Genomic DNA, 43309 nt, shown 5'->3' with positions numbered 1-43309 from the left:
GTTAACGTGGTGTCCGCATTTTCAATGTATTCAATACTTGGATGTTTAAAGGTCTGTAAGTTGTTAATATGTCGATACGTATTTGTTCTGTCCTTATCTCTAAATACATCTCCAGGAGTTATAAATACGGCATCGGTTATGGCTTTAGGCTTGAAACGCATTTTACCATAACTAAATAAGTTGAAGTTTTTAAATAAGGTAGAATCCGTTATTGTTAGACTCCTGTTTTCATAAGAATAATCTGTATACACATTAACCTCCTTAATTTTATAGATATTAAAGGGTTCTTTAAAGGTTGAATCCTGAGTTCTTATAGATCTGTTTAAAATTTGAAGTTCCACATTTACTTTATTATTGGTATCAATGGTATCCATTTCAAAATATACATAATCCTGACTAAAATGGTAAACTCCAGAATTTCTTAAGTTTCTGGTAATTCGTTCTTTTTCGTTACTAAAAGTGACTGTTTGGTATTGCTTGTTCTTTTTTATATAAGAATCTGCTTGGGTCGTTTGATACAGTGAATCGACTATTGGGGTAGCAATTTTAGTGAATAAAGAGTCGATAATATAGGGCTCTCCAGTTTTGACACGATAATTAACTGCTACTTTTTGAGTGTCTAATGTATCTATTTCTGATGTGGCATCGACATTAAACCATCCATTGTTAAAATAATAAGCTTCCAATTGCTTTTCGGACCTAGTAATTTTTTCTGTATTGAGAATTACAGGAGCTTCTCCAGTTGTTTTTAACCAATCGTTAAATCCAATTCGATTTTCAACATATTTATCCAATTGCTTTTTAGATAGAAAACGTTCAAGTCTTTCTCTCTTTTTGGGTTTGGAATCTATTTTGACGTTTATTATGGAATCTATATTTGGTCTAGCAGAATTATAAATATAAAGTTTTAATGGAATGCCAGCTAATTTTTTGTTGCGCTGTTGAAACAATAAATTATTAATACGCTCGGTATTGTTTTTTTTATCATTTATATAAATATGGTTATCTATAAGCAATTGCTTATTTTCAGGAACTCTTTTTACCGAATTACAAGAATACAAAAAACCTGTAATTACAATAAATAATACTATTTTTGAGAATTGCAGTTTCAAATACAAATAAAATTAACTAGTAATAAAAGAGTCGCTGTTTTTTGAGTAATAAATCGATTACTTCAATGAAACTCAAAAATACATTATTTCCATTGAAAAATATATTTAAATAAGTTTGAATGTTATCTAAAAATCAAATAAAATCCATAACCAGTTTAAAACAAAAAAAATACCGACTTCAACAGGGTTTATTTGTTGCGGAAGGTGTAAAAACCATCCATGAATTAATAGCTTCTCATTTTAAATTAAAACAGTTATACAGCATAGAATCTTTCAAAATTGATGCCAATCTTGAAACACTTATTTCTGAAAGCGATTTAAAAAAAATCAGTTTTTTAAGCACTCCAAATACGGCTTTGGCTATTTTTTATATACCAGAAGTTAAACCTGTGGATACTAATAAATTGCTTGTAGCTTTGGACAATGTTCGCGATCCAGGAAATTTAGGAACTATTATTAGATTATGTGATTGGTTTGGGATTACCGATTTGGTTTGTAATAGGGAAACGGTGGATTGCTTTAATCCTAAAGTTGTTCAAGCTACAATGGGTTCTATAACTAGAGTTAATATAAGCTATTTGGATTTGCCTGAATTTTTAAAACAGTCGGATTTAGAAAAATTCGGTGCATTTATGGAAGGCGAAAATATTTATAAAAAAACCTTGCCAAGCAAAGGGATTTTGGTTCTAGGTAATGAAGCCAACGGCGTTTCTGAAGAGATAGAAAAACTAATTTCCACAAAAATATCCATTCCAAGATTTGGAGCTTTACAAGCTACCGAAAGTTTAAATGTAGCCACTGCAACCGCTATTTTGTTGAGTGAGTTTAGAAGGGGCTAATTGTTTTGTTGGTTATTAAGTGGAATACAATTAACAACTAAACAACATACTACAGTTATTGAAAGGTAAAATTGATAAATACTCCACGGGTTTTCATGGATTCTATATTTCCGGTCCATGGACTGTTTGGGTCAGCATCTCTAACTAGCTCGTCGTTAATGGCAAAAACACCACGAATGGAAGGAGTGAATTTAAAATAATAGAGGTATAAATCAATTCCAAAACCTACTTCGTAGAAATACATATTTTTCTTGGTTCTGAATTTTCCGGCACTATTATCGTCTGGGTTGTCTTGATTACTGGATAGGTTTAAAGCAGTCGATAATCCGCCAACAATAAAAGGTTTAAAATTGTTTATTCGTTTCGTGGAAAATTTAAGTAATAAAGGAACATGGATATAAGTAGATTTCACCTCTCTTTCTAAATCGGAAGATGTAAATTGCATTCCATTAAAATAGCTTTCAGGATATTCCAAGATTCTGGTGGTAATATATAAGCCAGGTTCCAATCTTAGATCTAAAAAGTTATTAATACGCATGTTTCCAATTAAACCCACATTAAATCCAGTTGATTTTTTTGTTTGAATATCTGGTTTGTTGGTTTTATAATCAAAATTAAAGTCATAACTATTAAAGCCAATATAATACCCATAGCTCAAAAAGTTTTTATCCACGTTTTCATCGTTTAAAACTTTTTCCCTAGTAAATAATTGTGCATGGGCAGATTGGAATAGGAATAAAAAAGCGACTAGAAAAAGGATGTTTTTCATCTGATTTTAATTTTGTGGTTTGCTAAAAGTAAAGAAACAAAAAGACTCTTCATTTTAGGCTAATTGCATAATAATTTTATCTCAAGTGCGCTACTTAACGATAAAATTGGATTATACAGATTATATATTATTGCTTTGATGATGTATAAATTGTTGCAACCCCAAAAGTTTGTGGTTTGCTTTCCACATTTATAAACCCGATTTCTCGTAAAATATTGTTTAAAGTTTCACCATAAGGAAAAACAGAAGCCGAATCGCTTAAATATCTATAGGCACTTCGGTCTTTAGAAAACAGCTTTCCAATAATAGGTAAAATATTTTTTGAGTATAGGTTGTAGCCTTGTTTAAAAGGTGTTTTAGTAGGAACAGAGGTTTCTAAAATCACGAAAATCCCACCGGGTTTTAATACGCGATGTATTTCTGAAAGTCCCTTTTCTAAAGTTTCAAAATTTCTTATACCAAACCCAACTGTTATGGCATCGAAATGGTTATCTTCAAAAGGTAAATTCTCCGAATCTCCCACCACCATTTCAATTCTATCTTGTAGATTTTTGTTAAGCACTTTTTGTTTTCCAACCTCTAACATGCCTTTACTTATATCCAGACCAATAATTTGTTTTGCGTTGGTTTGGGCTAAATTTATGGCTAGATCGCCAGTTCCTGTGGCAATATCCAAGACGCTATTTGCCTGGGTTTTAGCTACTAAAGCAACCACTTTTTTTCGCCATTTAATATCTATTCCAAAAGATATTACACGATTTAATCCATCGTATTCCTTGGAAATGGCATCGAACATTTTGGTAACCTGTTCTTTTTTTCCTAGATCACTGTCTTTATAAGGCTTAACTTTTGTCAATGTGAAAATATTTTGCACAAACCTACATATTTATTTTAATTTAAAATACTCGACGACGCTCAATTTGCATACTAACGGTTACTATTTAACGAAATTTTAAAATATGGCTTGTTTGAGATATCAACTAGTTTTTTTCTTGCTTTTAGTAGCTTCAAATCAAATAATTAAATCCTCAAATCTCTTTTACTAAATCTATTTTACAGTATATTTGTCCTACTTTATTATAAATTTACCCATGAAAATAATTATTGCTGGAGCTGGTGAGGTAGGATTTCATTTGGCAAAATTATTGTCTTACGAGTCTCAGGAAATCACACTGATAGACACCAATAAAGAGAGTTTAACCTACGCAGACAACCATTTAGATATTAAAGTAATTAAAGGCGATTCGACTTCTATAGCTATTTTAAAAGAGGCTAGAATTGAAGAAAGCGACTTGTTAATAGCTGTAACATCTTCTGAAACGACCAATATTACTGTATGTGTTTTGGCCAAGCAACTTGGTGCCAACCGAACCATTGCCAGAATTTCCAATACAGAGTTTATCGCCCATAAAGATGAAATAGGTTTTAAAAAACTAGGTATTGACGAACTTATTTCCCCTGAGTCTTTAGCTGCTTCCGAAATAGAATTATTGCTCAATCAATCTGCTTTTAACGATAGTTACGAGTTTGATGAAGGTGCTTTAACCATGGTGGCTTTAAGCTTATCGAGAACAGCGCTTTTTGTTGGAAAATCGGTTAAAGATGCTGCTAAAATTTATCCTGAAATTCGGTTTGTTCCCATAGCTATTCAGCGTTTTGGTACTCAATATACTATTATTCCAAGAGGAGACACCCTGTTTAATGAAGGCGATAATGTGGTTTTTATAACTTCGGAAGGAGGAGCACAAGAACTTTGTGAGCTTACTGGAAAAATCAATACGGAAATCAGGAATATCATGATTCTTGGAGGTAGTAAAATTGGATATAAAACAGCAAGAGATTTATGTAAGCAATATCCAAATGTAAAACTTATAGAAAAGGATAAAGAACGTGCCTTCGATTTAGCCGATGACCTGGCCGACGTGCTTGTTATTAATGGGGATGGAAGAAATGTGGATCTGTTAGATGAAGAGGGCTTGACCAATATGGATGCGTTTATTGCCGTTACAGGAAATTCTGAAACCAATATCATGTCTTGCTTGGTTGCAAAATCCAAAGGCGTTAGAAAAACCATAGCCTTAGTTGAAAATATGGATTATTTTGAGCTTTCACATTCCATTGGGATTGATACCTTAATCAATAAAAAGCTTTTGGCAGCCAACACTATTTTTAGGTATATTAGAAAAGGTGAAGTAATTGCTATGACAAAGCTAAATAATATGAATGCCGAATTATTGGAATTTAACGTAAAGCCAACTTCTAAAATTTGCAACCGATTAATTAAAGATGTCGATTTTCCAAGAGCTGCGATTATTGGTGGAGTTATAAGAAATGGGCGTGGATATACAGCATTGGGCGATTTTAGAATTGGAGTAAACGATAAAGTGGTTGTGTGTTGTTTGCCAAGATCTATTAAACAAGTAGAAAAATTATTCCTATAACTTACTTTTAGTGAAACTTAACTATAAAATAATCTTCCATTTTTTAGGCCTTCTGTTATTATTTAATGGAGGTTTTATGCTGCTATCGGCATTGGTAAGCTTTATTTACAAGGATGGAGTGACACTTGGTTTAGTGGTATCTGGCGGATTAACCATGATGGTTGGATTCCTAATCATGCTTTTAACCAAAAGTCATTCTAAAGAAATGAATAAGCGTGAAGGCTATATTGTGGTAGCTTTTGGTTGGGTTGTAATGGCCTTATCCGGTACCATTCCTTACTTGTTAACCGGAAGTATAACAAGTTTTTCAAGTGCTTTTTTTGAAACCATGTCTGGTTATACAACCACAGGTGCAACCATTTTAAACGACATTGAAGCCATGCCTAAAGGTGTTTTATTCTGGCGTAGTTTAACACATTGGATAGGTGGGATGGGAATTATAGTCTTAGCTGTAGCCATATTACCATTATTGGGAATAGGAGGTATGCAACTTTTTGCTGCTGAAGCTCCTGGTCCAAGCGCAGATAAATTACATCCTAGAATTACAGATACAGCAAAACGTTTGTGGTTGATTTATTTTGGATATACGGTTGCCGAAACTATTTTGCTAAAAGTGGCAGGAATGACATTTTTCGATGCTATAAACCATTCTTTGTGCACCTTGTCCACGGGAGGATTCTCGACTAAAAATGCCAGTGTGGCCTATTGGAACGGACAACCCATAATTCAATATATTATTATTGTTTTTATGTTTTTGGCAGGAACCAATTTTGTATTGAGTTATTTTGCCTTTAAAGGGAAGGTTCAAAAAGTTTTTAAAGATGAAGAATTTAAATTGTATTTTAAGTTTATAGCTGCTTTTACCATTATTGCAGCCTTGATTATTTACTTTAAAACAGATCCATCTCTATCTTCTATCGAGCACCCGATGGTGTGGGGAAAAGCAGAAAGTGCTTTTAGGCATTCCTTATTTCAAGTCATATCTGTAATTACTACTACTGGTTTTATAACAGCGGATTATACTTTGTGGACACCCTTTTTAATGGTGTTCTTTTTCGGACTTTTATTCTTGGGTGGTTCTGCTGGAAGTACCTCTGGAGGCATTAAGGTAGTTAGACATTTGCTTCTTATTAAAAATGGATTCCTAGAGTTTAAAAGAGCTTTGCATCCAAATGCTGTTGTACCGGTTCGCTATAATGGAAAGGCCGTATCTGGAGAAATTGTTTTTAATATTTTGGCGTTTTTCATTCTCTATATGTTGTCTTTTATTGTAGGAGCTTTAGTGTTTTCCATGATGGATATTGATTTCATGTCATCCATCGGCTTATCGGCTTCTAGTTTAGGTAACGTAGGACCTGCTTTAGGTAACTTTGGACCTGTAAATAATTATGCATCCTTGCCGACTTTAGGAAAATGGTGGGCTTCGTTTTTAATGCTTATTGGACGTTTGGAATTGTTTACTGTACTTATCTTATTAACGCCTTTCTTCTGGCGTAATCGTTAATCGATATGCTATTTTTTCCTTATTTGTAACATTTTGTAAGATTTTACTACTTATATATAAAGAGCTTTTGAAGATGGCCAACTGATGTTTTGTGAATTACTCTCGCAACCATCTTTTATGTTTTAAGTGAATCAAAATCGTAATGGGATTTGATTTGTTGTAACCGTTTTTATATTTCATTTTAAATACAATTATCATGGGTGGTGAAGGAGCAATGATGCACATGATACATACTTTAAGAAACAATAAAAGTATGTTGACTAAACGCAAAGAGCGACGTGTGGTTAATAGCGTTTTTTTTGGTGAAAAGCTTGAATTTGAAAACACATCAACTCAAGAAGAGTTACTTAAACTAAGATTAAGACTTCAAAAGGAAAGTAAGCAGATGCGAATAAAAACCTTAGTAGTTTTTGGTGTTTTTATGGTGCTATTGATGACTATAATTCTCTATTTCTTTTGAATAAAAAAAGACCTTTCAGATTTTGATCCCGAAGGGTCGGAGCTGAAAGGTCTAGATAATTTAGTTTTTGAAGCTATGTTTTAACTAACAGCTTGTTTAATGCGTTTTATAGCTTCAATAATCTGTTTTTGACTTGCAGCATAACTTAAACGAATGCAATCTGGATTTCCAAAAGCTTCACCTGTAACTGTAGCTACTAGCGCTTCTTCTAAAAGATATAATGAAAAATCTGTTGCGTTATTAATGGTTTTTCCTTTTAAGGTTTTTCCGAAGTAATATGAAATATTTGGAAATACATAGAAAGCACCTTCAGGTGTATTGGTTTGAAAACCTTTAACTTCCGAAAGTAAATTCAATACCAAATCTCTTCGTATTTTAAACTCATCGATCATGAATTTTACACGAGTAGGCGGTTCCATTAAAGCTGTAATGGTTGCGCGTTGGGCAATACTATTGGCACCACTTGTAATCTGTCCTTGCATTTTGTTGCATGCACGAGCAATCACTTCTGGAGCTCCAATATAGCCAATTCTCCAGCCCGTCATAGCAAAAGCTTTTGAAACGCCGTTTACCGTAACCGTTCTGTCGAACATATCGTCAAATTGCGCCATACTTGCATGACCCTCATCGGTAAAGTTAATGTGTTCGTAAATTTCATCGGAAACCACGTAAATATCTGGGTATTTTTTAAGGACATCAGCCAAAGCACGTAGTTCTTCAGTACTGTATAACGATCCACTTGGATTACATGGAGAGCTGTACCAAATCATTTTTGTTTTTGGAGTAATGGCAGCTTCCAATTGTTCAGGAGTCATTTTAAAATCGTTGTCAATAGACGTTTTTACTTCTACTGGAACTCCTTCATATAATTCAACAATATCCACGTAACTTACCCAATATGGACAAGGTATAATCACCTCGTCTCCTTTATTTATAAGTACCGATGCCACGTTTGCCAATGCTTGTTTAGCACCTGTGGAAACCACAATTTGAGGTAAGGTGTAGGTTAAATTATTATCGCGTTTAAATTTGATAATAATTGCTTGTTTTAACTCCACATAACCATCAACAGGAGAATAACTGCTGTAATTATCGTTTATCGCCTGAATGGCTGCTTCTTTAATATAATCTGGAGTATTAAAATCTGGTTCTCCAAGACTTAATCCAATAATATCTTTTCCTTGTGCTTTAAGTTCTCTGGTCTTTGCTGCCATTTCAAGTGTGGCAGATGTAGACATGTTTAAAACTCTTTCTGAAAGTAGGCTCATTATAAATTATAATTTTATGTGCTAAAAATAGATTAGGCCATACTAGGGTTTCTACCTAATACTTTTAATTGTTGATAGTGTTCTGCAATGGCTTTCCAAATGGTATTGTATTCGTTGTATGGCAAGCTAAATTCGTGCGCAGTATCTTTAACAATTTGTGCGATGTTTTTGTAGTGAACATGACTGATATGTGCAAATAAGTGATGCTCTACTTGTCTGTTTAAACCTCCAGTATAAAATTCTACCAACCAACTTTTAGGTGAAAAATTAGACGTGGTAAATAATTGATGGATGGCCCAGGTGTTTTTCATGTTACCCTCTTCATCTGGCATAGGCATTTCGGTATTAGGCATCACGTGCGCTAATTGGAAAATAACACTTAAGATAATTCCAGCTGTATAGTGCATGATCAAGAAACCTATTAAAACTTGCCACCAAGCGTAGCCTAAAGCTAAAGGTAATACCACCCAAATAGAGTAATATATAATTTTACCAATAATTAACTTTGTCCATTGTGTGGCTGGTTTAGGAAATTCGCCATAAGATAACTTTCTTTTTAAATAAATGTAGGTTTGTTTAAAATCGGTAGTAATTGCCCAATTCACAGTTAGTAAACCATATAATAAAAAAGCATAATATTTTTGATATTGATGGATTTTTAACCATTTAGAATGTTTGGAAAAACGAATAATTCTTCCAGCATCAATGTCTTCATCATGTCCTTGAATATTGGTGTAGGTGTGGTGTAATACGTTGTGTTGTACTTTCCAGTTATAATCGTTACCAGCTAAAATATGGATGCTGCTTCCCATTAATTTATTCACCCATTTTTTACTGGAAAAAGAACCGTGGTTGGCGTCGTGCATCACGTTCATTCCAACTCCAGCCATTCCAATACCAATAACCATCATGGAAATAATTTGAAGCCAAGTCGGTAAATCGACTGTTAATAATAGAACTAAAGGGCCAAGTAATAAAGAGAACATTATGATAGCCTTAATATATAATTTCCAGTTTCCTGTTTTTTTAATATTGTTTTCTTTAAAATAATCGTTAACACGTTTGTTTAGTGTTCTGAAGAATTTTGCAGAGTCTGTTCTTGAAAAAGATAATGTTTGTTTTGTCATGCTATTGTTTTTTACTGTCTGATACCTTATTAATACAAGTATCAAATATGACGCCAAAGATAAATAATATTGACATGCATCTTAATAAATTTATCATAAAAGTGCACAATAATTTATCTACTTTTGTTCAAAAATAGAAACCATGCAGTTAATTCTTAAGTATTTCCCTAACCTTACTGAAGATCAGATTGATAAATTCACGCAATTGGAAGCCTTATATCAAGACTGGAACTTGAAGATAAATGTCGTGTCTCGTAAGGATATAGACGAACTTTATTTAAGACATGTCTTGCATTCTTTAGCTATTGCTAAAGTTATAGAATTTAAACCTGGAACCAAAATTTTAGATGTAGGAACAGGAGGAGGATTTCCAGGAATACCACTGGCTATCATGTTTCCGGAATGTTCTTTCCATTTAGTGGATAGTATTGCCAAAAAACTAAAAGTGGTCGATGAGGTTGTTGCAGGTCTGGGCTTGGAAAATGTAAAAACCACTAATAAACGGGTGGAATTAATTAAAGGTAACTACGACTTTATTGTAAGTAGAGCTGTAGCTGCCATGCCAACCTTTGTGCATTGGGTCAAAGGCAAAATAGCGAAAAAGCAAAACCATGAACTAAAAAACGGCATTCTTTATCTAAAAGGTGGCGATTTAGGCGAAGAGCTTCAGGACTATGCAAAAGCAACCATCTATGAAATTCCCGATTTCTTTGAAGAAGACTTTTTTGAAACTAAAAAAGTAGTGCATTTACCTATGAAATATAAAGGATAAATGCACTACAATCTTTCTTATTAACCAAGCACCAAGGCTTTAAACTTTTCTTTTCCTATTAATTTTATTAACTCTGAAAAAGACACATAAATTAATAAGAACACCATAAGGAAGATTTGAATGATCCAAAATCTCGTCCATTTTATTTCTTCTAATAGATGTTGATTTGCAGATCCCAGAGATTCATGCTTATAGATTAATGGAATAGCCTCTTCTAAATATCTGAAAACAGAAATCATAATGGAGTAAATTAGCACCTTCCACAACACATTATATATTAGATTCTTTTCTTCGAATAGTCTTACTAATTTTAAGTGATCCGCAATTAAAACAGCTTTTCCCACAATTAACGCACCAATGGTTGCAACCAACGATGAGGTTGCGCTTATTCCATATTCATTTGCTATTAATGAGCGAACAAAAAATAGAATATGAAAAACCACCAAAAAGAAAATAGTTGGAGGTAGCATTTCCAGGAATTCTTTCTTTAAAAACTTGAATGTCTTATTCATTAAATGCGATTTATTTTACAATAATCTTTGTTCTTAAATTCGTATCCGTATTTGTGTCCACATTTAAAATGTACATTCCAGAAGCTAAATTTATAGGAAGCGTTGTGCTTTGTTCTATGTTTGTTTTCTGACTGTAAACAAGTTTTCCGGTTATATCTACTATGGAAATACTCACGTTGTTATATTCCTTAGAGCTCAGTAAAGTTAAATTATTTGTAATTGGATTTTGCTTCAACCTCATGTTTTGAAACAGGTTGGTTTCTGTTGATAAGGTGGTTTGTAATATTTCAAACAAGGCAAAGTCCACGTTTCCTGGAGTTAAGGTTACGTGTGGCTCGTTTATGTTTGGCATATACCAAGCATCAAAAGGGGTGTTGTTGGTAGTTGCGTTTGTTGTGGTGATTCCTGTTGGTGTATGGAACCAGTTTATTTCATTATTTGTAACCCTCAAAGCCATAGCGCTTACGCTTGGTATAAAATTAAAATGATCTGTACTTAAAGCACCTAAAAACTCACCAACCAATCCATCTGTAGATAAGTCTTCAGTTAATTTTAAAATATCGAATAAACCACCTGAGGCTGCATCAACGCCGTTAGAATATGTGAATGCTCTAGAATCAGCATTGTTAATTCTATCGTTAGCTAAAGGAAACCACCATGCAAAATCCAAATGGACGTTACTGGTCTGAATTTGAGTTCCTGCATTTGGAGTAAAATAGGTTTTAATCTTCATGGTTGCACCAGTCATAATATTGATGTTGGCATTTAAAATTCTACTTCCTGGAACCAAATTGTTGGCTGCCGCAGTGTTATCTGGATAACGACTATTTATTCCGCTACCATTTATAATAGATACATTACGGATTAATTGAGGAAAGCCTGAACTGGTTAAGTTGTTTATTCTTGCATCAAAAATAGCTTTAAATGGATGTGCTCTAGGTAAGGCCAAAGAACTATTGAAGGTTACCCCGTCGCTATTGGTAATATGTGGTTCAAATTGATCGGTAAGCATTTGTCTGGCTGCAGAAGATCGTAGCATACCATTAATAATAGGTTGCAATTCTTCAACATTTTGATTTCCTAGAACCCAAAAATCATCTAATCCAAAAGCAAGGAAATTAAACTGATGTTGGAATCCTATTGGAACATTCGCTCCATGGTGTGGTGCATCAAAAGAAATCCACAATCTGGTTTCGTGGTTCATGTTTTGGTTTTCCATGTAGTTTAAAGCATATCTTGAAATAAGACCGCCCATGCTTGGCCCTATAACTACGTTTTCAGAAGTTCCTTCTTTTTCAGCATTGATTATGTTTATTAGATCTACCAATAACATGGCGTTACGTTCAATAAAATCGACACCTCCATCAATAATAGCAGCATCTTGCGCTCTTGTGTAAATTGGAAAATTTAATATAACGATATCAAAACCTTCGTCTCTAACTAAATCGCCAAGATTTGAGGAGTTGCCCCCTTCAGTGAATCCTAATAAATCGTATATTCCAGTAATGTCTCTTCCATCGCCTGGATCGAAACCGTCCACTAAAAAGATAGGCTTGTCTAATATACCATCTGCACTTAAATAAATTTCGTACTCTCCAGTTCCAGGATAAGAAACCGTTTCGCCATAAGCCGATAAATCTGGAGTAATGCTTGAATTAAAAGTGGTTATTACTCTGTTGGTACTTTCAAATATGTCAGCATTCGAAGCTGTGATTTTTAAGGTGGATTGACGTGTAATAATTTCGCCATTATCAAGGGTTAATTGGAACGTCAGTACTTTTTTTCCAGCGTCCTGATATGTAACTGGAATGTTTTGGTTTAAAACAATGGCTGTAAAACCTAATCCATCATTAAAATCTATAGCAATGTTTTCAATAACCTGATTGGTTGTGTTAAAAATATTGGATTCCAATAAGCTAAATGTGGTATGTAATCCCTTAAAACTTGTGCGCAATGGCGAGGTAAGGGTTAGGTGTTTTTTTTCAAAAATAGGCGCTTGGGTCGTTCTTAGTAAATAACCTTCAGAATCTCTTGTTACACTGTTATTTTGAAGTGCTTCATCGCTAATAGATTCGTAGTCGCTATGTAAAATAGCAAGAGGAATAATGTTTGTGAAATAACTTTTTTCACTTTGACTTTTTAAGCTTTCTAAAGGTGAAAATCGCTTTTGCAGATCGCCATGTTCTATGGCTTTATATGCTTGAAAAAAGTTGTAATTGTTGATGGTTTTTTCATTGTAATTTGAAATATCTACTATTGGGGATTTATGCGCTAACACAGAAGTCTCCATAGAAGAGGTGTCAAATTTTTGAAGGGCATTTTTGGTTTGCGAGAATGCGCCCACCGAAACAAGTAGAATAAGTAATAAGTAGATTTTTTTCATGTTAAAGATTGTTGGATTATCTTCTAAATATATAAAGTTTTACCATCGCTTTAACACATGTAGGATTAAAAGCACAAAAAAACCCTTAAAATGTAAGTTTTAAGGGTTTTATTATATAAACTCAGTTTTCCTATCCTAAGAAAGGGTATTTGTAATCTACTGGAGTTACAAACGTTTCCTTAATCATACGTGGAGAAATCCAACGCATTAGGTTTTGAGCAGATCCTGCTTTATCATTTGTTCCAGAAGCTCTTGCCCCACCAAATGGTTGTTGTCCTACAACAGCACCTGTTGGTTTGTCGTTTATATAGAAGTTTCCAGCACTGTTTTGTAGCGCATTAGTAGCTTCAACAATGGCATAACGACAAGTAGATAATATTGCTCCAGTTAAAGCGTATTCACTTGTTTCGTCAACCAGTTTTAATGTTTCCGTGAATTTATTCTCATCGTATACATAAATAGTCATAACCGGTCCAAATAATTCAGTACACATGGTCGAATATTTAGGATTAGTTGTTACAATTACTGTTGGCTCTATAAAGTAACCTTTAGATTTATCGTATCCACCACCAACAATAATTTCGGCATCCTTATCTGCTTTTGCTTGATCTATGTATGATGCTAATTTGTCAAACGAGCCTTCGTTAATTACGGCAGTTACAAAGTTGCCCATATCTTCAGGAGATCCCATTTTAAATGACTTGACATCTGCAATCACATATTTTTTTACATCTTCCCAAATGTTATTAGGAATATAAGCTCTAGATGCAGCACTACATTTCTGACCTTGAAATTCGAAAGCTCCTCTAGAAATTGCGGTTGCAACTTGTTTTGCATTAGCTGTTTTATGAGCTATAATAAAATCTTTCCCACCAGTTTCACCTACTATTCGTGGGTAGGTTTTGTAGTTTTCGATATTGTTTCCAATTTGTTTCCATAAATTTTGGAAAACAGGAGTCGACCCTGTATAATGTAATCCTGAGAAATGTGGACTTTCTAAAACGGTATCTGTAATCATTCCTGGGTTTCCAAAAACAACGTTTATTACACCATCAGGAACGCCTGCTTCTTTAAACACGTCCATAATAACTTTAGCGGAGTACACTTGGTTGTTACTTGGTTTCCAAACAACAACATTCCCCATTAATGCCATACAAGAAGGTAAATTTCCAGCAATAGCTGTAAAGTTAAAAGGTGTTACTGCATAAGTAAATCCTTCTAAAGGTCTATATTCTACTCTGTTCCAAGCATCACTTGTGCTTTCTGGTTGTTCCATGTAAATGTCTGTCATAAACTGAACATTAAAACGTAGGAAATCTATCAATTCACAAGCAGCATCAATTTCTGCTTGATGTATGGTTTTAGATTGAGCAATCATGGTTGCCGCATTGATTTTTGCTCTGTAAGGTCCAGCAAGTAATTCAGCAGCTTTTAAAAAGATACCAGCACGGTGCTCCCAAGGCATTTGCGACCAAGATTTTCTTGCTTCCAAAGCTGTTGCAATAGCTTCTTCTACGTGAGACTTCTCGGCTAAATGGTAAGTTCCAACTATATGTTTGTGGTCGTGTGGAGGAGACATGGTTCTGGTATTTCCAGTAGTAACATCTTTTCCGTTAATATACATTGGTACATCAACTTGACTATTGTACATTTCTTTATAAGCTTTTAGAACAGCTTCTCTTTCTGGAGTTCCAGGAGCGTAACTTTTAACAGGTTCGTTAACAGCAATTGGCACATTAAAAAATCCTTTTCCCATGATTATTTCTATTTTAGAATTCGTAAAAATTTAGTTGCAAAGTTACAATATTTTTAGCGATTTATAATTCTTTAGAATCCTAAAGGCAAGTTAAATTATAGGTTTATTTTTGTAAGTTATCAAATGATTTTTAGACTAGAATTTATATGTGTACAGTAACTCTTATTCCTTTAGGGAAAACTAATTTTATATTAACTACTAATAGAGATGAAGCGCCTAATAGAGAAACGCTCGATCCAGATTTTTATTTTGAGGAAGAGGCGAAGCTATTATATCCAAAAGATAAGGTTGCGGGTGGTACTTGGGTTGGACTTAGCGATAAAAACAGGTTGGTTTGCCTACTCAATGGTGGTTTTACACCACATGCCAGGCAGGATAAATATAGATTGAGTCGCGGCGTGGTGGTGAAGGATTTATTGATTTCTGACGATGTTTTAAAATTGGTAAAAGACTATAATCTGATAGACGTGGAGCCTTTTACTATTATCATAGTAGATTGGAATGCCGATTTGTTGTTTTTTGAATTGGTTTGGGATGGCACGGCTAAACATTTTAAAAATTTGCCTTTAGAACCTAATCTCTGGTCGTCGTCTTCCTTATATACTGGAAGTATGAAGCAAGAGAGGCAAGTTTGGTTCCGGGAATTTAGGTTGAAAAACGAACTCAATTCCCATTCAGTTTTGGAGTTTCATAAAACAGCAGGAACTACCAATAAAGAATTTGGTGTGATTATGGATCGAGGGTTTGTAAAAACTACCAGCATTACTCAAGTATTAAAGCAAGATGATGAGGTTGACATGCGATACATAAATCTTCAAAGAAACACAGAAACGCTGGCTAATTTTAATACATAAGAAATTATAAATAGCACAAACACCATTAAATGATAACCCAAATTGGCACATTAAATAGTGTTACACTGAAAAGATTTTAAAAAAAATAACTGTTTAAAAATGAATTAATTAAGTGCGAAAGGCGCGTTTAATTTAAAGTTAGGAATATGAACTCGAAAACCATTTTGGTTAGAAATATTTACCATATTATAATAGCCAAACATGGCACCAAAAGGTGAGAACAGCAAGCACCCCGAAGTGTAAGTGTGCGATTCTCCTGGATTTAAAATGGGTTTTTTGCCAATCACTCCTTCACCATAAACAATTTCCAAATTATTTAAGGCATCTAGAATGGTCCAATGTCTAGATAGCAATTGGACGGAATCTTTACTTTTATTTTCAATAGTTATTTGATAGCCAAAAGCATACTGTATTTGGTAGTTCTTATATAAAGTTCCTTCAAACACGGTTTCTACTGAAATTTTAATCCCTTTTGTTACTTTTTGAACCACTCTCATTAGGTCATAGATTTATTGGTTGATGCTAAATTATGAAATATAAGACTTAAAACAGCAAATTATTAGATTATAAGCACGGATGGCCTGCTCTAATTAGTAATATTAACAGAATTAGACTCGCCAACTCCAATTAATCTGTCGTATCTCGCGCCTAAATCTCTATAATACACCAATACTTTGTAATTGTTTTCTGTTTCCTTAAAATTACCGCTAACTGCACCTTCCTGCAAACCACCTTTTTCGTCTACCACGACATATTTATAACTGTAGAAACCTTGTTTTAGCAATAATTGAGTTTCGTAAACCCCTCGATCCTTATTAAAATGCATTTTATTGGTTTCGGTTAATTCATAGTTGTTGTAATTGCCATAAACATAAATCGATTTGTTCATTAATGACGGGTCTGGTAATAAGGAAAAGTGTATCCAAACATAATCGGCTTCAATCCATGGCCTTTCTGTATCGAGAGCATTAATTACAAAATTTCCGTTAATATCCGGATTATAGGTATATGGTCTGTTGGCTCGAACAATATCTGTAAATAGGAAGTTGTTGTATAAATCGGCTAATTCAATGTATTGTATAGCTACGTTAGCACCTTTAACATCTTTGTTTTCAAAAGCCAAGTATTCGTTGCCACCCCAAAAACTGGTTTCTGAAGTGTATTTGTAAATAAGTTCATTTCCCATGGTGTATTGCGGTTTTACATTGGAAATGGCTGTGTTTAAATTGTTATTCTGAACAATTAAAGCTTTAACAGTTTCAGAAGGATTGTTAAATTGAATGTTGGTTGAATTAATATTAATATCCACCGTTTGTTTTTGCGCTAAATACTTTACATCTCTAGAAGTTCTAACAAAAACCCCAACATTGGCGTTGTTTTCATAGAGCATGAATTTTCTTGAGAATACTAGTTCATCGTAGTCATTGTATATATGAATCATGTAATTCCCCGATTTAATTAATCCACGAGTTCGCTCGTTTGGGATTATTAAATTGTAATGCGAATAAATTTGATAGGTATTAAAGGAATTCTCGTAATTACGAATTCTTTGGTTGTCGTAACCAGACATATACTCCGCCTTTGTTAGGTTTGAAGGTGTCCAATCGTAATCATAATGTTCGATTTTATAATAAAAATCCTCTTCATTTCCGTTTAGAGCATCAAATTCCAAAGCTATTCGGTCTCCCAATCTTATAATTGGCAATTGGCTCTCAGGAGTTTCTCCAGTGAAAATAACCGTTTTGATATAATCTGGAGGAACAACTTCTTGGGTTTGACCAAAAAATAAAAAAGGGATGAATAAGACGTATGTATAAATGTGAATTTTAGCCATTATTATTTTTGAAATAAAATTATTTGTAAATATAAGCAAATTCTATACCTTTATATTCTAGCTTATTTAGAATGAAAATAAATAACGTTCTTCTGGAAAGTCTAGTGCTAATTCGTATAGAATTTAGTAAATTTGCACCGATTTTTTAAGGCAATTAAGAATCTTAATCACATTTACTATTAACAAATAGATTTATAAATATGTCAAACGACATTAGGATTAAAAAAGGTCTGGATATTAAACTTAAAGGAGTTGCTGAAAAAGTAACCGAAAATGCGATAGTTAGCAACTATTGTACTTTAAGACCAGAAGATTTCCATGGAGTAGTTCCTAAAATGGTGGTAAAAGTTGGTGCTAAAGTAAAAGCGGGAGAAACTGTTTTTTATGATAAGGCCGACGAATCTGTGAAATTTGTATCCCCAGTTTCCGGAGATGTTTTAGAGATTGAACGTGGAGAAAAAAGAAGAATATTAGCTATTAAATTACTAGCTGATAAAGAGCAAGTTTATCAAGACAATGGAAGGTTTGATGTTCAAACCGCAAGTGGTGAAGCCGTTAAGGAGCATTTATTAGCTTCTGGTTGTTGGCCATTTATAAAACAACGTCCGTACGATATTATTGCAAAACCAGACAGAGCGCCAAAAGCAATATTTATTTCTGCTTATGCCTCTGCGCCATTAGCAGCGGATTTAGATTATACGCTTAAAGGAAAAGAAGCCGAGCTTCAAGCAGCCGTTACAGCTTTAGGGAAATTAACCGAAGGCCAAGTACACGTGTCTGTTGGAAAGAATAGTTCTTCGCCTTTAGCGGGATTATCTGGAATTACCTTGCATAAGGTTTCTGGGCCACACCCTTCTGGAAATGTAGGAACACAAATAAACAAAATAGACCCTGTTAATAAAGGAGAAACTGTTTGGACCCTTAACGCTCAAGATCTTGTAATTATAGGTGAATTGCTGCTAACTGGGAAATTCAATGCCGAGCGAATTGTAGCTATGGCAGGTTCCTCTATTAAAAAACCAAGATATTTTAAAACTAAAATAGGTAGCGAACTAGCTACGATGGTTTATGATAGCGGGATAGATAAAGATAGCAACGCTCGAATTATTTCTGGAAATGTCTTATCTGGCAAACAAGTAAAGCCAGACGGTTGTCTAGATTACTATAGCAATATCATTACGGTTATCCCAGAAGGAGACGATTACGAATTCTTTGGATGGAACAAACCTGTATTCAATAAAATATCAACTTCGAGAGCTCTTACGTTTTCTTGGTTATTCCCAAATAAAGCTTACGATTTAAACACAAATACCAATGGAGAACATAGGAATTTCGTGTTAACAGGTAATTATGAAGAGGTTTTTCCTTTAGATATTTATCCGTTACAAATATTAAAAGCTTGTATGTACACAGATTTAGACGAAATGGAAGCTTTAGGAATGTACGAAGTAGCTCCTGAAGACTTTGCTTTAACAGAATTTGTTTGTGTGTCTAAACAACCACATCAAGATATTATAAGAAAAGGTTTGGACGTAATGGTAAAGGAAATTGGTTAATTATCTGAGAATAATAACAATTAAATTTAGTTTTACGATATCATATAATTAACTCGAAATAATGGTAGCGGTAACATGCAACCTTAATGAAATACTAAAAAAATGGGTTTAAAAAGCACATTACATAATTTAAAAGAAAAGTATAGAGGAACCAAGATGGCTCCTGCGTTTAACGCGCTACATACTTTTTTATACTTACCAAATGAGACCACACATAATGGAACTCATATTAAAGTAGCAGACGATTTAAAGCGTACCATGAATACTGTGATTATGGCTTTGGTGCCATGTTTGATTTTCGGTATGTTCAATGCTGGATATCAACATCACATTGCATTTGGTACACCAGTAGATTTTTTATCGTGGGATGCGTTCTACATCGGATTGATTAAAGTATTACCTCTAGTAATCGTATCCTATGGTGTAGGTTTAGCCATCGAATTTTTATTTGCGGTAATTAAAGGTCACGAAGTAGAAGAAGGTTATTTAGTAACTGGAATGCTAGTTCCTTTAATTGTACCAATAGATACGCCACTATGGATGCTTGCAGTAGCAATAGCGTTTGGTGTTGTTATTGGAAAAGAAGTTTTTGGTGGAACAGGAATGAATATTTTAAATCCAGCCTTAACCATTCGTGCCTTTTTATTCTTTGCTTATCCTACATGGATGTCTGGAGATAAAGTATGGGTACATGGAGCGGTTGCTAGAGATGAAGCTATTGCAGCAGGACAAAATCTAGATGCTATTTCTGGGGAAACCATTTTAGGAACCTTGGCACAAGGCAAGGATGTTGTGTATTCTGTTTGGGATATGTTTATAGGAATTATTCCAGGTTCGGTAGGAGAAACATCTACTCTCTTAATATTATTGGGAGGATTATTTTTAATCTTCACTAAAATTGGAAGTGGAAAAATTATGTTGTCCTCTGTAGTTGGCGCCTTGGTTATGGGACTCATTTTTAATGGCCTTGTTAATGCCGATGTTATTTCAGAAACAAGTAAATTCTACGGATTAATGAGTACGCCTTATTGGGAACATCTGCTACTTGGTGGATTTGCCTTTGGTATTGTATTTATGGCAACAGACCCAGTTACAGCTTCACAAACAAATAAAGGAAAATGGATCTACGGTTTTTTAATAGGATTTATTTCTATTTTAATTCGAGTATTTAATCCAGCCTATCCAGAAGGAGTTATGTTAGCTATCTTATTAATGAACGTGTTTGCACCAACTATCGACCATTACGTAGTTAAAGGAAATGTTAAACATAGAACGAAACGTCTTAAAGTTAAAAACGCTTAACAATGGAAAAGAGAACAGATAAAAATTCATATACCATTATTTTTGCCATAGGAATGGTACTAGTAGTTGGTTCCTTACTAGCTTATGCATCGTCATCCTTAAAAGATAGGATTACGACTAACAGAGAGTTGGAAAAGCAACAAAACATTTTGTATGCTATGGGGATAAATGACAATGATGATACCAATGCTATTTTCGTTTCTACAGAAGAGGCGCCTAAATTGTTTGCGGAAAATATTAAAAAACAACTTATTATTCAAGGAGATAAAGTTACAGAAGATGACCAGGCTTATTTAATAGATGTTAAGAAAGAGCAAACAAACGCAAAAGCTGGGTTAGAAAGAAGATTACCTTTATTTATAGGTGAAGATAAGGACGGAAAAACATACTATATCGTTCCAATTTTAGGAAAAGGTCTTTGGGATGCTATTTGGGCATTTGTTGCCTTAGATGAGGATATGGTAATACAAGGTATTTTATTCGATCATAAAGGTGAAACAGCTGGACTTGGAGCCAACATTAACAAACGTTTCTTTATGGACGATTTTATTGGAGAAGATCTTATGCACAACGGGAAATTTGTGGGTGTTAACGTGGCCAAAGGAAATGCAGATCCATTAAACTTGGACAAAACCGATAATGCTGTAGATGCCATAGCAGGCGCTACTATTACTGGAGATGGTGTTTCGGCTATGTTAAGAAACGAATTGAGATTATACGTGCCTTATTTTAAAACCTTAAAAAACAATTAATTTATGGGACTTTTATCAAAAAAAGATGCCAAACTAATATTAGATCCTTTAGCGGATGATAACCCAATTACTATTCAAGTACTTGGTATTTGTTCTGCTTTAGCAATTACTGCCGAGCTAAAAGCATCTTTAGTTATGGCAATTTCAGTATTGTTTGTACTTGGAATGGGGAACGTGGTTATTTCATTAATGCGAAATATTATTCCTTCAAAAATTCGGATCATCGTGCAACTTATTGTAGTTGCGGCACTTGTAATTGTAGTAGACTTGGTACTTAAAGCGTTTGCATACGAGTTGAGTAAAACCCTATCCGTATTTGTTGGTTTAATTATTACCAACTGTATCATTATGGGACGTTTTGAAGCCTTTGCTTTAGGAAACGGACCTTGGCGTTCTTTCCTAGATGGAATTGGAAATGCTTTAGGATATGGTGTTATTTTGATCATTGTAGGATTCTTTAGAGAGTTATTGGGGTCTGGAACCTTATTTGGAATTCCTGTGTTGGGAGATCCAATTGCAAAAACAGGATTGTACGCAACCGGATACGAAAACAATGGATTTATGATTATGCCTCCAATGGCTTTAATAGTTGTAGGTATTATTATTTGGGTTCAACGTAGTAGAAATAAAGCTTTAATAGAAGACTAAAATTAGTAAGCAGTTGGCAGTCACAGTAAGCACTTACTGAACGCTGAACACTGAATGCTGAACATTAAAAAAAATGATTTTAGGCACTTTAAGTACTTAAAACTTATAACTTATAAAATGGAACATATAGAATTATTTTTCAAATCGATATTTATAGATAACATGGTATTTTCAGTATTCCTTGGAATGTGTTCGTACCTAGCCGTGTCTAAAAGAGTTAATACAGCAGTTGGACTTGGTGCAGCAGTTATTTTTGTATTAGCTATAACAGTACCATTAAACTGGTTACTGGATCAATATCTATTACAACCTGGAGCTTTAGTTTGGTTAGGACCTGAGTATGCCGATTACGATTTAGGTTTCCTTTCTTTTATTATGTTTATTGCTACCATTGCAACTATGGTACAATTAGTAGAAATAATAGTTGAGAAATTCTCTCCGGCACTTTATAACTCCTTAGGTATCTTTTTGCCACTTATTGCTGTAAACTGTGCTATTTTGGGAGGCTCATTGTTTATGCAATCAAGAGAAATACCAACTTTAGCATTGGCAACAACTTACGGAGTAGGTTCTGGAATTGGATGGTTTTTAGCCATTTTAGCCATTGCAGCTATTCGTGAAAAAATTAGATATTCAAATGTACCTGCGCCATTAAGAGGTTTAGGAATTACATTTATTATTACAGGATTAATGGCCATTGGGTTTATGAGTTTTGGTGGTATGTTAACAGGAGGTGATGAAGAAGTTGCAACCGAAACCAAAACGGCACAAGTGCAGGAAGAAACCCAACCAAAAGTGTCTTTAAATACTGTTGAAGATTCAGAACAGACTGAAAGTATAAACGATACACCTAAAGAAGACAAAACTTTAGCTAACAACACAATAAAAGAGTAACATGATAGTATTAGCAGCAAGTACCTTAGGGACAGTTATTATAACAGTAGTCGCTTTCTTAATAATTACATTGTTATTAGTTGCGTTGTTATTAGTTGTAAAACAAAAATTATCGCCATCTGGTCCAGTAAAGATTATAATTAATGGAGAGAAAACTATTCAAGTAGCTTCTGGTGGGAGTTTATTAACTACGTTAAGTTCACAAAAAATATTTTTACCATCCGCTTGTGGTGGTGGTGGAACATGTATTCAATGCGAATGTCATGTTTTATCTGGAGGAGGTGAAGCTCTTCCTACAGAAACACCTCATTTTACCCGTAGAGAATTACAAGACGGAGTTCGTTTATCTTGTCAGGTAAAAGTAAAACAAGATATGGAAATTACCATTCCTGAAGAAGTGTTTGGTATTAAAAAATGGGAAGCAACCGTTGTACGTAACTATAATGTAGCTTCATTTATTAAGGAATTTGTTGTTGAAATTCCTGAAGACATGGGATATAAAGCTGGTGGATATATTCAAATTGAAATTCCAACTTGTGAGATAAAGTTTGAAGACATGGACATTACAGCTCATCCAGAAGAGCATGAAACACCAGATAAGTTTCAAGCAGAATGGGACAAGTTTAAGCTTTGGCCATTAGTGATGAAAAACACGGAAACTGTAGAAAGAGCTTATTCTATGGCTTCTTATCCAGCAGAAGGACGTGAGATTATGTTAAATGTTCGAATTGCAACTCCACCTTTCGATCGCGCAAAAGGCGGTTGGATGGATGTCAATCCAGGAATTGCTTCTTCTTATATTTTTAATCAGAAAGCAGGAGATAAAGTAATTATTTCTGGACCTTATGGTGAGTTCTTTATTAATGAGTCTCAATCAGAAATGCTATATGTTGGTGGAGGAGCTGGAATGGCGCCAATGCGTTCTCACTTATATCACCTATTCAAAACCTTAAAAACTGGTAGAAAAGTAACTTATTGGTATGGTGGACGTTCTAAACGTGAGTTGTTCTACTTAGAGCATTTCCATGAATTAGAGAGAGATTTCCCTAACTTTAAATTCTATTTGGCATTATCTGAACCTGCACCAGAAGATAACTGGAAAGTGAAAGAAAATATCGATGCGCCTGGAGATGGGTTTGTAGGATTCATTCATAACTGTGTTATTGAAAACTATTTAGACCATCATGAAACTCCAGAAGATATTGAATTGTACTTCTGTGGTCCTCCATTAATGAACAAAGCCGTTCAGAAAATGGGAGAGGATTTCGGAATCCCAGATGAGAATATTCGTTTCGACGACTTTGGAGGATAATATTCCTGTGCAAACAGGAATCTAATAGAAGATTCTTCCAATATAAAATTGACTCCTGACTTTTCAGGAATTTAAAGCCCAACATGAAAATGTTGGGTTTTTTTATTTTAAAATTTTCGCTCACATTTTAAGTTTGTTTCGATGTACTTGTATAATCAATTACATGCTATTAATCAAGACACGAGGAATCCTTCATGTTTACATTTAAATCTTAAGAATTCTGAATGGCATTTGACAGTAGTTTAACTCTTAAAACATAATCAAATGAAAAAAATTTTACTGATGTTATCACTGTTCTGTACTTTGTGTATAACAGTAAACGCACAAACCAACACTTGGATTGGTGCTGGAGCCAACGACAATTGGAATACTGTAGCCAATTGGAGTTTGAATGCTGTACCAACGGCAATTAACGATGTTGTTATTCCTACAGGGAGTACAGCTGTCCTTAATGTAACTGGAACTACTAAATCTATTAGTGTTCAAGGAAATGCTTTATTTACCATTAATAGCACACTAAATTTTACGGACGCTTCTTCTTTTGGTGCAAACACAACCATTATCTTTTCTGATGGAAGCATTAATGGGGGTAGTACTTTAACTAATAATGGAATAATAAATATTACTACAACAGGTTCTAAATACATTGATAACAACACTGTTTTAAATAACCTAGGAACCATTAATTTTACCGGCACAGGTACTTTGTTTATCAATAATGGAACTTTAAACAATCGAACTTCAGGGATTATCGATTTGCAAACAGCTGGCAACCTTATTAGTTATAATGGAGGGTCAAACCATATATTTAATAACTATGGGCTCCTTAAGCGCACATCGGCTACTGGTATAGCTACTATTCAATCAGAACTCCACAATGATGGAGGAACTATTAATGTTCAAGCAGGCGAATTAACATTAAATTTCGCATTGATAAAATTAACTGGGGGTATATATAATGTGAGTGCAAATTCTTCTTTAAACTGGGCAAACACTGTTACTTGCGAAGGAGTCTTGACAGGAAGTCTTAATGGACCAATAAATTGGGTAGGTAATGTTTCTATTCCAGTAGCAGCAACATTTAATTTTACTGGTAATACAGGTGTCCATTGGAATAATGGGGCATTGCAAGGTGGTGGAATACTTACTAATATGAATAAGATTACAATGCTAGAAACCAACTCCCGTTATATAAATGGAAATACGGTTTTAACAAATGAAGGTGTCATCAATTTTGAAAATACAGGTGTTCTTTTTGTTAATGAAGGCACTATTAATAATGAGATAAGTGGGCTTCTTAATCTAAAATCAGACGGTAATGATATATCTTATAATGGAGGTTCTACTCATATTTTAAACAATTATGGTTTGATAAAACGTTCTGTTACTTCAGGTACATCCAGTATTAACATTGTGTTGAATAACAATTCAGGAACTATTACTGTAGAAAGCGGAATTCTTAATTTTAGAGGACTTGCAAAAAATTTAACAGGAGGAACCTATAATGTAGCAAACAACAGTTCACTTCTTTGGAACACTCAAATTATTTGCTCAGAAACCTTAGATGGTGTTCTTGATGGTGAAATCTTATGGAATAACGAGATTAATGTACCCGATAATACAACTTCTACATTCAATTTCACTGGAACTACTGGAGTTAATTGGTCTAATGGGAATTTGAATGGCGGTGGAACTTTAATTAACCAAAGTGAAATTACTTTATTGACTACTAATAGCAAATACATAAATACTAATTCCGTTTTAACCAATAATGGAGATATCAATTTTGAGAGCAGTGGTGTTTTGTTTGTTAATAATGGTGCAATCAATAACGAAGCCACTGGAATCATCAATTTAAAAGCTGATGGGAATAATATATCATACAATGGAGGTTCTGTGCACGATTTGAATAATAGTGGATTAATAAAAAGTAACGTGCCAACAGGCACATCTACTATAAGTATCTATTTGCACAATAATGATGGTACCATTTTAGTAGAAAGTGGTAACCTTAACTTTATAAACTTAACCAAATATTTAAATAATGGGATATATAATGTTAATGCTGGAAGTAGCTTAAATTGGAATTCACAAATTATACTCACTGGTAATTTAACGGGTAATTTAGATGGACAATTGATATGGAATGCTGAAGTGAATGTACCCTCAGAAATTACTGCAAATTTTGATTTTACGGGAACAACAGGTGTCCATTGGGTAAATGGAAGCCTAGACGGAGCGGGGATTTTAGTTAATAAAAGTGAAATAACGTTGCTTAGCACCAGTAGTAAATACATAAATTCAAATACCATTTTAAATAATGAAGGGCTTATAAATTACGAAAGTTCTGGAGTTATGTTTATAAATAATGGAACCGTAAATAATCAGCCAACTGGAATTATGGACCTTAAAGCAGATGGGACAAGCATGGCCTATAATGGGGGATCCACACATATTTTGAATAATTTTGGTTTGTTAAAACGTACTACAACAACTGGCGCATCAAGCGTAGATATATTAGTGAACAATAACAATGGAACCATTAGTGTGGAAAGTGGTATTCTTAATTTTTCAGGATTAACAAAAAATCTATCTAATGGAACCTATAATGTTTTGAGTGGCAGTGTACTGCAATGGAATGCTCAAATAGTTTGTAATGGTACTTTGGAAGGTAATTTAAATGGAGAACTAATTTGGAACAATGAGGTTCAGGTACCAGTAAATACCAACGCTATATTTAATTTTATAGGACCAACAGGTGTCCATTGGAAGAATGGCAATTTAAAAGGAGGAGGTACTTTAACTAATGAAGGAAAAATAACTTTACTAACCACAGCAAGTAAATATATTCAAGACAACTCCGTTCTCAATAATAATGGTCAGATTAATTACGAAAGCACAGGAGTCTTATTTGTTAATGACGGGATTGTTAACAATCAAGCTTTAGGAGTTATAGATTTAAAATCTGATGGTAATTTTCTTTCATACAATGGTGGATCATCTCATGTTTTTAATAATATTGGTCTGTTAACTAAATCAGAAGGAACAGCTACCACCTCAATTACAGCTGTTAGTACGAATTCGGGAATTATAGATATCCTGTCTGGAGAGCTCGAGTTTTCCGATAATTTTAATTTTACAAATAGTATTGATGGTGTGGTTAAAGGAATTGGGACCATAGATCTTCCTACTGCTACTAATTTCACCAACAATGGAACTTTTGCACCAGGAGGTTCTCCAGGGGTTTTAAATGTTTTAGGAACCTATAAATCATCCTAAACTTCCGTTCTAGATGTAGAACTAAATGGATTAGTTCAAGGCCAAGAATATGATTTTATGAATGTTACCGGAACCAATGCTGTTTTTGAAGGACAGGTAAATATTGCTTTAGGTTTTGATGCCAATGTAGGAGATAGTTTTACCATTGCAACGGTTAGTGGAATCATTGCTACTAAAAACCTTACAAGCCCTGTTTATGGAGATTATGGCTGTAAGCATTATACTTTCAATGTTACCTACCCTACTGATAAAAATGTGATGTTAACTATTTCTGGGAAAGCAGATATTATAGCACCTGATGTTATTACTCAAAATGTTACTGTTCAATTAAATGCTTCTGGAAATGCTTCTATTACTGCAAGTCAGATAAATAATGGATCAACAGACAACTGTACATTACCAGCAAATTTAACTCTAGCTTTAAATGTAACAAATTTTACCTGTGCAAATCTAGGGGACAATACAGTTACTCTAACAGTTATGGACGAAGCAGGAAATTCTGCAAGCGCTAATACTACAATAACTGTTGAAGACCTAATTGATCCTGTTATTTCAACATGTCCAGGAAATATTACAGTTGTTGGCGATAGTGAAACAGGGTATACCATTCCTGATTATTTTGGGTCAGGCGAGGTTACTGCCTCAGATAATTGCTCTGTTAGTACTGTGGTTCAGGTTCCTGCTCCAGGTGCAGTTGTAGTTACTGGAACTACTAGTGTTATGGTTACAGTATCTGATTCTTCAGGAAACTCGGCAGTATGTTCATTTGATGTAGAGGTTACTTTAAGTATCGATTCTTATGAATTAACCGATGCTAGCATTTTAATGTATCCAAATCCTGCAAATCAAAACGTCACATTAAAAAACAATGGCAATCAGCAATTAAAATCAGCTATTATTATAGATGTTAAAGGAAGCGTAATTCAAGAAATTAATTTGGAGGATATGGGAATTAGTAAAACCATTTCTATCCAAGATTATGCTAGTGGTGTTTACTTTGTGAAGATTTACTCCGAATTTTCCAACTTGGTAAAACGACTAATAAAACAATAAATAATTGATCTACAACTTAATTAGTTCAACAAAAAGGTTATCGATTAGTAATTGATAACCTTTTTTACGTTTTAAATAGAAACAGAATGGACTTTGTGAAAATAAAAATAAAATAATATGCTCACATTCTCAAAGTTATACGATTATCAAGTACTATTAGTTTTGGTAGGGAGCCTAAATTAGTATAGTTTTTAGTGAAAAGGTTAACAGGATACTGATAACCTTTTCTTTTTTGCTCACATTTTGTAAATCTAACGATGTGTATGTAGCTATTAATCTTGGAGAGGGATTGCTTATTTTTTTAGTAGTCCACAAAAGGCTGTTAATTTTTATTGACAGCCTTTTATTGTTTTTTAGTCTGTTTTCTTAACATATAAACAAGAATAAATAACACTACAAAGCCTAGAATCCAATATATAATATTAGATGAAGTAGCCATCTCAATAGGAGTTGTGTCGCCAATAATAACCAAGCCGGCCCAATATTGTGGATTCAAGGTTCGGCCTTTTGCTGTTTTAAGATAAGCTAATTTAGCTTGTTGTAAAGCTTCATCTTTATCCATGCCTTTTTTAATATTAATATAAAAATGAGCAATGATTTCTGCACTCGATTGCTCATCCACTTTCCAAAGACTGGTTAAAATACTCTCGCTTCCCGCATAATTAAAAGCGTGTGCTAAAGATATCATTCCTTCTCCAGCTTGGTAGGTAGGTTTACCTGTTTCGCAAGCAGTTAAAATAGCTAGATTAGAAGACAGATTGATATTGTAGATTTCGTAAGTATATAAATAACCATCGTCGTTTACGTCTGTACTATCTGTAGATTTCGCAAATACCAATCGCGATAATTCTGGAGACAGGTTGTTGGATTCGGCATGAGTGCCAATATGAATAATTTTATGTTCTTTGGCACTATTTTTAAAAATTCTCTCTGTTGATTTTTCATTTAAAAAAGATTCACCCTTAAAAAGCTTAGAAGATTTTTTAGCTAGATCTTTTGTGAATGGTTGTGGCAAAAGGGTTAAATAAGCTTTGTCAATTTCTAAAGAATCTTCAATTTTTAGTCGGTAATCTTGTTTCATTTTATCGTTAAACTCTGGTACAAAAGCGATAAAATTATCTTTATAACCTATAACGTTATTAACCTTGTCGATTAAGAATAAACTGTAATTATATGAAATAATATATTTTGAAAGGAGACTATTTGTACTAAGTTCTTCAAAAGAAACCAATGGTTTATCTGTTAACATTTCAAAACTTAAATTAAACAATTCGCCATCCGGAATTATTAGGACCTTTTTTGTTTTAATGAAAGTTTCTAAGGGTTGCCAAAGAGAAGTGTATAGATTATTGAGATGTACGCTAGTTGTTTTAACATCCAATAGCGTTTCTGTTAAATTCTGGATATGGAATTTTACATTGGTATAATCCAATTTGAAAAGATGTTTTTCTGTTTCATTTAAAACCACGGCATATAAATTATTGCCTCTAAATAAATAACGAATAACTGTTGTGTTTTTGGGAATATTTTTTTGAATATGGTCTAAAGGCTCCTCAATAGATGCATAGCGCATTTTGTAATATTTGGGATAGTTGGTTTTTAAAGAATCTAAAAACGAATTCCAATTCTCATTGGCATTAAAAAAAGCTTCAAAACTTCCGTCGTTTGTATTTTCGTTGGAAACATTCAACTTGTTTTTTAGAGCGGTTTCTCGAGTAATTACCTCCTTTGGAATATCGGCAAAAGCTAAATTGTTCTTTAGGTTTAACCGAGATCTAATGCGATTGTATAAACTAGATTCGTGAATGGTTAAAAAGTTGGTAAGATATGCGTCGTTATTTGTTAGCTGGTACAAATCTAATTGAAGTTGTTTTGAAAAGTCAAAAAGCTCATTGTTTTCGGTAATGAGCAAGCTTAAGTCGTCGTAAGATTTTATAATTTCCTTTCTCCTGCTTAAAATAGAAACACCAATTTCCATTTGATCTAATAATTCGGTCAAAAAGTCCTCCGATTTTTCATTTTGAAGATGATATTTTGATTTCGCATTAATCAATAGAGCTTTAGGTTGTCTATATTGAATTTGAATAGAATCCGTGAAATTTGTTGATCTTAGATTTTTATCATTCAATAGATTTAAAGCTTCATTGCTGTAAATAATGGCCTGATTATAATCTTTTAATTTATAATGGACTTCGGCTAAATTTAAAATATGATGAAAACCTTGTATCGTGTTTTTGAAATCGCTTGTTTTTACAAAATAATAACTTTCTTCAGCCATAGAGATAGCTTTTTGAGCCTTATTTATTTTCGCATAAAACTGCGACATATCTATCATCTCATCTAGTAAATCTCGGCTATATTCATTTTTGCCCAATGATATTCTGTACAAAGAATCTGCAGCTCTATAATGTTTTTCGGCACTTTCATAGTCATTTAGCTCGTTGCTAATTTCAGCTTTGGTTGATAAGGCGCTTGCATGCCAATAAAACTGTGTGCTTTTACTTGTGTTAATTCTTTCTATAGCCTGATCTATAAATTTTTTAGCACCTTCAAAATCGCGTAAGCCTATTTTTGCTTGAGCTAAAATAATTTGCGAAATAGTAATATTAAAATCTTCTAATGCGAGTGTTTTTAGTTTTTTGTTGTAGGAATAGCTAATCAATTCGTCGGCTCTTTCAAATTCTCCAATGGAGTGATAAAAGGAGCCTAAATTATCTATAGCAGCTAATTGATGTCTTGCTGCTCGCAGTTTTCCAGATTCATCTGTTGAAATATCTATAAATTTCTGAAAACTGCTAATCACTTCTTTCGAAGCTTCAATGGCATCGTCTGCATGACCAAGCGAATGATTTAAAACAGCAATATTCATTTTTACCATAGCTGGACGATAATATGAGTTCATGGGATTCTTTTCTACGCTATCCAACATTTTATAGGCTTTGTTAAAATAGTAAAGACTACTATCTAATTTCACCGAATACCACATCATTCCACCTAAGGAGTTGTATGTTTTTTGTAAGGACTCAAAATCTTTATCTACTACTTTTTCCATCATTTTAATGGAAATAGCATATTGCTTTTTTGCCAGTGCCATATCTCCAAGATTAGATGCTAAGTAGCCTAGATTATGATAAATGACACTTATCTTGGCTTTCTTGTGGTCTTTGATTTTTTCGGCAGTTTTTAAAGCTTTCTCGACCGTTTTATATGCTCTTTCAGTATAGCCAGCATCGTCGTAAATCCAAGCTAATTCCAGCAAAACTTCTTTGTCAATATACAGACTGTTGTATTGTTTTAATTCTTCGCCAAAAACTTCGGCACGTTTTATGGCTAAGTCTTGATTGCCATTGGCCAATTTAAAACTCCCTACTAGAGCTACATATTTTAATAAACTGTCTGTTTCTTTTTTTACACGGTAAACATCCAACTGTTTTTCTAGTTCTGTTTTGGCTTGTTGTAAGTTGTCTTCGTCTAATAACTTTTTAATATATGCGATGCCATTAACAGAATCATTTTGTGAATTAATGATTTGTGAATTGAGTATAAATAGAAAAATAAACATGGTAAAAACCATGTTTTTTAAAATTATTCCCATAGAAATCGAGTTCGTTAATCCTCTAACTCAGAAAGTATGTCTTTGCTATTATCCATTGTACTAAATTTAAGATTTTTTTTAGCAAGTTCTATATTCTCAGCTTTTAAATAGGCCAGTCCCAAATAATAAAAGGCTTCGTTTTTAAAGATACTTTTTTCATTTTGACTAACTAATAGTAAATATGGAATGGCCTGATTTTCGTCTCCCTTCGCTAAATAAGCCGAACCGATAAAGTAATTTAGTGTATCGTTTTCTGGTTTATTTTTAAGAAGTGACTCCCATTTAGAGAGGGCCAACATATAATCTTTTCTTTTATAATTTACCATAGCATCGTAAAACGTAAAATCGTCCGTAGTACTCATGGTAGTTGGTAATCCAGGATCTGGAGTGTAAAATTTACTATAAAGATTTGTGTTGGAGCTTTCACTAAAATACCAAAAACTTCCTGCCGCGATTAGTATGGCGGCTGCAGCAACTAATTTGGTAAAATTCAGGTATTTAAGCTTTGAAGGTTCTTTACTTGGAATGTCCGTTTCAGGAAGTTCGTTATGGAACTCTTCCAGTTTTTCTTTTAAAGCTTGTGTTTCAATGCCTAAAAGTATGGTTTCTATATCTTCTACTTGCTTTTTGAAATCTAAATTTGATTCAAGTTTTTTTTCAAAAGCGGCAGACTCTTCAAGCGTCATGGTTTTGTTTATATAACGCTCAATATGTTCCAATGCTTCTTGGCTTATGTTGTAATCTGGTTTCATGCTATTAATTGTCTTTCAGGGCTAATTCTCTTAATTTTTGCATGCATCTGTATTTTTTGTTTCTAGTGGATGCCGCATCTAATTGCATTTCTTCTGCAATGGTATTCATGGATTTTTTTTCAAAATAAAACTTGGTCAATAAATTTTTACAAGGCAAGCCTAAGTTTTTAAATGCTTGCATGACATCTTGTAATCGGTTTTCTTTTAAAATGTCATCATGTTTATCCTGAAGATCTTTATCGGAAATCTCAAAATGGTTTAGTTTAGAAGTAACCACTGTTTTTTTATGGTGTTTTGAGCGTAAATAATCCATCCATTTATTTTTAGAAATGGTATATAAATAGCCATTTAAGGTATGATTGTTTTGTGGCGTGTACTTATTGGCTTTTACGTTTTTCCAAACGGCAATAAAAGCTTCCTGAAAAATATCCTTTGCATGATCCTTTGTGCCATTATTTTTTAAAATAAAAGCTTCAATTTTAGGGAAATTGCTGTGGTATAAAGTTTTTAAAACACCTTCATCATTAATTTTTATGAGCTCAATAATTTGAGTGTTATCTGTGTCTGTCTTCAAGTGATTTTTCAATTTTCTGCATCTTAATCTAAAGATAATAGAATATTGTAATAATTCACATCATTTTTGACGAAGTGTATTTTATTAAGATAAACTGAGAATTTTAGTAACCGTTATCTGTTTCTTCAAGTTGTTGCCAGTTATAATTGTTGGTTGTAGAATTAGTATTTGGGTTGTACAAAGAGTTGTCTGTAGCAATATATTCGTTGTTGTTATTCATCCAAACGTTGTTTTCGTAACCGTCAATTTTATAAATGTTACCGCTTTGGTCTGTCATGTTTCTTCTTTCATAAATACCATCTATATACTTAGAATGACTGGCATCGGAGGATGCTTGCCCAGATCTCCAGGCATTGTATTGGTTGTCCAAAGCTTGACTGCTAGCTCTTCCAGCAGCTCGGCTTCGTTCTCCTTGCGCTTGGATATTTGCCATTCGTCCTTGGTGTGCAGCATTACTTTGCTGCGCTGCTTGGGCATAATATTGATTATGTGCCTGAACCCATTGTGGATTTATTTCAAAGTTAACCAACGAATTAATATAAGCATTTTTGGCATTGTCATATTCAGCTTTTGGAGCCAACATGCTGTTTAAGGTATAACCCCAATCCAAACCACCAATACTTGTATATTGTGCAATATAGTATCTTACAATAACCATCATCAACTTCCCATCTGGACTTTCCCATTCGGTAACCACGCAATCATTTTGTCTTTGTTCTGGAGTGGATTTAAATAAATAACTATTAAACCTGTTGTCAAATTGCGCTAACTGAGGTAAAGGAAACTGATTTCGAAACTGTAATCCCTGAGCTTCAACTAAAGGCTTTAATTCTTCATCAATTAAACGTTGTACACTTTTTACAGGTTTAACTTGGCTTCCAGTTTGTAAGGTGTATTGATTTCTTTCTGCACTATTCGAATAGAAAAATGAGTTGGAAACTTCACCATAGACTTGTACACCATTTGAACTTTCAAAATAAATATTTTCTGAATTTTGTTCCTTTTTATTCCAAGAGCTGGGAATTGGCATGGCTCCAACTGGTATACCAAACTGTTGGTTCATGACATAATAAGGTTTTATTTTTTGACCAGAAGAGTTTTTTGCTTCTGAATTTCCCTGTACAGGAATATTTCCCTGATTTTCTATATTGTTTTCAGGGTCACTACCGTATTCTGAAAATTCGGTTTGTTCTTTTTTATCGCCACAAGAATTTAAAAAAAGTAGGGCTAAAATAACGTAAAAGGAGAAAAAGCGTTTCATGATGTCTATTTTATATAAACACATCGAAATACTTTTCAAATGTCATCAATTTAAAGTCGCTTAAATAACATTTAAATTTTCTATGACTTTGGGTTTAATTTCATATTGAAACAATTCCGAACAATCCATAACATCTGGAAGTTCATCTAGCCGACATAAAAATTTAACTACGGCTGAAAGTCCTAAAAACAGAACATCCTTATCTGTCGAGTTTTTAGGTCTCTTGTTTTTATAATGAAGAGGAAGTTGATAGCCACAAGCTTTTAAAAACTGGGCTTCAATTTGAAGTAATTCTATAGGCGAATATCCGTTAAATTTTCTTCCAAAATTCTGATTGACCAAACCCACATAATTCAAGTTTAAAGAACCATGCTGGTCAGACAGATGTTTCCAAGAATCGTTGTTATCCAAGATATTTCCAACAGCACATTGCTTGCAACATTCTGGATGTAAGCTGTTATTTTGAAAAGCTGTGTATAGTTTTTCAATGGCTAAGTCTAATCTTTTTGTCGATTTCATAGTATTAGCTTTAAATTTTGAGACTATAAGATACTAATTTTGATGGTTTTAAATGATATGTTTATTACACTTTAACATTGAAGCGCAATAATTGCAAACCACTTTTTGATTATGAATTCGAATTTATAGTTAAACAATTTTTAAATTTTATTGGAACAAATTTATAAATAGTAATTTTGTACTATGAAAAAAGCACTTTCAGAACAAGAATTACATTATCTGGCCATGAATCTCGTTGGAAAAGAACTTGAAGAACGTGGTTTCGAGTTTATAGCTGTTAATAGTAAATTAAAAAAGCATCCACAGTTTGTGTGCATGGATAAGACCAAACAATATTTCTTTGTTATTGTTCGCGCAGTCATTCTTCCAGAAAATCCCAATAATTATGATGTTATTTGGATGGAATCCTTTAAAAAACACGCTATAGAAAAAGATGCTAAAGTATTGTATGCAGGAGTTGGACTGGGAAATCCAGATGGTGAAGATTTACCTATATATTTAAACGAAGAATACTTGATTGAATATAATGGCATTCAAGTATTAGAGACGAACTTGAACTAAAACAACTTTACGAGTCTGGACAGAGCTCAGTTGAAGTTTCGCAATCTCATTAAACCCTCAAATTTTATATGAAAATGAAAAAATTGGCTATTCTATTTTTAATTGTAGCATTCGTTGTTTCTTGTAAACAAGAACCAAAAAACAGCCAATTGTCTGGAGAAGTTTTCGGCACGAGTTATTCGGTTATTTACGATTCTGAAGTAAATTATCAGAAACAGTTCGATAGTTTATTTCATATTATTAATAAATCCATGTCCACCTATCAGGCAGATTCCGATATTTCAAGATTAAACAAAAACCAATCAAATGTTATCGACGATCATTTTGCACATGTATTCGACGCTTCCAAAGAGATTTATAAGCTAACAGAAGGTGTTTTCGACCCAAGTATTGGAGCCATTGTAAATGCATGGGACTTTGGTCCAGAAGGTTCCATTGAAGGCTTAGATAGCTTAAAAATTGACAGCCTCATGCTTAGCGTCGGACTCGATAAAGTAACCCGACATAATCTAACTATCGAAAAGCAAAATCCGAATACCTTTATCGATTTTAATGCCATCGCCAAAGGTTATGGCGTAGATGTTATTGGCTGGTTTTTAGAAAGCAAAAACATTGCTAATTATTTAGTTGAAATTGGTGGTGAAATTCGCGCCAAAGGAAGAAATATAGAAAAGCAAGCCGATTGGAAAGTAGGCGTAGAGCAACCGCATTTTGATGGCGAACAATCCATTTTAAGAGCCATCTCACTTCACGACGAATCTATGGCGACTTCAGGAACGTATAGAAAATATAAAGTAGATGAAAACGGTAATAAATATTCTCATATTATCGACACTAAAACAGGATATCCTAGTAAAACAAACTTGTTAAGTATTTCTGTAATTACAGAAGATTGTATGATAGCCGATGCGTATGCTACAGCATTTAAGGCCATGGGTGTAGATGGTGTAAGGGAATTTTTAAAAACACATCCTGAATTAAAAGTCTTTCTGATTTTTGAGAATGATAATCAAGAATTAGAAACGATGTCTTTAAATGGCTTTCCTGAGAACTAAATTTCTGCGCAGTTAGGAAACCTTTAGTTTTAGCAATGCTAATCTCTATTGAAGTATCTAAGGGTCATAATCTCAAGTATGGTAATCTAGCAGTAAGGTTTTTCAACCGTTTTTGTTAAATCACCTGATTTTTCAAATCAATAATATACCCGCCGTTTAGCGCTGTGTGATATCGGCGAATTTCTGTGAAATATTTTTAGGCTGCTAATCAGCTTTTTTTGTAAAAGAGTAGTCTATTTATGGCTTCTCTTTTTTTTATACTTCAGAATAAACTATTTCAGAAAAAACAAAGCACTTTTCAGAAAATTAGATGTCCAATTATAATTCTGAAATCATAAATTCACATATTAATAACTTTCAATTTGATAAAAGGGCTCCTTCTAAATATATTACTTTTTGTGACTCTTGTTTTACAAGGGCAAGAACCCGTATCTATTCATTTAACAGAAAAAGACGGTTTGCCAGATATAGAGTTTTATGATATTCTGGAGGACAGTAAAGGTTTTGTTTGGTTAGCGGCGGACAAAGGTTTGTATCGTTATAACGGTAGTACCTATAAAAACTACACTAATAAAGACAAAAGAGCACTTTCAGTTTTCGAACTTCAAGAAGATGACAAAGGGCGTTTATGGTGTACCAATATCTCTGGTCAGTTTTTTTATGTAGAAAACGATAAACTAATCACATTTATAGACCTTGAAGCGGAGCTTAATGCACAGCTGTCTAACTTTATTGTAACAAAAGATTACTTATTGGTCTTTGGTTTTAAATCTTCATATAAAGTAAATTTAGAAACTAAAGAAATAAGTTTACTAGATAACGAAGCGTCTTGTATAGGAAGACCAATGTTTTATAATGGGAAACTAGTTTATATTACAAATAATGGAATACTATGTAGGGATCAAAATTTTAGTGTGGTACATGAAATTCCATTTTTGTTTTCAAAACAAGAAAAAATTATTACTTCAGGATTAAAAAACAAGCCAACCATGTTTTTTAATAATAAAACTAGTTTTATTTTCTCTTATTTTAATGGAAAAAACAAGTTTCACAAATTTAATTTTGAAACTAACACAATTAAACCTGTTAAAACACCGGAAAAATTAAACACAAAAGTAATACTGGGTGTTTTTAATAATAACGAGGACCTTTGGTTTTTAACACGTTTTGGAATTTATGTTTTCGCTTATGAAAACGATGAATTTATTTATAAAAAAACACTTTTTAAAAATGAATTTATTACAAAAGTAATTGTAGATAAAAATAAAAATTATTGGTTAACAACTATTGGTAATGGTGTTTTTTTAATTCCAAATATTAATGTTTTAGAGTGGGAAATAGATAAACTTAATGCCATTACTTGTATTGCAAAAATAAATAACGATTCCATTTTATTTGGAACAGTTAAAGGTGAGGTTGGTGTTTATAACTTGAAAGAAGGCACTTACTCTATAAGCACAATTAGTAAAGATGAAGCTGTTTCTGCCATAGTTTATAATGTAAACACCAATAAGGCTTATGTAGGTTTGGATTTAGGTATTTGTATTATTTCTTTAGATGATTTTTCTTTTGAACAAGAGCTTATTTATGGCGCTATAAAGAGTTTTTCAGAGGTTGATAATAATACAAATTTGTACGCATCATATAGTAATGCAGGGTTTTTAGAGCAAAGGACGATAAATAAGTTTCCTGAAAAGTTGCGTTTTAAACGTGCTTATACTACACATTATAGCAAGCGTTATAAAACTGCTTTTGTTGGCTATTCAGATCAATTAATAGCTTATGATTCCGATTTTAAAGAATCGGCTGTTCTAAATGATGGCAGCTCTATTTTTGCTTTATCTATAACAGAAACCGAAAATGGAATGATTTGGGTTTCTACATTTAACAACGGTATTTTTGGTATAAAAAATAATGCTGTGGTTGTAAATTACACTACTAAAAACGGATTGTTATCTAACGAAACAGGTCAAATAAAAGCAGATGGTAACAACTTATGGATAACTACAGATAGAGGAATCCAACAGCTAAATGTTGAAACGCAAGAATTTAAAACATTGACAAAAGAGGATGGTATTCCTTCTTATAAAATTAATGGTATTGAAATCTTAAAAAATACCATTGTGTTTTCGTCTAACAAAGGTATTTTTAGTGTTGATAAGTTAAAAGCGTTTAAAAAAACGGCTATTCCCGAAGTCTATTTTACAAAAGTAGAAATTGATAAAAATGATACTACTATCAAGGCAGCTTACAATTTGCCATATTATAAAAATGACATAAAAATAGGTTTCAACGCTAATGGTTATAAGTCTAGAAAACATAACACATACCAGTATAGATTAGTAAGTGAAGGCGCAGAAAAAACAGATTGGGAAGTTGCAAATGCTTCTGAAAATACCGTGCCATATTATAGTTTAAAACCGGGTGATTATACGTTTGAAGTCAAACCATTTTTAGCTAATAATGATGAAACTTTATCTACAAACTCTATAAAGATTACCATAAATAAACCGTTTTGGGAAACCTGGTGGTTTTACGGACTACTATTAATAGGAATAGGCGTTTTATTGTATTGGTACTTTACAAAAAAAATAAAAAATTTGGAGGCTAATCAAAAACTCCAACTGGAAAAGGAAATTGTAAATAAGCAATTGGTTTTGTCGCAATTAGAGAATTTACGTTCACAAATGAATCCGCATTTTATTTTCAATGCTCTAAACTCTATTCAAGAATATATAGTGCTAAATGAAAAGGAATTGGCAAGTACATTTTTAGTGAAATTTTCTCGTCTTATTCGTATTTATTTAGAGCATAGCCGGAAAGATAATATTACGTTGAGAGAAGAAATAAAAGCACTAAATTTATATTTAGAATTAGAAAAAAATAGGTTCGAAGAGGCCTTAGACTATAAAATAGAGGTGGATAAAAATAGTGCTATATCTCAAATTAAAATTCCCTCATTATTTATTCAACCTTATGTAGAAAATGCTTTAAAACATGGCTTACTTCATAAAAAAACAAATAGAAAACTTTTAATTGCCTTCAAATTAAATACAGAATATAACTTACTAACCTGTGTTATTGAAGATAATGGCGTAGGTATAGAAGCTTCAAAAGAAATAAATAAAAATAGAGCATTTCATACGCCATTTGCAACTTCAGCTAACTTAAAACGCGTGGCGCTTTTAAATATAAATAGAACTCAAAAAATACATGTAACAGTCTTTGACTTAAGTAATAGTACAAGCAAATCAGGAACTAGAATAACAATAACAATTCCTATTCCTATTCAAGGTATAGAATAATCAGCAAATCAATTAAAAAATGAAAGCCTTAATTATAGATGACGAAAACAAAGCTAGACGTTTATTGCAACGCTTGCTAGAAGAAGAATGTAAAGAAATAGATGCTATTTTTCAAGCATCAGACTTATTGGAAGGTATTGCAATAATTGAAAAAGAACAGCCAGATATTGTGTATTTAGATATTGAAATGCCAAAATATTCTGGACTTCAAATTTTAGAGTTTTTTGAGGGTAAACCTGTCAGTTTTCAAATTATTTTTACAACAGCTTATAGTAATTATGCCATAGAAGCTTTTAAATTATCTGCTATAGATTACTTAATGAAGCCTATAGATGTTCAAGAACTAAAACAGGCTACAACCAAAGCCATAGAAGTGGCAAAAGCGTATACAATTAACCATAAACTCGAAGATCTTAAAAAGGCATTTAGTCAGTTGGCACTAAATAAATTAGTGGTAGAAGTTCCTAATGGTATGCTGTTTATTTCTTTTGAAGATGTTATTTTATTTGAAGCAGATGGTATGTACACAACTATATACCTTAAAGATAAAACCACAGAGCTTATTTGTAAACCCTTAAAACATTTTGTGGAGCAATTACACAATCAATCGTATTTTTATAAACCACATCGTTCTTATTTAATAAATTTAAAGCATATAAAAGCCTTTTCTAATAAAGATGGCTACCATCTTATTATGCAAAATAATAAGACGGTTCCAGTTTCAAAAACTAAAAAAGAGGAGTTTGAAACCATTATTAAACAAGTTTTTAATAATTAAGATGCGGAGTTCTTTCCATTCAGAAAAAGAGAGGGCCTTTTCAGAAAGAAGTTCGAAATTAGAGCAACTTTGAGTCGCATATTTGTTTTCATAACCCATAAATCTATTTATATTATGAAAACAAAAATACTTTTAATACTACTTTTAGTAAGTAGTTTCGCTTTTGCCCAAATTCCATTCAATGGTTTACAAGCCATGTATGAGTTTACTGGTGGTGCATTAACAGATGATGCCAATGGGAATAACTTTACACAAACAGGAACAGCATTAACCACGGAAAACGATCGGTTATTAAATGCAAACAATGCCATTAGTTTAAATGGCGATTATTTAACAAGAAGTGATATAGATTTTGGAGGTACAACCACTAATTTTGATCTAACATGGTCTTTTTGGGTGAAAACTACAACGAATACAGCAGATAGAAAAACTATTATAGACGATAGCTCAAGAAATACGATACCACATTTTGATTCTGACGATGTTGGTTATTACATATTTTTAAAGGATGGAAAAATAGCTTTTGAAAGTAGATATTACGAGAAATTTTTTAATTCTCCAGTTCAACCGGCTAGTTATGGACATGAATTTCCTGCTGTTATTGCCGATGGAAATTGGCATCATATTGTAATTTTATTTAATCCTGTCGTTATCACTGGAAATCAATATATAAGATCAAAAATTTATGTAGATGGTGTTGAAAATGCTAAAAATATAAATGGTCGGCCTATTTTTACGTCTCCAAATGCCAATGGGAATATTACGATAGGTAACAGTCGTTATAATCATTTACCAGCAATAAATAAATACACAGATAGTATTGATGACATTTATGCGTATAATCGTGAACTTTCGCAAACAGAAATAGAGCAATTAATTGGAAACTATTGTTTTGCACCAAATAGTAATTTAATTAGTGCTACTAACATAACGCAAACTAGCGCAGATATTAATATGACTGGAAGTGGCACTTATGATTTAGCATATCATAAAGCTTCCGAACCTTTTTCATCTGCGGTAATATTACCAAATGTATCGGCCACAACTAACCTATCCGGTTTAGACGTTTTTACAGAGTATCTTGTTTATTTAAGAGAACAATGTGTAATTCCTACAGCTTGGTCTAGCAGTGTTTTATTTAAAACAGAAAGACCCTTAGGAAGAGTTTATGTAAATGCAGCGGCAATAGGAACTAATAATGGGTTAGATTGGGCAAACGCTTATAACTCATTAACAAATGCTCTAGCTTTAGTGCAACCAAATGAAGAAATATGGGTAGCACAAGGAACATACAAACCAGATGCTACAAATAGGACTATTACTTTTATAATACCACAAAATGGTGTAAAACTTTATGGCGGTTTTAATGGGACAGAAACAAATTTAACCGACAGAGATTTTAGAAATAATACCACTATTTTGTCAGGAGATTTATTGGGTAATGACAACAGTGTTTTAGAATTTGTTAATGCAACAAGAAATGACAACGCTTACAATGTAATAACGGTTGTTGGAAATAATACAACTATCGATGGTTTTACAATTTCAGACGCTCATGCTAATGGTGCAACGCAAAAATCGGGAGGCGCTATTTTTAAAAGTTTTACGGTAGCCAATCTTGATATATACAATTGCATCATTAAAAACAATGTGGCATGGGAAGCAGCCGCTGGTGTTTTTGCACGATACGAAGCTAATGGTACATTAAAAGTACATCAAACTATTTTTGAAAATAACTTAGCAAATCATGGATCTGCTATATACAGTTATACAGGTGTTAATTTTACTGCCAATTTTGAAGTGGTTAATTCATTGTTTCATGGTAATGTGGCTAAAGATAATGGAGCAGCTAAAGGTTATGCAGGAAGTGCAGGATGGTTTAGAGCTGTAGAAAGTGGTTCTACAATGAATTGTAAATTAATAAATAACACCTACTCTGGAAACCAAGATTTAGGAACTGCCACTGGCCTAAATAATTTTTCAAGAGCTACCGTTGGTTTTGCATATTCAAATGGAGCATTTGTTGGAGAAGTTTCTAATTGTGTTTTTTGGGGAAACACAGCTGCAGGAGGTGCTACTGCTAAATCTATAACTGGAATTATTACTAATTTAGGACAAAATATTATGGTTAATAATAGCATTGGTCAAGATGGTTTTTCTTCAATTCCAGCTGGTAGTTTAACAAACACAATGAATGCAAATCCAATGTTTATAGATGCTTCAAACAAAGATTTTACTTTAAATTCAGGTTCTCCTGCCATAGATTCTGGCAATAACGCTAAAGTTTTAGCAGGAATGACTACAGATTTGTTAGGATACGATAGAATTTTTAATAATACCGTAGATATGGGTCCTTACGAGTATGGTGCTACTTTAGGTATGGATAATTTCGAAATGGGTAAAAGCGACATAAAACTTTATCCAAATCCAGCACATTCTATTTTAAATATTAAATCGAATTCAGTTGTAAAACAGGTAAGTG

34 protein-coding genes are annotated in these 43309 nt (G+C 33.3%); 19 read left to right on the top strand and 15 right to left on the bottom strand.

All coding sequences use genetic code 11. The annotated features are described in order from the left end of the window. Positions 1 to 1112 (bottom strand): POTRA domain-containing protein (locus VKY47_RS02100; protein ID WP_324309971.1); only part of this gene is annotated, 1112 nt, incomplete at its 3' end. A gap of 119 nt (positions 1113 to 1231) precedes the next feature. On the opposite strand from VKY47_RS02100, the gene VKY47_RS02095 reads away from it, so the two are divergent. Next, positions 1232 to 1951: an RNA methyltransferase gene (locus tag VKY47_RS02095; protein ID WP_324309970.1), complete on the top strand. Its 720-nt coding sequence runs from the start codon at positions 1232 to 1234 to the stop codon at positions 1949 to 1951. 55 nt (positions 1952 to 2006) lie between these two features. On the opposite strand, the gene porT is transcribed toward VKY47_RS02095, so the two are convergent. Together porT and ubiE are read right to left on the bottom strand one after the other, a co-directional pair. Continuing rightward, positions 2007 to 2720 carry a type IX secretion/gliding motility protein PorT/SprT gene (gene porT / locus VKY47_RS02090; protein WP_324309968.1) on the bottom strand — a complete coding sequence of 238 codons (714 nt, stop codon included), beginning with the start codon at positions 2718 to 2720 and terminating at the stop codon, positions 2007 to 2009. 127 nt (positions 2721 to 2847) lie between these two features. After that, entirely contained in the window at positions 2848 to 3576 is a 729-nt protein-coding gene (gene ubiE, locus VKY47_RS02085; RefSeq protein WP_324309966.1) for a bifunctional demethylmenaquinone methyltransferase/2-methoxy-6-polyprenyl-1,4-benzoquinol methylase UbiE, read from the bottom strand. Positions 3577 to 3811: 235 nt separating this feature from the next. On the opposite strand from ubiE, the gene trkA reads away from it, so the two are divergent. The 3 genes from trkA (at position 3812) to VKY47_RS02070 (ending at position 7125) form a co-directional block, all read left to right on the top strand. Next, entirely contained in the window at positions 3812 to 5161 is a 1350-nt protein-coding gene (gene trkA / locus VKY47_RS02080) for a Trk system potassium transporter TrkA (protein WP_324309964.1), read from the top strand. Positions 5162 to 5171: 10 nt separating this feature from the next. Continuing rightward, on the top strand, positions 5172 to 6665 hold the full coding sequence (locus VKY47_RS02075) for a TrkH family potassium uptake protein (protein ID WP_324309962.1): 1494 nt from the start codon (positions 5172 to 5174) through the stop codon (positions 6663 to 6665). A 196-nt stretch (positions 6666 to 6861) separates the two neighbouring features. Next, positions 6862 to 7125, top strand: coding sequence for a hypothetical protein (locus VKY47_RS02070; RefSeq protein WP_324309961.1), 264 nt, complete (start codon positions 6862 to 6864; stop codon positions 7123 to 7125). Positions 7126 to 7205: 80 nt separating this feature from the next. On the opposite strand, the gene VKY47_RS02065 is transcribed toward VKY47_RS02070, so the two are convergent. Next, the gene (locus VKY47_RS02065) at positions 7206 to 8393 is read right to left on the bottom strand and encodes a pyridoxal phosphate-dependent aminotransferase (RefSeq protein WP_324309959.1); all 1188 of its coding nucleotides are present in this window, start codon (positions 8391 to 8393) and stop codon (positions 7206 to 7208) included. Positions 8394 to 8425: 32 nt separating this feature from the next. Continuing rightward, positions 8426 to 9520 carry a fatty acid desaturase family protein gene (locus tag VKY47_RS02060; RefSeq protein WP_324309957.1) on the bottom strand — a complete coding sequence of 365 codons (1095 nt, stop codon included), beginning with the start codon at positions 9518 to 9520 and terminating at the stop codon, positions 8426 to 8428. A gap of 142 nt (positions 9521 to 9662) precedes the next feature. Here VKY47_RS02060 and rsmG point away from each other — a divergent pair, with 142 nt between their 5' ends. Further along, a complete protein-coding gene (gene rsmG, locus VKY47_RS02055; RefSeq protein ID WP_324309956.1) occupies positions 9663 to 10292 on the top strand; it encodes a 16S rRNA (guanine(527)-N(7))-methyltransferase RsmG in 630 nt (209 codons plus the stop codon). Positions 10293 to 10312: 20 nt separating this feature from the next. Here the strand turns inward: rsmG and VKY47_RS02050 are convergent, their stop codons facing one another. The 3 genes from VKY47_RS02050 to pruA all read right to left on the bottom strand — a co-directional run bounded on the left by VKY47_RS02050 (position 10313) and on the right by pruA (position 14943). Further along, on the bottom strand, positions 10313 to 10804 hold the full coding sequence (locus VKY47_RS02050) for a hypothetical protein (protein WP_324309955.1): 492 nt from the start codon (positions 10802 to 10804) through the stop codon (positions 10313 to 10315). Positions 10805 to 10814: 10 nt separating this feature from the next. Beyond that, on the bottom strand, positions 10815 to 13187 hold the full coding sequence (locus VKY47_RS02045; RefSeq protein WP_324309954.1) for a T9SS type A sorting domain-containing protein: 2373 nt from the start codon (positions 13185 to 13187) through the stop codon (positions 10815 to 10817). A gap of 130 nt (positions 13188 to 13317) precedes the next feature. Next, positions 13318 to 14943 carry an L-glutamate gamma-semialdehyde dehydrogenase gene (gene pruA, locus VKY47_RS02040; RefSeq protein WP_324309953.1) on the bottom strand — a complete coding sequence of 542 codons (1626 nt, stop codon included), beginning with the start codon at positions 14941 to 14943 and terminating at the stop codon, positions 13318 to 13320. A gap of 146 nt (positions 14944 to 15089) precedes the next feature. Between pruA and VKY47_RS02035 the strand changes: the two genes are divergently transcribed. Beyond that, the gene (locus VKY47_RS02035; RefSeq protein WP_324309952.1) at positions 15090 to 15797 is read left to right on the top strand and encodes an NRDE family protein; all 708 of its coding nucleotides are present in this window, start codon (positions 15090 to 15092) and stop codon (positions 15795 to 15797) included. Between the two features lie 104 nt (positions 15798 to 15901). Here VKY47_RS02035 and apaG read toward each other — a convergent pair whose 3' ends face one another. Continuing rightward, positions 15902 to 16288 carry a Co2+/Mg2+ efflux protein ApaG gene (gene apaG / locus VKY47_RS02030; protein ID WP_324309975.1) on the bottom strand — a complete coding sequence of 129 codons (387 nt, stop codon included), beginning with the start codon at positions 16286 to 16288 and terminating at the stop codon, positions 15902 to 15904. A 95-nt stretch (positions 16289 to 16383) separates the two neighbouring features. Continuing rightward, a complete protein-coding gene (locus VKY47_RS02025) occupies positions 16384 to 17631 on the bottom strand; it encodes a type IX secretion system plug protein (RefSeq protein WP_324309950.1) in 1248 nt (415 codons plus the stop codon). A 200-nt stretch (positions 17632 to 17831) separates the two neighbouring features. On the opposite strand from VKY47_RS02025, the gene VKY47_RS02020 reads away from it, so the two are divergent. The 8 genes from VKY47_RS02020 (at position 17832) to VKY47_RS01985 (ending at position 28427) form a co-directional block, all read left to right on the top strand. Then, complete coding sequence (locus VKY47_RS02020; RefSeq protein WP_324309948.1) at positions 17832 to 19187, top strand: Na(+)-translocating NADH-quinone reductase subunit A; 1356 nt, start codon at positions 17832 to 17834, stop codon at positions 19185 to 19187. Between the two features lie 102 nt (positions 19188 to 19289). Continuing rightward, the gene (locus tag VKY47_RS02015) at positions 19290 to 20489 is read left to right on the top strand and encodes an NADH:ubiquinone reductase (Na(+)-transporting) subunit B (protein WP_324309946.1); all 1200 of its coding nucleotides are present in this window, start codon (positions 19290 to 19292) and stop codon (positions 20487 to 20489) included. 2 nt (positions 20490 to 20491) lie between these two features. Further along, positions 20492 to 21241, top strand: coding sequence for a Na(+)-translocating NADH-quinone reductase subunit C (locus VKY47_RS02010; protein ID WP_324309944.1), 750 nt, complete (start codon positions 20492 to 20494; stop codon positions 21239 to 21241). Between the two features lie 3 nt (positions 21242 to 21244). After that, positions 21245 to 21889, top strand: a complete 645-nt coding sequence (locus tag VKY47_RS02005) for an NADH:ubiquinone reductase (Na(+)-transporting) subunit D (RefSeq protein ID WP_324309942.1) — start codon at positions 21245 to 21247, stop codon at positions 21887 to 21889. 117 nt (positions 21890 to 22006) lie between these two features. Beyond that, complete coding sequence (gene nqrE / locus VKY47_RS02000) at positions 22007 to 22783, top strand: NADH:ubiquinone reductase (Na(+)-transporting) subunit E (protein WP_324309940.1); 777 nt, start codon at positions 22007 to 22009, stop codon at positions 22781 to 22783. A gap of 4 nt (positions 22784 to 22787) precedes the next feature. Beyond that, positions 22788 to 24095 carry an NADH:ubiquinone reductase (Na(+)-transporting) subunit F gene (gene nqrF / locus VKY47_RS01995; protein WP_324309973.1) on the top strand — a complete coding sequence of 436 codons (1308 nt, stop codon included), beginning with the start codon at positions 22788 to 22790 and terminating at the stop codon, positions 24093 to 24095. Positions 24096 to 24359: 264 nt separating this feature from the next. Beyond that, positions 24360 to 27374, top strand: coding sequence for a beta strand repeat-containing protein (locus VKY47_RS01990; protein WP_324309938.1), 3015 nt, complete (start codon positions 24360 to 24362; stop codon positions 27372 to 27374). A gap of 57 nt (positions 27375 to 27431) precedes the next feature. Then, positions 27432 to 28427 (top strand): T9SS type A sorting domain-containing protein, encoded by a 996-nt coding sequence (locus VKY47_RS01985; RefSeq protein ID WP_324309936.1) that lies wholly within the window; start codon positions 27432 to 27434, stop codon positions 28425 to 28427. Between the two features lie 343 nt (positions 28428 to 28770). On the opposite strand, the gene VKY47_RS01980 is transcribed toward VKY47_RS01985, so the two are convergent. From VKY47_RS01980 to VKY47_RS01960, 5 genes are all read right to left on the bottom strand, one after another. Beyond that, on the bottom strand, positions 28771 to 32022 hold the full coding sequence (locus VKY47_RS01980) for a CHAT domain-containing protein (RefSeq protein ID WP_324309934.1): 3252 nt from the start codon (positions 32020 to 32022) through the stop codon (positions 28771 to 28773). A gap of 14 nt (positions 32023 to 32036) precedes the next feature. Continuing rightward, positions 32037 to 32774, bottom strand: coding sequence for a tetratricopeptide repeat protein (locus VKY47_RS01975; protein WP_324309932.1), 738 nt, complete (start codon positions 32772 to 32774; stop codon positions 32037 to 32039). A gap of 4 nt (positions 32775 to 32778) precedes the next feature. Then, the gene (locus tag VKY47_RS01970; protein WP_324309930.1) at positions 32779 to 33348 is read right to left on the bottom strand and encodes an RNA polymerase sigma factor; all 570 of its coding nucleotides are present in this window, start codon (positions 33346 to 33348) and stop codon (positions 32779 to 32781) included. Between the two features lie 103 nt (positions 33349 to 33451). After that, positions 33452 to 34609: a hypothetical protein gene (locus VKY47_RS01965; protein ID WP_324309928.1), complete on the bottom strand. Its 1158-nt coding sequence runs from the start codon at positions 34607 to 34609 to the stop codon at positions 33452 to 33454. 60 nt (positions 34610 to 34669) lie between these two features. Then, on the bottom strand, positions 34670 to 35128 hold the full coding sequence (locus VKY47_RS01960) for a Na(+)-translocating NADH-quinone reductase subunit F (protein WP_324309926.1): 459 nt from the start codon (positions 35126 to 35128) through the stop codon (positions 34670 to 34672). A 183-nt stretch (positions 35129 to 35311) separates the two neighbouring features. On the opposite strand from VKY47_RS01960, the gene VKY47_RS01955 reads away from it, so the two are divergent. The 5 genes from VKY47_RS01955 to VKY47_RS01935 form a co-directional block, all read left to right on the top strand. Then, positions 35312 to 35689: a Na(+)-translocating NADH-quinone reductase subunit F gene (locus VKY47_RS01955; RefSeq protein ID WP_324309925.1), complete on the top strand. Its 378-nt coding sequence runs from the start codon at positions 35312 to 35314 to the stop codon at positions 35687 to 35689. Between the two features lie 68 nt (positions 35690 to 35757). Continuing rightward, positions 35758 to 36744: an FAD:protein FMN transferase gene (locus VKY47_RS01950; protein ID WP_324309923.1), complete on the top strand. Its 987-nt coding sequence runs from the start codon at positions 35758 to 35760 to the stop codon at positions 36742 to 36744. A gap of 398 nt (positions 36745 to 37142) precedes the next feature. Beyond that, on the top strand, positions 37143 to 40049 hold the full coding sequence (locus tag VKY47_RS01945) for a sensor histidine kinase (RefSeq protein WP_324309921.1): 2907 nt from the start codon (positions 37143 to 37145) through the stop codon (positions 40047 to 40049). A 19-nt stretch (positions 40050 to 40068) separates the two neighbouring features. Further along, a complete protein-coding gene (locus VKY47_RS01940; protein WP_324309919.1) occupies positions 40069 to 40827 on the top strand; it encodes a LytR/AlgR family response regulator transcription factor in 759 nt (252 codons plus the stop codon). Between the two features lie 114 nt (positions 40828 to 40941). Further along, positions 40942 to 43309: LamG-like jellyroll fold domain-containing protein (locus tag VKY47_RS01935; protein WP_324309917.1), on the top strand; the 2368-nt coding region annotated here is incomplete at its 3' end.

This window comes from Xanthomarina sp. (assembly GCF_035306705.1).
Classification (GTDB): Bacteria; Bacteroidota; Bacteroidia; order Flavobacteriales; family Flavobacteriaceae; genus Xanthomarina.
Note: the sequence above shows the minus strand (reverse complement) of the source record. Positions and strands in the feature narration are given on the sequence as shown.

Coding starts and splice junctions, on each gene's coding strand:
- rsmG (WP_324309956.1), top strand. CDS start 9,663: ATGCAGTTAATTCTTAAGTATTTCCCTAACCTTACTGAAGATCAGATT.
- pruA (WP_324309953.1), bottom strand. CDS start 14,943: ATGGGAAAAGGATTTTTTAATGTGCCAATTGCTGTTAACGAACCTGTT.
- VKY47_RS01990 (WP_324309938.1), top strand. CDS start 24,360: ATGAAAAAAATTTTACTGATGTTATCACTGTTCTGTACTTTGTGTATA.
- VKY47_RS02020 (WP_324309948.1), top strand. CDS start 17,832: ATGTCAAACGACATTAGGATTAAAAAAGGTCTGGATATTAAACTTAAA.
- VKY47_RS02060 (WP_324309957.1), bottom strand. CDS start 9,520: ATGACAAAACAAACATTATCTTTTTCAAGAACAGACTCTGCAAAATTC.
- VKY47_RS02095 (WP_324309970.1), top strand. CDS start 1,232: ATGTTATCTAAAAATCAAATAAAATCCATAACCAGTTTAAAACAAAAA.
- VKY47_RS02010 (WP_324309944.1), top strand. CDS start 20,492: ATGGAAAAGAGAACAGATAAAAATTCATATACCATTATTTTTGCCATA.
- VKY47_RS02045 (WP_324309954.1), bottom strand. CDS start 13,187: ATGAAAAAAATCTACTTATTACTTATTCTACTTGTTTCGGTGGGCGCA.
- trkA (WP_324309964.1), top strand. CDS start 3,812: ATGAAAATAATTATTGCTGGAGCTGGTGAGGTAGGATTTCATTTGGCA.
- VKY47_RS01965 (WP_324309928.1), bottom strand. CDS start 34,609: ATGAAACGCTTTTTCTCCTTTTACGTTATTTTAGCCCTACTTTTTTTA.
- VKY47_RS01960 (WP_324309926.1), bottom strand. CDS start 35,128: ATGAAATCGACAAAAAGATTAGACTTAGCCATTGAAAAACTATACACA.
- VKY47_RS02065 (WP_324309959.1), bottom strand. CDS start 8,393: ATGAGCCTACTTTCAGAAAGAGTTTTAAACATGTCTACATCTGCCACA.
- VKY47_RS01950 (WP_324309923.1), top strand. CDS start 35,758: ATGAAAATGAAAAAATTGGCTATTCTATTTTTAATTGTAGCATTCGTT.
- porT (WP_324309968.1), bottom strand. CDS start 2,720: ATGAAAAACATCCTTTTTCTAGTCGCTTTTTTATTCCTATTCCAATCT.
- VKY47_RS01975 (WP_324309932.1), bottom strand. CDS start 32,774: ATGAAACCAGATTACAACATAAGCCAAGAAGCATTGGAACATATTGAG.
- VKY47_RS01985 (WP_324309936.1), top strand. CDS start 27,432: ATGAATGTTACCGGAACCAATGCTGTTTTTGAAGGACAGGTAAATATT.
- VKY47_RS02070 (WP_324309961.1), top strand. CDS start 6,862: ATGGGTGGTGAAGGAGCAATGATGCACATGATACATACTTTAAGAAAC.
- VKY47_RS02025 (WP_324309950.1), bottom strand. CDS start 17,631: ATGGCTAAAATTCACATTTATACATACGTCTTATTCATCCCTTTTTTA.
- VKY47_RS02005 (WP_324309942.1), top strand. CDS start 21,245: ATGGGACTTTTATCAAAAAAAGATGCCAAACTAATATTAGATCCTTTA.
- VKY47_RS02015 (WP_324309946.1), top strand. CDS start 19,290: ATGGGTTTAAAAAGCACATTACATAATTTAAAAGAAAAGTATAGAGGA.
- nqrE (WP_324309940.1), top strand. CDS start 22,007: ATGGAACATATAGAATTATTTTTCAAATCGATATTTATAGATAACATG.
- VKY47_RS01980 (WP_324309934.1), bottom strand. CDS start 32,022: ATGGGAATAATTTTAAAAAACATGGTTTTTACCATGTTTATTTTTCTA.
- VKY47_RS02050 (WP_324309955.1), bottom strand. CDS start 10,804: ATGAATAAGACATTCAAGTTTTTAAAGAAAGAATTCCTGGAAATGCTA.
- VKY47_RS02035 (WP_324309952.1), top strand. CDS start 15,090: ATGTGTACAGTAACTCTTATTCCTTTAGGGAAAACTAATTTTATATTA.
- VKY47_RS01955 (WP_324309925.1), top strand. CDS start 35,312: ATGAAAAAAGCACTTTCAGAACAAGAATTACATTATCTGGCCATGAAT.
- VKY47_RS01940 (WP_324309919.1), top strand. CDS start 40,069: ATGAAAGCCTTAATTATAGATGACGAAAACAAAGCTAGACGTTTATTG.